Genomic DNA, 56,514 nt, shown 5'->3' on the forward strand with positions numbered 1-56,514 from the left:
CCTTGACAGACACCGGCAACTGGGCCGCGAGCAGCGTCTAGAAAAAGTCGATCAGCATTCCGATGCCTCTGATGGCGCAACGGATTGCGCGGGCGCCCGAGCCTCGCGCGGCGAGGCGCAAGACCCTAGGGCATTGGATTAGCGGTTGTGGCGGTTCATGTATACCAGGCGTTCGACGAGGCTCACGTCCTGCTCGTTCTTCAGCAAGGCGCCGGCGAGCGGCGGCACGATCTGCTTGTGATCGGGCGAGCGCAGCGCGTCATGCGGGATGTCTTCGGCGAGCAACAGCTTGAGCCAATCGAGCAATTCCGACGTCGACGGTTTCTTCTTCAGGCCCGAGACGCCCCGCAATTCGAAGAAGCTCGTCAGCGCCGCGCGCAGCAGCTCCTCGCGGATGCCGGGGTAGTGCACGTCGACGATACGCTGCATTGTCGCCGGATCCGGGAATTGGATGTAGTGGAAGAAGCAGCGGCGCAGGAAGGCGTCGGGCAGCTCCTTCTCGTTGTTCGACGTGATCACGACGAGCGGCCGGTGCTTGGCGCGCACGACCTGCCGCGTTTCGTACACGTGGAACTCCATCCGGTCGAGTTCGCGCAGCAAATCGTTCGGGAATTCGATGTCGGCCTTGTCGATTTCGTCGATGAGCAGCACGGCGGGCACGTCCGATTCGAACGCTTGCCACAGCACGCCCTTGACGATGTAGTTCGCGATGTCCTGGACGCGGGCGTCGCCGAGCTGCGAATCGCGCAGGCGCGAGACGGCGTCGTATTCGTATAGACCTTGCTGGGCTTTGGTGGTCGATTTGATGTGCCACTGATAAAGCGGCATGCCGAGCGAGGCCGCGACTTCTTCGGCGAGCATCGTCTTGCCCGTGCCCGGTTCGCCTTTGATCAACAGCGGACGCTTGAGCGTGATCGCGGCGTTGACGGCGAGTTTGAGATCGTCGGTGGCGACGTACTGCGACGAACCTTCGAAGCGCATGGCGGTCTGCTCGTTCGAAAAAAACCCAGTATAAGTCAGATGGGCTAGGCAGCTTCGGCTCGCGGCCGTATCGTGTCGGACGGTTCGGCGCGGGCGGCGCACGGCTTGGCCGGGTGGACGCCCGGCCGAGCGGCGCGGTACAATTGCCGCGATTTTTTTGGCCGCTCGTTGCGATTTCGACAACAAGAACGGCGCAGCGCCATTGCCCGCAGGCTTTTAGCGGGCGCTCGTTTCCCCTCAAGCCAGGTTAGAACCTATGAACTCTTTCGTCGGCAAACATGTCGTGACCGCAGCGCTCGCCGCGCTTGGCTGGTTTGCGGTGAGCGCCCAGGCGGCCGATGTGGTCGGCAACGCCAAGGCGGGCCAGGGCAAGGTCGCGATGTGCATCGGCTGCCACGGCATCCCCGAATACCGCACGGCGTTCCCCGAGGTCTATCGCGTACCGATCCTGGGCGGCCAGAATCAGCAATACCTCGAAAACGCGCTGCACGCGTACAAGAAGGGCGATCGCCACTTCGAGACGATGCACGCTATCGCGGCTTCGTTGTCGGATCAGGACATCGCCGATATCGCGGCCTACTACGCGGCCCAGACGCCGGCGTCGGCGAACAATCCCGACAAGTGACCGCTTGCGCGGCCGCTTTCAGCTACCTCATTTCGCGGGATAGGAGAATTCATGAACAAGCCTGATCAGGCACTGCGCATCGTCGCGAAGGCGGGAGCCGCCCTCGTCGCGGCCGTCGCCGCTATCGGTTCGGCCCACGCGGCAAGCATCGACAACGGCCATGCACTCGTCGAAGCCCACAACTGTGCGGCTTGCCACGGCGCCAAGTTCACCAATCCGGTCAGCAACGATTACCCGAAGCTGGCCGGCCAGCATGCCGATTACATCGTGATGGCGCTGCGCCAGTATCAAATGGGCACGTCGAACCCGCGCTTCGGCCGCAGCAACCCCATCATGCAGGCGCAGGTACAAGGGTTGTCGCTCAGCGACATGAAGGACATCGGCGCGTACCTCGAGTCGCTGCCGGGCACCCTCGTCGACAAGAAGTAAGCACGGCTGCGCTGCGCGTGGCGCGGCCACGGTACATCGCGTGCACAATCCATTGCGCGCGAACGAAAAAACCCGCCTCGGCGGGTTTTTTGTTGCGCGGTCGCTGCAAATCGACCCAGTGCGGCATTGTGTCGCAGGCGCCATCGTTCACGGGTTACCGGTCGCCCGTCGCAGGATCGGCGGCGTGCCGCATCAATCCCTGGACGCGCGCCGCTCGATGCGAGCGAGGTAAGCGTCCGTATCGGGCGGCGTGTTGTTGCGTTGCGCTTCCCAGATCGTCTCGCCGAGGCACTCCATGATCGCGTGTTGCGCCTCGTGCGTCGAACCGAGCCGGGCGGCGAGCCGCTCATGGGCGGCACGGATGCCCGGCGGCTGATCGATCGAAAGCTGCTCGCTGATCGCGAGGTGCATCGATAGATGCAGGAACGGATTCGTGCGTCCCGCCTCGGGCGAATAGTCGGCGTTTGCGGTGGCGTCGTCGGCGAGTTCCGCGTGGTATTCGGGGTGCTCGACGATCCAATCGGCCGCTATCGCTTCGAGCGGCGTGAGAATCTCGCCCGCTCGCTGCTTGCGCCAGGTGTCGATGAAAAAGCGTCGGACTTCGTCGCGGCTCGGGTTGAACATGGTGGAGATCGACCTTTCAAGGGGCAATGCAAGGATCCGGCCGCCCTACGTGGCGCGCGGCGCTCGCGCGCCGGCCGGTGCGGCCAACCCAGCATTTTACGCTGCCGGGCAGCGTGGACCTCTCGGGCGCGACGCGCGGGTAGAATCCGGGAGGTTGCGGTGGGCGTGCTGCTGCCCGCTGCCGGCTCGTCCGCCAAGGCGGCCGCCGCCGAAACGCGGCGCCGCCGCATGCGAGACCGTACAGCGAACGACGACCCCAGCCACCCTTCGACCTCATTCTTCCCCCATGCCTTCCCCCGACACCCATTCGCGTGCCGACACCGTGCGCGGCGCCTTGCTCGTCGCGCTTTCGGCCAGCGCCTTCGGCGCCATGGCGATTTTCGGCCGCTACGCCTATGCCGGCGGCACCGACGTGCTGGGCTTGCTGACGTTGCGTTTTCTGATTGGCGGCGCGGTGCTGGCGGCCGTTGCCTATCGCCGCGGGGTCGTCTGGCCGCGCGGCCGCACGCTTGCCGGTATCGTCGCGATGGGCGCGCTCGGTTATGTGGGGCAGTCGCTTTGCTATTTCATCGCGCTGCAGCACGCGCAGGCCAGTCTCGTCGCGCTTTTGCTCTATCTGTATCCGGCCTTCGTCACATTGCTGGCGGCGCTTTGGCTCGGCGAGCGGCTAACTCACGTCAAGGGCGCCGCGCTCGTGCTGTGCCTCGGCGGCTCCGCGCTGATGGTGGGCGGCGGGCACGGCGATCCGCTCGGCATCGCGCTGGCGCTGTCCGCCGCCGTCGTCTATTCGCTCTATATCGTGGCGGGTGCGCGCGTGACGCGCGGCGTCGACCCGCTTGCTACCACCGCCATCGTGTGCCTATCCGCGGCAGTTGTCTTCTGTTGCGCGTCGGTCGCGCGCACGCTCGCCGGCACGCCGCCCCATCTGCCGACGACGCCGGCCGCATGGGCGGCCCTCGTGGCGATCGCACTCGTGTCGACCGTCACGGCAATGCTCGCGTTTTTCGCCGGATTGACACGGCTCGGCGCGGCGCGCACCTCCATGCTGTCGACCCTCGAGCCCGTCGTCACGGTGCTGCTCGCGGCGATCTTGCTCGGCGAGCGCTTGTCGTTCGTGCAAGGGTGCGGGGGCGTGGCCGTGCTCGCGGCGGTGCTGTGGCTCGTGAGCGCTGGGGGCGGACCGCGCGACGAGGCGGTGTCGCTGGAAGCCAGTCTCTGAATCGGCACGGCGCACTCGGCACTCGGTACTCGTCGATCGCACCGGATCGATCGCGGTCGGGCCAGGGAGGGCGAGGGGGGCTAGTGCTTGCTAGAGCGCGATCTCACAGGTCGGGCGGCGGCGTTTTCGGCTTGTACTCGCACAACGGTTCGATCGTGCAATGCCAGCATTCGGGCCGGCGAGCCTTGCAGACGTAGCGCCCGTGCAAGATGAGCCAGTGATGTGCGTCGAGGAGAAATTCGGGCGGCGTGAATTTTTCCAGCGCCGCTTCGACCGCGCGCACGTCCTTGCCCGGTGCGAGCCCCGTCCGATTGGCGACGCGGAAAATATGCGTATCGACGGCGATCGTCGGCTGGCCGAACGCCGTGTTGAGCACCACGTTGGCCGTCTTGCGGCCCACCCCGGGCAAGCCTTCGAGCGCTTCGCGCTCGGCCGGCACGTCGCCGCCGTACTGGTCGAGCAAGATGCGGCAGGTGGCGATGACGTTCTTCGCCTTGGTCCGGTAAAGACCGATCGTCTTGATGTAATCGGCGACGCCCGCTTCGCCGAGCGCAAGCATCGTTTGCGGCGTGTTCGCCACCGGAAACATCTTGCGCGTGACTTTGTTGACGGACACGTCCGTCGCCTGCGCGGACAGCATGACCGCGATCAGCAACTCGAACGGCGTCCGATACTCGAGTTCCGTTGTCGGATGCGGGTTGAGGCTGCGCAGCGTTTCATAGATGGCGCGTCGTTTTTGTGCGTTCATGCGGCGCTCGGGCAGGCGGTGGCTAGGCTCTGGTTGTCGGTTGCGATCGCTCGAGATCGGTAACGATCGGTAAAGGTCAGCGCTCGATCAGCGCTCGTCTTGTGGGGGCGGGCTCGGTTCGGCGGGCGTATTGCCTTCTTTCGTGCGAGCCGCCGTTGCATCGCCGTGCGCTTGCGCGCCCGAGCCTGCTCGGCCGACGGGCGTGCTCGCGACGCCTTGGCCGGCCGCGAGCGCCTCCTTCTTTTGGCGGGCGCGCTCCATCGCCGCCTGAATGATGGCGCGCTTTTTAGCCGCCTCGTCGTCTTCGGGTGCTTTCTTGTCGGGCGCCTGCGAGGCCGTGGCCGTGGCCTCGGCACGGCGAGCGGCCGCGCGCGCCTGCGCGGCGGCCCGCTCGCGCGCGAGCCGCGTCGTGCGCCGATCGTGCCGTAGGCGCGCGGCCTCGGCCTGAGCGGGGCTCCAGGCATCCCAGCCCGTGTGCTCCCCGGTTACCGGGGTCATCTCGATGCAGTCGACAGGACACGGCGGAACGCACAGGTCGCAGCCCGTGCACAGTTCGGCGAGTACCGTATGCATGAGCTTGGGGGCGCCGACGATCGCATCGACGGGGCAGGCCTGCATGCACAGCGTGCAGCCGATGCACAGCGCTTCGTCGATGACGGCCAGCGGGCGCGGCCGTTCCTCGCCGTTGGCGGGATTCAACGCGATCACGGGCTTGCCGAGCACGGCGGCCAGACGGGCGATGCCTTGCGCGCCGCCGGGCGGACATTGGTTATAGCCGGCCTCGCCGCGCGCGAGCGCTTCGGCATAAGGCCGGCAGCCGTCGTAGCCGCACTTGGTGCATTGCGTTTGCGGAAGCAGATCCTCGATGCGGTCTGCGAGAGTGTCACGATCGGTCACGTTCGGTACGTCAAGAAGCATACGGGCGGCGCGATGGGCCGTCCGCCACGTTGTGCGCCGAGCAGGCCGATGCCGGCCGCGGGTGCGCTTCGCGTGCGGGAAAAGAGCGCATTATCGCCGATTTCCCGGATTGCCATTGGTCACCCTTGTGCCATAATCGAAGCGCTTTTTCGCACGAGACGCACGGTGTTTCCCAGAAAAATGGCGCGCTCGTTCACGCTTCCGGCGTAGGTCAAGGAGGGCCGGCTGCGTGACGGGGCAACGCGGCTCACGAAGCAAAAAGGCCACCATGAATCAATCGAAAATCAAAAGAGATCCAGAAGGGACGCGGCGCCGCATACTGCTGGCGGCGGCCGAAGAATTCGCGAATGGTGGTTTGTTCGGCGCGCGCGTCGATCAGATTGCCCGCCGGGCAGAGACGAACGAGCGCATGCTCTATTACTATTTCGGTAGCAAAGAGCAGCTTTTCACCGCCGTTCTCGAACACGCTTTCAGCGCACTCACGGAAGCGGAAAAGACGCTCGATCTGAATGGTATCGCGCCCGTCGAAGCCATTACGCGGCTTGCGCATTTCGTGTGGGACTACTATCGCGATCACCCCGATTTGCTGCGTCTCATCAACAACGAGAATTTGCACGAAGCGCGCTATATCCAACGCTCGTCGCGTATTCGCGAACTGATTTCGCCGATGGTGGCGACGCTTTCGTCGATTCTCGATCGCGGGCAGCGCGCGGGGCTCTTTCGCACGAACATCGACCCGCTGCGCCTGTATGTCGCGCTATCCGGCCTCGGCTATTACATCGTGTCGAATCGCTTCACGCTCGAAGCGTCGTTGGGCCGGGACTTCAACTCGGCCTCCGAGCGGGCCGAGATGGTGCGCATGAACACCGAATTGCTGCTCGCCTATCTCATGCGTAAATAGGCCCGCGGCGCGGGCTCTAGCCACGAGACGCGCCGCATCGTTCGACGATGCGGCGCCGCTTGCCCGCCTGGCGGATGCGCGCTATCGCGCTAGGCTTCGATCGGCTCGCGCGCGCGTTTCGTCTCGCGATTGTGCTCGAGAATAAAATCGCGCAGCTGCGGATAAATGATCGTGCGCCAGCGACGGCCCGAGAAGATACCGTAATGGCCGCACTTTTCCGCGGTGAAATGGTGTTTGTTCTTCTCGGGAATGCCCGTGCACAGATCGTGCGCGGCACGCGTCTGGCCGCAACCCGAAATGTCGTCGAGTTCGCCTTCGATCGTGAACAGCGCCGTCTTTTTGATGTCCTGGGGCCGCACGGGCTCGCCCTCGATCTCCCAGGTGCCCTCGGCGAGACGGAATTCCTGGAAGACGATACGAATCGTGTCGAGGTAATACTCGGCGGCCATATCGAGCACGGCGTTGTACTCGTCGTAGAAGCGACGATGCGCTTCGGCGTCGTCTTCGTCGCCGCGCAGCAGGCTTTGATAGAAATCCCAATGCGATGCCGCGTGACGCTCCGGGTTCATCGCGACGAAGCCCGCGTGCTGCAAGAAGCCGGGATAGACATGACGCCCGACACCCGGATAGTTCGGCGGCACCGTGTGGATCACGTTGTTCTCGAACCACTGATACGAGCGCTGCATTGCCAGCGAGTTGACCGACGTGGGGCTGCGCCGCGCGTCGATCGGGCCGCCCATCATCGTCATCGTGCGCGGAGTGTCCTCGCCGCGGCTCGCCATCAGGGAAATGGCCGCGAGCACAGGCACCGTCGGCTGGCAGACGGACAACACATGCAGATTCTTCGCGCCGATGTGGCGGATGAATTCCTGGATATAGGCGACGTAGTCGTCGAGGTGGAACGGGCCGTCCTCGAGCGGCACCATGCGCGCATCGACCCAATCGGTGATGTAGACCTTGTGATCTTGCAGCAGCGTGCGCACGGTATCGCGCAGCAGCGTGGAATGGTGCCCCGACAGCGGCGCGCAGACGAGCACGACAGGCTCGTCCTTCAACTGCGAAACGGCATCCGGATCGTCCGCGAAGCGTTTGAAGCGCAATAGCCGGCAAAACGGTTTTTCGACGATCGTTTGTTCGATGATCGGGATGTTATGACCGTCTTTGACAATTTGATGAATCTCGAACTCGGGTTTTTCGTAATCCTTGCCGAGCCGATACAGCAATTCGTACCCGGCCGACAGACGGGTGGCGCCGGGCACGTAGGCGAAAGGGCTCGCCGGGTTGGCGAACGATTTCGAGGCGGCTTGCGCCCAAGCGGTGAGCGGATTGAAGAGCGCGCGCTGAAACTCGTAAAACTGGTAAAGCATGGTGTAAGGCTCCCGCGGGGGTAGGAACGGGGCTATAAAAAGCGGCGCTCGGCGTCGCGACCAGAAGGTACCGAACGAAATGGCTCGTGGCGGTGTTACTTAATTGATCATAAAGGAGAAGCGCTGTTGGTGCAATGCAGCAATTCAATGCCTCGGCCCGGGACTTTCCCGGATACTGCTGCGCAGCAATCGTGCCGATATCCATCGAATGGGCCCGTGCGCGGCCATGCTCGATCCGACAAGGGGCATGGCGGGTACGCGTTTAAATAGGGTTCGATCAAAGTGCTTCCATATCCGTTCCGGGCGGTGCGTCATTTCCCTGTGCGGACGGATGCCCGGTCGCGCGTGCGATCGATTCTTCGTGGCGCATCAAGTTCAGCCCGGTATGAACGAGGGCGACGTGCGAGAACGCTTGCGGAAAATTACCGGTGAAACGCCGCGTTTGCGGATCGTACTCTTCCGAGAGTAACCCGACGTCGTTAGTAAGGCCCACTAAACGTTCGTATAGGGCGTGCGCTTCGTCCATGCGTCCTTGCAACGCCAGGTTGTCGACCATCCAAAACGTGCACGCGAGAAAGGTCCCTTCGCCGGGCGGCAGCCCGTCGTCGACCTTGTGCGTTCGATAGCGGCGGATGAAGCCCTCGAACGTGAGATCGCGCTCGATGGCTGCCACGGTCGATTCGATGCGCGGATCGTCCGGCGGCAAGAAGCCCACGAGCGGCATCAAGAGCAGGCTCGCGTCGAGTTCGTCGCCGCCGTACACCTGCGTGAACGTTTGACGCTCGTCGCTCCAGCCCTTGTCGCAGACATCGGCGTGAATCCGATCGCGCTGCACGCGCCAGCGATCGATCGGTCCCGGTAGCTTGAACTTCTCGGCGGATCGGATCGCGCGATCGAACGCGACCCAAGCCATGACTTTCGAGAACGTGAATTGACGCGGGCCGCTGCGCACTTCCCAGAGCCCTTCGTCGGGTTCGGTCCAGATCGTCTCCAGATGGTCGAGCATCACGCACTGCAGCGCCCAGACGGCTTCGTCGGCGTGCAGACCGCCCACGCGCGCCAAATGCAGGGCGTTCATCACTTCGCCGTAGACGTCGAGCTGCAATTGGCCGACGGCCTTGTTGCCGACGCGCACGGGGCTTGCGCCCTCGTAGCCGGGCAGCCAGGGCACGTCGGTTTCGGGCAGCCGGCGCTCGCCGGCCACACCGTACATGATCTGCGCTTGCGCCGGGGAGCCCGCGAGCGCGCGTTCGAGCCAGATGCGCCACGCGCGGGCCTCGTCGTAGAAGCCGCAACGCATGAGCGCGAGCAGCGTGATGGTCGCGTCGCGCAGCCAGCAAAAACGGTAGTCCCAGTTGCGCGAGCCGCCCAGGCGTTCCGGCAGCGACGTGGTGGGGGCGGCGACGATGCCCCCGGTCGGCTTGTAGGCCAGGGCTTTGAGGGTGATCAGCGAACGGCGGATCGGCTCGGCGTAGCGCCCCTGCACGCCGCATTGCGCGATCCACTCTCGCCAGTACCGCTCCGTGTGCTCGAGCAATTCGAAGGGATCTTTGGCCGGCGGCAGGCGTTGGTGCGAGGCCGAATACGCGAGCACGAACGGGATCCGCTCGCCCTCGGATACGGTGAAGGTCGCGACCGTGTGCATGTTCTCGCCATGCAGTTCGACCGGCGTGCGCAGTACGACCGTATCGGGGCCCACCACGGCCTTGATTCCGCCGCCGTGCTTGAGCCGTGTCACCCACGGAACCGACAAACCGTAATCGAAGCGCAGCGTGAGCGACATGCGCATCGGCACCTTGCCGCGTTTGCCCACGACAATCCGCACGAGTTCGGAGCGCCCGTTGCCGGGCGGCATGAAGTCGATGACGGTCACGGCGCCGTCGGGCGTTTCGTGATCCGTCTCGAGGATCAGCGTTTCCCCCCGATAGCGTCGGGAACACGTGCCGCGCCGAGGTTGCGCGTCGGGCTCGAACTCGGGCGCGAGGCGCCATGAGCCGTGTTGCTCGCTGCCCAGCAGTGCCGCGAAGCACGCCGCGGAATCGAAGCGCGGCCAACACAGCCAATCGACCGAGCCGTCACGTGAAATCAGAGCGGCCGTGTGGCCGTCGCCAACGAATGCGTAGTCTTCGATATGCGCTGGCATGGTGTTGGAATTTCTCCTGCTATCCGTGCGAATGCCGATACGAAACAGGCGCCGAATGCGCGTCAATGTACACGTTCGCGCGAACGGCTGTGCAAAGCTTAGGCCGCGCGAGGACGAATCGAAGCGAAAACGATTTCGCTTTGCCATGCCGTGGGATCGCTGGCTACAATCGGGGTTCGGGGATTCCGGCCGCGTGCTTCCGATCGAACAAGCCCAACACAACGCGATGCGCTCGGCCACCATAGCGCCTGTCATTCACACTCAACGCGAGAATTGACGCCATGCTGAATCCGTCGAAGGTCGACTGCATCACGATCCTTTCCGCCGCCCGCGAGCTGGGCGACGACACCTTGCTTCATCTGGACCCCCGCCGGCTTGGCTTGACACGCAATGCCATGGAAACGGCCGCGGCGTTCTTGATCGAACGCGGCTGTTTCAAGCGTCACCGCGACGGTGACGGGCACTATGCGGTGGGCGGCTTGTCGTTGCAGGGCAAGCTGCGGCTCGACCAGTTCGTCAACGGTTGAGCCGCGTCGGTGCTCGGTGCGCGCACTTAGAGGTGCAGCGAGTGCGCGCCCGGGCCCAGTAACCCCAGCAATCCGATGATGATGAGGTACAACGCGACGATGTAGTTCAGCAGTCGCGGCACGACCAGAATCAAAATGCCCGCGATCAGCGCGGCAAGCGGTCCCAAGCTGACGAAGATATTCATAGCGGCTCCTTAGGCTCATTCAGTTCCTTCGGTTCATGTCGGGAACTGCGTCGACGCACGTCTCGCGCTCGGGCCCTTCGCGTGCTTTTCATCCGAGTCGGCGATGCGTCCACTCGGACCCCATGCAAAGCGCCGGCCCGGTACGCGGCGACACCCGCTGCACGGCGGACATTTAGACGGGGTCGGATCTCATTGGAGGATTGTTATGTCGCCTATCGTTCGCGCCGCGCTGCGGCAGGGGCTTTGGACTGCCTCGCGCGGCTGGGTTGGTGCTTTGGCGCTCGCCGGTTCGCTCGGTGTCGCGCCCGTATGGGCGCAAAGCGAGCCCGCGACGTCGCAGGCGCCCGTTTACGATTTGCTAGTGGGCACTTACACGCGCGGCACGAGCCGCGGCATCTACGTCTACCGCTTCGATTCGTCGGACGGCCGGCTCACCCCCGTCTCGTCGATCCAAACCGTCAATCCGTCGTATCTCGTCGTGAGCCGCGATCGCCGCTATGTCTATGCCGTGAACGAATTGCCGGGCGATACCGGGCCCGCGAGCGAGCGCGGCGGTATAAGCGCTTTCGCCTTCGATCCGAGCGCCGGGCAACTGACCTTCATCGACCGGGTTTCGTCTGAGGGCAACGATCCGTGCTACCTGGCGTTCTCGCCCGATGGGCGCTATCTGTTGACAGCGAACTATTCGGTCGCGGCCGATCCCGGGGGCAGCTTCGCCGTGTTTCCTCTGCAAGCGGGCGGCGCTGTGGGCGCGGCCGTGCTCGTCGTCCACCACGAGGGCGGCGGACCCGTGAAAGGCCGTCAGGACAACGCGCATGTCCATTCGACAGTATTCGCGCCCGACGGGCGTTATCTTTTTGCGCAAGATCTCGGCGCCGACAAGCTTTACGCGTACCGGTACACGGACGACGGCAGTCGAGGCCTGATCGGCCCCATGCCCGAAGGGTACGTGCAGATGCCGGCGGGGTCCGGGCCGCGCCACCTCGTGTTCGACGCGAGCGGCCACTACGCCTACCTCACGAGCGAGCTGGCCGGCACGGTCACCGCGTTCCAATATACGAATGGCAAGCTGCGGCCGCTTCAGCGCCTGCGGCTCGCGGCGCCGGGCTTTCGGGGCAAGATCGGCGCAGGTGCGATTCACCTGTCTCCGGACGGCAAATTCCTCTATGCGACGAACCGGGGCGATGCGAACGAGATCGTGATTTTCTCGGTCGATCCGCACGATGGCTTACTCAAACTCGTCGCGCGGCAATCGACGCTCGGCCGCACCCCGCGCGAATTCGCGATCGATCCGACGGGCCGGTGGCTCATCGTCGGCAATCAGGACAGCGATAGCGCTTTCGTGTTCCGGCGCGATTCGGAGACGGGGCTGCTCGCGAACCCGACGCGCCTGTCCATCGGCGCCCCGGTCGACTTCCAATTCACCCCGTCGTCGTGATCGGCCGGTCCCAAAACAAAGAGAGCCTACGCGTCAGAGCAAGCGCGTAGGCTCGAATCTACCGCCTCACGGGGGGCGGGGCGGCAGGGGATGATCGTCGCTGCACCATCGAACCGTCCCGCCTCACGTGCTGTCACTGCGCTAGCGGTGCGCGAGGCGTTCGGATTTCCGATCGTCAAAGCAACTGCCATGCCGGTTTTGACGTAACCGAATCGCATAACGTGTCGGCGCAGCGATCCGTGTCTGCTGCGCGTCGCCGTGGATCGCGCCGAAGTCGGGACCGATCGGCTAGTTCTTGCAATCGCAGCGCATCTTTTACGCGTGGAGCGCGTGCAGAGCGGCCGGCGCGCGACGGATGACGAAGGCCGCGTCGGGGCCGGTCACGGCTCGGCGGTCAGGGCTCGGAACTGGGCGGCGCAATCACTTCGCGGCTGCCGTTGACGCCCATCGAGGAGACGAGCCCGGCGGCCTCCATTTGCTCGACGAGCCGCGCGGCCCGGTTGTAGCCGATCCGCAGTTGCCGCTGCACGGCCGAAATCGAGGCTCGGCGCGTCCGCACGACGAACGCCACGGCTTCGTCGTAGAGCGGGTCGGCTTCGGCATCGGGCGCATCGCCGAACAGGTCCTGCGCCGCGCCTTCCGTGGCCGGGCCGTCGAGAATCCCTTCCTCGTACTGCGGCTCGCCGAACTGCTTGAGGTGCTCGACGACGCGATGGACCTCCTCGTCCGCGACGAACGCACCATGCACACGTTGCGGATAGCCGGTACCGGGCGGCAGAAACAGCATGTCGCCTTGGCCGAGCAGCGATTCGGCCCCCATTTGATCGAGGATCGTGCGCGAGTCGATCTTCGACGACACTTGGAACGCAACCCGGGTCGGGATGTTGGCTTTGATGAGACCGGTGATGACGTCGACGGAGGGGCGCTGCGTCGCGAGGATCAGATGGATACCGGCTGCGCGCGCCTTTTGTGCGAGCCGCGCGATCAGTTCTTCTATCTTCTTGCCGGCGACCATCATCAGATCGGCGAGCTCGTCGATGACGACGACGATCAGCGGCAACGGCGACAGCGGTTCGGGTGCGTCGGGCGTCAGCGAGAACGGGTTGCCGATCTTTTTTCCGGCGGCCTGGGCGTCGCGCAGCTTTTGATTGAAGCCGGCGAGGTTGCGCACGCCGACGGCCGACATGAGCCGGTAGCGTTTCTCCATTTCGCCGACACACCAGTTCAGCGCGTTCGCCGCGAGCTTCATGTCCGTGACGACGGGGGCAAGCAGATGCGGAATGCCTTCGTAGACGGAAAGCTCCAGCATCTTCGGATCGATCATGATCAGCCGCACTTCTTCCGGCGTGGCCTTGAACAGCAGCGACACGATCATCGCGTTGATGGCGACCGATTTACCGGAGCCCGTCGTGCCCGCAACCAGCATGTGCGGCGCTTTCGCCAGATCGGTGACGATGGGCTGTCCCGTGATGTCCTTGCCCATCGCGATCGTGAGCTTGGAGACCGAATGGCGGTACGGGGCGGCGGCGAGGATTTCGGAGAGCCGGATCGTTTGCCGTTTGGCGTTCGGCAGTTCGAGCCCCATGCAGGTTTTGCCGGGAATCGTCTCGACCACGCGAATCGAGGTGAGCCCGAGCCCGCGTGAAAGGTCTTTCATCAAACCGACGATCTGGCTGCCGCGCACGCCGAGTGCCGGTTCGATCTCGAAGCGGGTGATGACGGGACCGGCCGAGGCGCCGACGACGGTCACGGGCACCTTGAATTCCTGCAGGCGCTGCTCGATCAACTGTCCGGTCTGGGCCAGACGCTCGGCGGGGATTTCTTCCGTTTCGCTAGAGGCCGGTTCGAGCAGATCCAGCGACGGCAGTTCCACCGCGGAAGCCGCCGGGGCATGGAACGTGAACTCGGCCGCCGCGTGGCCGCGCAGCGGGGGGCGCGCGGCGGACTCGGCGTCCGCGAGGGTGGGGGCAAGCGCTGCGGCAGCCGGTTGGGCGGGGGCGCTTGCCGGCGAGACCGGGGCAATGCTTGACGCCGGGGCGGGCGTGAGGGGCGCAGCCGATGTTGCCCATGGTGCCGCGGGCGCCGGGGTGGTCGGCGGTTGCGGGTCGAGCTTCGGCGCGGGGGCGATTTCCAACAGCACCGGAGCGACCGGGACGGAAGGGATCGATGGGATCGATGGGATCGCGGCCGGTGCGGCGGTGGATATCGGCGCAGCGGTCATCGCCGACGGCACGGGCGCGACGCCAGGCGAGGCGTGAGCGAAAGGCGGCGCACTCGTGGGCGGCGCCGCGCTTTCGTTCGATTCTGCGTGCTGTGCCGCTGCGGGGCTTTCGTCTGCCTTTACCTGCTGTGCTGCCGCGGCGCCTTCATTCGGCGCTGCCTGCTGTGCCGCCGTGGGCCTTTCGTTCGTCTCTACGCGCTGTGCCCCCGCGGCGCTTTCGTTCGGCTCGACGCGTCGCGCCGGCGCGGCACCGATGGCCCAAGCGGGACCGGCCGACTCGTCGAGCGCATTTTCATCGTCGGCCCATGGCTGCGCCGAAGCGACGTCGGCGGCCTCATCGCTGTATGCGTCCGCCTCCCGGCGCGTATCGAATGCCTGCGACTGCGCGGCTGCGATATCGGTCGCGCGTGGCGCCGGCTCGTCGTTTGCGGGCGCGGGGTCGATCGCCGCATCGTCGCTCTGCTTGACTGGCGCCGGCTCCGTAGGAACGGTCTCGCCCTGTCTGGCCGCGGTTGCGGTTGCCGGTGCGGCCTCGTTTGCCACGATCTGCGTGCCGGTTGTGGCGGCCGCCTCGGGTGCGGCGCTCGATGCGTTTGCGCCGGCGATATCTTGCGGCAGCGCAGCCGCGGCGCCTCGTCGGGCGAGACTGGAACTCGCGAGGGCGGTCCACTGCGCGGCGTTCGCCTCGATGGCCCTGAGCGTTTCCAGCACGCCCGGCGAAGTCTCCGCCGGCGGCATCGCGCGGCGAGCGGTGTCCGTCTGCGCGGCGTAGGTACGCCCGACGGGCTGCGGCCGAGCAGGGTTCGCGCCGGGTGCGCTCGTCGACGAGAAGGCGCTGGCCGGCGAGCGTTGGGCCGTGACCTGGGGTGCGCCGGCTCCGGCGGCATCGCCGCTGGCGGCCGGAGCGGCCGGAGCGGCCGGGTGCGGCGTAACGGCGGGCGCCCCGGACCGGCCGGTCGCATCGAACGCCCCGGGCAGCGGACGGTGTCGCGCAGGCGGCACAGTCGATAGATTGGGGACGGCCGATATCGCGGACGGGCGTGCGCCGGACGTTTCGCTCTGGCTTCGCTCCGGAACGTTTCGCGCCGGAACGTGCGCCGGGGGTCGAAGCGCCGCCGCCGGCTCGAAAGCTTTGGCGTTCAGCCCGCGTGCATCGCGCAACGCACCGCGCGGTGCGCTCGGCGTGACGGGTGTCACCGGCGCACCGGAGCGCGCTTTCGCGCTTGTTGTCGCCGGCGGCTGCCAAACCGTGGGCCGCGCATAGCGGCCCGTCGATTTCGGCGCCATCGCGTTGGGGGTCGTCGTGCGGATAACGGAGCCGGTCGTGCCGACGCGTGCGGAGCGTGGCTCCTCCTTGCGTGCGCTGGCGGCGGCGCCCGAGGCAGCCGCCCCCGGTCCAATATTGAAACCGAGGCCGAACGCGCGATCGGCCCAACGCAATGCCCCCCGCCAAGAAAAGCCCAAGAGCCAAGGCAGGCCCGCGAGCACGAGAACGGGCAAAGCGAAGAACGCACCGCGCCCGAGCACGCGCAGCGCAACGCCGAGCAGCGCGTGTCCGAGTGCGTTGCCCGTTTGGGGCACGAGCGCTGCTTCGAGTGCGCCGCTGCCGACGAAGACGCCGGCGAAGCCGAGCCAAAGCCGGATCGTGCCCCGTCCGCGCGCTGGCGCATTGCGCAAGAAGGCCCCGATGGCGAGGCGCAGGGCGAGGGGCACGAGCCAGAGGGCCGACACGCCGAACCAGCCGAAAACGACCGTATGCATGCTAAAGGGCGAAACGTACTAAGGAGGCGCAGTGCATGCCGATCACCGGCCTTCGCGCGCGAAGGTCAACGTGACGCCGTTGGACGCGACGATACGCATCTGTTGCGGCGTCCGCATTTGGACGAGCGTCGCATCGATATGCGCGAGAACGTCGAGGTAGGCGCGTTCCAGGCGGTCCGCGTCGGCGCCGCAGGCTTTGCGTGTCGTCGCCAGCGGGCCGAGCGAGAGTTCGCCGCTGCGAAGGGTGTACGGTCCCGAGAAACGGTTGCAGCCCGCGAAGCCGTTTGCGAGGCGCTGTCCCGACCGCGTATCCAGGGTCAAAGTGGGCGCGGCCGCCGCGTCGACGGGAACGTCGAATGCGCGATGGCCATCGCTCGTCTGCGCGCTTTGCAACCGCCAGCTCGTGTCGTCCAGCAATTGGACCGCAGCCGGATTGAGCGGATTGCTGGGGCCCGCGCCCGAGTCGGGGTGTGTCGGCATCGCGCAGCCGGCGAGGGCGAGCGCGGCCGCAAGCGTGAGCGCGCCGGCGCCGGGCGGCAGAGCGCGGCGCGCGATCCGTCGCGCCGACGCAATGGAGGGATTCGACATGGCCCCGAACCTTCTTTTCTAAACTGGCGAAGGCGTAAGGGTAACGCACTCCCGAGCTCGCGCGCGAGCGCGGTGCGCAAGGTTGCCATCGCACTCGGCGGGGGACGGCCCGCGCGCATCGCTTGCCCGGGCGCGAGCTGGCCGGTTCGAGCGTGTTAACATCGCCGTCTCTTCTTCTTTCGCATTGATGGGATTCGCCATGCAGATCGGTCAACGGATCGGTACGCCCCTTTCGCCCTCGGCCACACGCGTGATGTTGCTCGGCGCGGGCGAACTCGGCAAGGAAGTCATCGTCGCGCTGCAGCGGCTCGGGGTCGAGGTGATCGCGGTGGATCGCTACCCGAACGCGCCCGGCCATCAGGTCGCGCACCGCGCGCACACGATCGACATGACGGATCCGCAGGCGATCAAGGCGCTCGTGCGCGCCGAGCGGCCGCATCTGATCGTGCCCGAAATCGAAGCGATCGCCACCGAGGCGCTCGCCGAGATCGAAGCGCAGGGCCTCGCCGAAGTCATCCCGACCGCGCGCGCCACGCAACTGACGATGAACCGCGAAGGGATTCGCCGCCTCGCCGCCGAAACGCTCGCGTTGCCGACCTCGCCCTATGCGTTCGCCGATTCCCTCGAATCGTTCAAGGCGGCGATTGCGCGCATTGGGTATCCATGCGTCGTCAAGCCCGTCATGTCCTCGTCCGGCAAGGGCCAGTCGGTCGTGCGCGGCGAAGCCGACGTCGAGCCGGCTTGGCAATACGCGACGGCCGGCGCGCGCGTGAATATCGGGCGCGTCATCGTCGAAGGATTCGTCACGTTCGATTACGAAATCACGCTGCTGACGGTACGTGCGGTCGATCCGGCCAGCGGCGAAGTGCGTACCTCGTTTTGCGAGCCGATCGGCCATTTGCAGGTGGATGGCGATTATGTGCAGTCGTGGCAGCCGCAGCCGATGTCGGGTGCGGCGCTCGCACGCGCCAAGGAGATCGCCGAGCGCGTCACGAGTGCGTTGGGCGGCCGAGGCGTGTTCGGCGTCGAGTTGTTCGTCCGCGGCGACGAGGTATGGTTTTCCGAAGTCAGCCCGCGTCCGCACGATACGGGGCTCGTGACGCTGCGCTCGCAGCGCTTGTCCGAATTCGAGCTGCATGCGCGCGCGATTCTCGGCCTGCCGGTCGATACGTCGTTGCTGGCGCCGGGCGCCTCGGCCGTCATTTACGGTGGGCTTGAGCAAGCCGGCATCGCATTCGAAGGGGTGCGCGAGGCGCTGGCCGTGCCCGGTACCGATTTGCGTTTGTTCGGCAAACCCGAGAGCTTCAAGAAGCGGCGCATGGGCGTGGCCGTGGCGACGGCCGACAGTGTCGACGAGGCGCGCGAGCGTGCCCTGACGGCCGCCGCGAAAGTGCGGCCCGTGTCCGCGAACTGACTGTCCGGCCGCCATGCGCGGCCGTGAGCGGGGCGCGATCGGGCGGCCTTATGCGACCTTAAGCGGCCGGCCCAGAACCAGGCACGGCCCCTGCAACCTTGCGGTGCTACAATACCGGCCTTTCCGGCGGCTTATCCGCCGGCTGGAGCCGGCCGCGCGCGAAGCGCGGTTTTGCGGGCGTCCTCGGCGCGAGCGCGCGAGACTTTCCGTGGCTCCGCCTTCACGTCGATCTCATCGAGCGGCTGTGCTGCCGCCGCCGCGCGCTCGAACGACGCAGCGCCTAACGGCGCCTTTTTAGCGAACGCCACAATGTCCGATCCCGCTGTCACGCCTACTACCGCGACTTTCGACCAGTTCGGTCTCGCGCCCGATATTCTCCGGGCCGTCGCCGAGCAGGGCTACACCACCCCTACGCCGATCCAAGAGCAGGCGATTCCGGTCGTGCTCGCCGGCCGCGACGTCATGGGCGCCGCCCAAACCGGAACCGGTAAAACGGCCAGCTTCTCGCTGCCGATTATCCAGCGGTTGCTGCCGAACGCGAATACGAGCGCGTCGCCGGCGCGCCACCCCGTCCGGGCGCTGATCCTCACCCCTACGCGCGAGCTGGCCGATCAGGTGGCCGCGAACGTGCAGTCTTACGCGAAGCACACGCCGCTGCGCAGCGTGGTCGTGTTCGGCGGCGTCGACATGAACCCGCAATCGGCCGAGTTGCGGCGCGGCGTCGAGATTTTGATCGCGACGCCCGGGCGCCTGCTCGATCACGTGCAGCAAAAGACGGCCAATCTCGGCCAGGTGCAGATCCTCGTGCTCGACGAAGCGGATCGTATGCTCGATATGGGTTTCTTGCCCGACTTGCAGCGCATCCTGAACTTGTTGCCGAAAGAGCGGCAAACGCTGCTGTTCTCGGCCACGTTTTCGGGCGAGATCAAGAAGCTCGCGTCTACCTATCTGCGCAATCCGCAGACGATCGAAGTGGCGCGCAGCAATTCGACGGCGACGAACGTCACGCAGATCGTCTACGAGGTGGCCGAGGGCGACAAGCAAGGCGCCGTCGTGCAATTGATCCGCGAGCGCGAACTGAAGCAAGTCATCGTGTTCTGCAATAGCAAGATCGGCGCGAGCCGCCTGGCGCGTCAGCTCGAACGCGACGGCGTCGTGGCCTCGGCGATCCACGGCGACAAGACGCAGAACGAGCGCATGCAAGCGCTCGACGCCTTCAAGCGCGGCGAAATCGAGGCGCTCGTGGCCACCGATGTGGCCGCGCGCGGGCTCGACATCGCGGAATTGCCGGCTGTCATCAACTTCGATTTGCCGTTCAATGCGGAAGACTATGTGCACCGAATCGGCCGCACGGGCCGCGCGGGCGCATCCGGCGACGCGTTGTCGCTGTGCAGTCACAACGAACGCAAGCAGTTGGCCGAGATCGAGAAACTGATCAAGAAGCCGCTGCAGGTGCAGACGCTGGCCGTGCAAGCGCCGGTGCGCCGAGGGCGCGAGGAGCACGCCGGGCGCGATCGCGAGGAGCGTTCGGGGCGCCGCCGCACGGGTTCGCACGAACGCACCTCATATCGCGTGAATCACGCGCCGATCGACGATTTCTTCCTGAAGCCTTACGAGCCGTCGCCGTCCGCACGCAAGGAAGAAGACGCGAGCAGGCCCGAGGCGTCGCAAGCGAAGGCACCGAAGCAGCCGCTCGCCGCACTGCTCGGCGGCTTCGGCATGCCGCGGCGCAATAGTTCGTCTTCCTAAATAATCGCGCGCGTAGCCCGCACTGGATGCGATCGACGCATGCTGTGCGGCTACGCGCGTAGCTATCCCGTATCCGCCGTTCTTCCTCCCTCGTTGCGCTTGCTCGTTGTCCCGCCTCATCCGACCGGAAATTCCGTCGTCGACAAAATCTCCTTGAGCACCATGAACGTACGGATCTGGCGCACGCCCGGCAGATAGAGCAATTGCTCGGCGTGCAGCCGGTTGAAGCTATCGCTGTCGCGCGTGCGCACGAGCATGAAGTAATCGAATTCGCCCGTGACGACGTGACACTCCATACAGCCCGACACGGTGCGTGCCGCCGCTTCGAACGCAGCAAACGCGTCCGGCGTGGATCGATCCAGCACGATGCCGATGACGACGAGCATCCCCGCGCCGACCGCCTTCGGCTCCAGCAGCGCGACGATGCCGCGAATCAGGCCGAGCGCCTTGAGTCGTTCGACGCGTCGTAAGCACGCCGGCGCACTGAGCTTGACCCTTTCCGCGAGCGCGACATTCGAGATCGAGGCGTCGCGCTGCAGTTGCTTGAGAATGGCGCGATCGATACGGTCCAGTTGCGCGATGCCGGCGGGTTCGGCAGCGCGCGGGCTTGTCCGAGGCCGAGTGGAGGGCGCCCGGCGAACGGAGCGCGAATCGGGCGGAGGGTGTCGACGCAATTTCGTTGCGCACCTATTCGATAGAGGCGGGTTGTATTAATCGATGACATGGGCAAGCACATCAAAAGTAGGCGAGCCGATGAAATTTCACAAGCTCATTTCGCCGTCTCTTGCCTATCATTTTCTGGTGTGCTTCCCGCTCGCTTCCCGTTGTGCGATGGCATCGCCATCGATGCCGGGCAGCGCTTGATCGTCCTCACCGGAGCCTTCGATGAATCTGAAGCGATTTCCCCGCTATCCGCTGACGTTCGGCCCTACGCCCATTCAGCCGCTCAAACGCTTGAGCGCGCATTTGGGCGGCCAAGTGGAGCTGTATGCCAAGCGCGAGGATTGCAATAGCGGCCTCGCGTTCGGCGGCAACAAGACGCGCAAGCTCGAATATCTGATTCCGGAAGCGCTCGCGCAGGGGTGCGATACGCTCGTCTCGATCGGCGGAATTCAATCGAATCAGACGCGGCAAGTCGCGGCTGTCGCCGCGCGTCTCGGCATGAAATGCGTGCTTGTGCAGGAGAATTGGGTCAATTACTACGATGCGGTCTACGATCGAGTCGGCAACATCGAACTCTCGCGTATCCTCGGTGCCGACGTACGCCTCGTGCCGGACGGCTTCGACATCGGCATTCGAAAGAGCTGGGAAGATGCGCTCGAAAGCGTTCGGGCGGCCGGCGGCAAGCCCTACGCGATTCCCGCCGGCTGTTCCGAGCATCCGCTCGGCGGGCTCGGTTTCGTCGGCTTTGCCGAGGAAGTGCGCGAGCAAGAGGCCGCGCTCGGGTTCAAGTTCGACTACATCGTGGTGTGTTCGGTTACTGGCAGCACGCAAGCGGGGATGATCGTCGGCTTTGCGGCCGACGGGCGCAGCGAGCGCGTCATCGGTATCGATGCGTCGGCGAAGCCCGAAGCCACCCGTGCCCAAATCGCGCGGATTGCCGAGCATACGGCCGAACTCGTGGGGCTGGGCCGCCCGATCCAAGACAGCGACGTCGTGCTCGATACGCGCTACGGCGGGCCGGAATACGGCTTACCCAACGAGGGCACATTGGAAGCGATTCGCTTATGCGCCCGGTGCGAGGGGATGCTGACCGACCCTGTCTACGAAGGAAAGTCCATGCACGGGATGATCGATAAAGTGCGCCGCGGCGAATTTCCGCCCGGCTCGCGCGTCCTATACGCGCATTTGGGCGGCGCACCGGCATTGAGTGCATACAGCTTCATCTTCCGGGACGGCTGATATTGAGCGCCGCGAGCGGCGGCGGGCTCGGCATGGGGCAGCGGGCGGCGCTCGGCCCACGGCCGGGTGCCGACGATTCGTCGCGGCGCAGCGTGCCCGTTAGCCCCGACGCTCGGGCTGCCGATCGCCGAATCGTTTTGCCCATGCGGCTACCGCGTCGGCATAAAACGCATCCAGGGAACGATAGGGCGGCGCGGCGCTTTCTCGTCCGCCTGGGGCGTGTTCCAACTCGAGCCCCAAGTGTCGGGCCGCGGCGAGGAGCGCGGGCAAGGGCGCGTCGAGATCGAGTTCCTGCGCGCCCGTTTGTTTGCTGAGCTTTTCGCCTTGGGCATCGACGACGACGGGCACGTGCAGATAAGACGGCGTGGGCACGCCGAGGCAGCGTTGCAAGTAGATTTGCCGCGCTGTCGAATCGAGCAGATCGGCACCGCGCACGACGTGGGTGATGCCTTGCTCGGCATCGTCGACCACGACGGCAAGCTGATAGGCCCACTGGCCATCGGCGCGCTTGAGCACGAAATCGCCTACTTCCAGCGCGAGATCCTGCGTTTGCCTGCCTTGCCATCGATCTTCGAACGTCACGACGGCGTCCGGGCCGTCGGGTAGGCACAAACGCCAGGCTCGGGCGACTTTCCCGTTCAAACCCTGCCGACAGGTACCCGGATACGCCAAGGTCGTATGGCGTGCATGGGCGCTGGCGAGCGAATCGGCGATCTCCTTGCGCGTGCACCCGCACGGATAAAGGTGTCCCGCTCGCTCCAAACCTTCGAATGCCGCTTCGTAGCGTGCCGTGCGCGTGCTTTGCCAAAGGGGCGCCTCGTCGCTTTCCATGCCGAAGCGCGCCAACGTATCGAGTATCGCGCGGTCGGCGCCCGGTACCGTTCGAGGGCCGTCGATGTCTTCGATGCGCACGAGCCAGACGCCGCCGTGGGCACGGGCGTCGAGGTAGCTCGCGAGCGCGCCGACGAGCGAGCCCGCATGCAGCCTGCCGGTGGGCGAGGGCGCGAAGCGCCCGCGATAAACGCTAGCGGAGCGGCTCACGCTCACGTCCGTGCTCGCGCCAGGCGCCTGCGTTGCCGGCGACGATGCGGCGCCGGTCACGTCGGCCACGTCGGTCACGCCGCCGCGCGCGCCGCGTCCTTCTTGTCGGGGTGGCATGCGGGGCACGTCTTGCCGGGCGTGTATAGCGGCGAACGCTGATCCTCGGCCGATACCACCGCGCGGCAGCCGAAGCACTGTGCCGTCGCCGTCGGTTCGAGCTGCGGATTGAGGGCGGTGCGATAGTCGAAGACGAAGCATTCGCCGCGATAGTGCGCGCCGCCGACTTCCTCGAAATACTTGAGAATCCCGCCCTCGAGCTGGTAGACGTGATCGATGCCCACTTCCTTCATGTGGATCGCGGCTTTCTCGCAGCGGATCCCGCCGGTGCAGAAGGAGACCACCGTCTTGCCCTCGAATTGCTCGCGATGCGCTTCGATGACGCTCGGAAATTCGCTGAATTTCGTAATCCGGTAGTCGACCGCATCCTCGAACGTGCCCACGTCGACCTCGAACGCATTGCGCGTATCGAGCATGACAACGGGCCGGCCTTCGTCGTCGCGACCCTCGTCGAGCCAGCGCTTGAGCGTGGGGGCGTCGACCGACGGCGCGCGGCCCAGTTCGGGCTGGATCGCCGGCTTTTTCATCGTGATGATTTCGCGCTTGCGCTTGACGAGCATGCGGCGAAACGGCTGCGTTTCCGAGAAGCTTTCCTTGAAGGGCAGATCGACGAACTTGCCCTCGAAGAGCGGATCGCCGCGCAAATAGGCGACGAATGCGCCGGCGGCCTCGGGCGTGCCGGCGACGAACAAATTGATCCCCTCGGGCGCGAGCAAAATGGTGCCGCGCAGGCTGAGCGCTTCGCACCGCTCGGAGAGCTGCGCGCGCCAAAGGTCGATGGCGTCGATCGTGACGAAGCGGTAGGCGGCGAGATTGACGATACGCATGATGATGGAGCCAGAATGACAGCCGCCGCGCTGCCTCGGCCAGCCCCGGCTGGGGCGGCGTCGGCCCCGGATGGAACGAGGGCGCGCGGCGGCGAAACCGCTATTATCCCGCAAACTGGGAAGCGGCCGTCCGGTACAATACCGCCCATGTCAGATCCCCGCTTCGTCCATCTCCGCGTCCACTCCGAATTCTCGATCGCCGACGGTATCGTGCGGCTTGACGATATCGTCAAGGCCGCCGCCGAAGACGGCCAGGGCGCGCTCGCTATGACCGATCTCGCGAATGCGTTCGGTCTCGTCCGGTTCTACAAGGAAGCCCGCGGCAACGGCGTGAAGCCGATCGCGGGCTGCGACGTCTGGGTGATGAATCCCGACGATCGCGACAAGCCGTCGCGCCTGCTGCTCCTCGTCAAAGACCGTCGCGGTTATCTCAACTTGTGCGAGCTGCTGACAAAGGCCTGGCTGACGAATCAGTACCGCGGGCGCGCCGAGGTGGACGCCGGCTGGCTCGATTCTCCGCTCGGCGAAGGGCTGATCGCGTTGTCGGGCGCGCAGCAAGGCGACATCGGGCTGGCGCTCGCGGCCGGCAACGAGCAGGCCGCAAGGCGCCACGCCGAGCGCTGGGCCGCGCGCTTTCCGAACGCGTTCTATATCGAGTTGCAGCGCTACGGCCAGCCGGGCGGCGAAGCCTACGTGCAGCAAGCCATCGCGCTCGCGGCGGCGTTGAAGCTGCCCGTCGTCGCCACGCATCCGATTCAGTTCATGTCCGAGGACGATTACACGGCGCACGAAGCGCGCGTGTGCATCTCGGAAGGCGACATTCTCGCGAACGCGCGGCGTCCCAAGCGTTTCACGGCGGAGCAGCGCTTCGCGACGCAAGCCGAGATGGCGGAGCGCTTCGCCGATATTCCGTCGGCGATCGCCAATACCGTCGAAATCGCCAAGCGCTGCAATTTGACGCTCGAACTGGGCAAACCGAAGCTGCCGCTGTTCCCGACGCCGGACGGCATGTCGCTCGACGATTATCTGGTTCAGTTGTCGAAGGAAGGGCTGGAGAAACGTCTTCTCGAGCTGTATCCCGACGAGGCCGCGCGCGCGAGCGAGCGCGAGAAGTACTACGAGCGGCTCGATTTCGAGTGCGGCACGATCGTCAAGATGGGCTTCCCGGGCTACTTCCTGATCGTGGCCGACTTCATCAACTGGGCCAAGAACAACGGCGTACCCGTGGGCCCTGGCCGCGGCTCGGGGGCCGGCTCGCTCGTCGCTTACGCGCTCGGCATTACCGATCTCGATCCGCTGCGCTACAACCTGCTGTTCGAGCGCTTCTTGAATCCGGAGCGGGTCTCGATGCCCGACTTCGACATCGACTTCTGCCAAGAAGGGCGCGACCGCGTCATTCAGTATGTGAAGGGCAAGTACGGGGCCGATGCGGTGTCGCAGATCGCCACGTTCGGCACGATGGCGGCGAAGGCGGCCGTGCGCGATATCGGCCGCGTGCTCGACCTCGGCTACAACTTCACCGACGGCGTGGCGAAGCTGATCCCGTTCAAGCCGGGCAAGCACGTGACGATCGCCGATGCGATGAAGGAAGAGCCGCTGCTGCAAGAGCGCAACGATAACGAAGACGAAGTGCGGCAGTTGCTCGAGCTGGCGCAGCGCGTCGAAGGCTTGACGCGCAACGTCGGGATGCACGCGGGCGGCGTGCTGATCGCGCCGGGCAAGCTGACCGATTTCTGTCCGCTCTACACGCAAGGCGACGACGGCGGCGTCGTGAGCCAGTACGACAAGGACGACGTCGAAGCGGTCGGTCTCGTCAAGTTCGACTTCTTGGGCCTGACGACGCTGACGATCCTCGATTGGGCCGAGCGTTATATTCGCCGGCTCGACTCGTCCAAGGCCGATTGGTCGCTCGCACAGGTGCCGCTGGACGATCCCGCCTCGTTCTCCATCCTCAAGAAAGCGAATACGGTTGCCGTGTTCCAGCTGGAAAGCCGCGGCATGCAAGGCATGCTGAAGGACGCGCAGCCCGACCGCTTCGAGGACATCATCGCGCTTGTGGCGCTCTACCGCCCGGGCCCGATGGATCTGATCCCGAGCTTTTGCGCGCGTAAGCACGGACGCGAGGTCGTGGAGTACCCCGATCCGCGTGTCGAACCTGTTCTGAAAGAGACCTACGGCATCATGGTCTATCAGGAGCAGGTGATGCAGATGGCGCAGATCATCGGCGGTTACTCGCTCGGCGGCGCCGATTTGCTGCGTCGCGCGATGGGTAAGAAGAAGGCCGAGGAGATGGCCCAGCATCGCGAGATCTTCGCCCAGGGCGCGGCGAAGAACGGTCTCACTCGCGAGAAGTCCGACGAGATCTTCGACTTGATGGAGAAATTCGCGGGCTACGGCTTCAACAAATCGCACGCGGCCGCGTACGCGCTGCTGGCGTACTACACGGCGTGGCTCAAGGCGCATCACCCCGCGGAATTCATGGCGGCCAACATGAGCTTGGCCATGGACGACACGGACAAGGTCAAGATTCTCTACGACGATTGCAAGGCGAACGGCATGGCGGTTCTGCCGCCCGACATCAATCGTTCGGCCTATCGTTTCGAGCCGGTGGCGGAAGCGGACGGCAAGCGTTCGCGCACGATCCGCTACGGCCTCGGTGCGGTCAAGGGCAGCGGCCAGAACGCGATCGAGGAAATCCTGCGGGCGCGGGAGGACGGGCCGTTCACCGATCTGTTCGATTTCTGCGCGCGGATCGATCGGCGCGTCGTGAATCGCCGCACGATCGAAGCGTTGATCCGGGCCGGCGCGTTCGATTCGATCCACGCGAACCGCGCGCAACTGATCGCGTCGGTGCCGCTCGCGATGGAAGCGGCCGAACAGGCCAGCGCCAATGCGATGCAGGCGGGACTGTTCGACATGGGCGATGCACCGTCGCGAGGGCACGAACTCGTCGACGAGCCCGCTTGGCACGACAAACGCAAGTTGCAGGAAGAGAAAACGGCGCTCGGCTTCTATCTCTCGGGGCATTTGTTCGATGCCTACAAGGACGAAGTGCGCCGCTTCGTGCGCATGAAGCTGGCCGATCTGAAGGAAGGGCGCGACAAGCTCGTCGCCGGCATCATCGCGTCGCTGCGCACGCAGATGACCCAGCGCGGCAAGATGTTGATCGCGCTGGTGGACGATGGCACCGGCCAATGCGAAGTGACCGTCTTCAACGAGCAGTACGAAGCGAACAAGGCGCTGTTCAAAGAAGACGAACTCTTGGTGGTGCAAGGGCAGGCGCGCAACGATGCGTTCACGGGCGGTATCCGTTTCACGGTCGATACCGTGATGGATCTCGAGCGCGCGCGCAGCCGCTATGCGCAAGCCGTCAAGGTGCGGATGAACGGCAATGCCGACGCCGGGGTGCTCAAGCGCGTGCTGCAAGCGCACAGTCCGCCGCCGGCACAGGACGTTCCGGCGGCCGCCCCGGCGGGAGCGGGCCGTGCGGGGGCGCGCGGCGCGAGCGCCGATGCCGGACGGCAGCGGCCGTCCGCGCCCCTGGGGTTGAACGTTCAGATCGCCTACAGCACCGATCGCGCGCAAGGCGATCTCCGCCTCGGCGACGACTGGCGGGTGCGGCCGAGCGACGATCTGCTCGCGGCCCTGCGCAGCGAGTTCGCAGGCAGTGTCGTCGAAATCGTCTATTGACCGGATCGGCGATCGGCACATGTATCCACCTGGCATAGACGGACACGCGCGATGAAAATCGGCATTTCGGCGAACGCGCTGTCTCACGGCGGCGGTCTCGAGCGATACGCAATGGATTTGGTGCGTGCGATGGCGGAGCAAGGGGTGAAACCCACGTTCTTCGCACGCACATTCGATTCGACGCTGCCGGAAAGCCGGCTCGTCGAGGCGCGCCCGATCCGGGTGTCGTTTTTACCGGGCAAGCTGCGCGATCATTGGTTTTCTTGGCGCGTGCGCAGCGAGAAACGCGCCGCAGGTGTCGATGTACTGATCGGCTGCAACCGTGTCGATTCGTCGGAAATCGCGATCTGCGGCGGCACGCATCGCGGGTTTCTCAGGGCGATCGGCCGCACGCCTAAGCGGTCCGACCGCTGGCAGATCGCACTGGAAGCGCGGCAGTACGCGCGCGCGGAAATCGTCGTGGCGCATTCTGTGCAGATGCGCGACGAGCTGGTCGAGCTGTACGGCCTCGATGAAGCCAAAGTGCGCGTGATGTTCCCGCCCGTGGAATCCGCGCGGTTCCAACCCTGCGAGCACGCGGCTCGCGCCGCATTGCGCAAGCGGTTCGGTTTCGCCGATAACGAAACGGTGTTGTTGTTTCCGTCGAGCAGCCACGATCGCAAGGGACTGCCGCTGATCGAAGCCGCGTTGCGCGATCTCGATCTGCCTGTCGTGGTCGCGGTGGCCGGGCGTAAATCCACGTCGACCGACCCGCGCATCCGCTATATCGGCTACGTCAAGGATCTCGAACAAGCGTACCGCGCCGCCGATTTCACGATTCTTGCCTCGAAATACGAGCCGTTCGGCTTGGTCGGCGTCGAATCCGTCATGTGCGGCACGCCCGTCATTCTCTCCGACAACATCGGTTGCTGCGATGCCATCGCGGAGCATGCCAAATCGGTTTTCAAAGCCGGCGACGTGGACGATTTGCGCGCGATGCTCGATCGGGTCGTGCGGGCGCGGCGCCAAGACGCGAGCGGCACGCCGGCCGAACTCGCACGCGACGCCTTGCGTTACGATGCCGGCGTCGCATCGCACGTGCGCGCGCTGCTCGAGCTTGCCGCGCAGGTGGGGGCGCATCGCGCCCGCGCTTCGTCGGCTCCGGCGTCGCCCGCGTCGGCCGAGTCGCACGGCGACGATACGCGCTCCCAGATATGAAACGCATCCTTGTCATTCGAATCGACTTCTTAGGCGACATGGTGTGCACTACACCGCTGCTGCACGCGCTTAAGCAAAAATGGCCCGCCGCTCAAATCCATGTATTGGCCAACAAGGCCAATCGGGCGGTGCTCGAGGGTAATCCCGACGTCAGCGCGGTGCATACCTACGTCTATAGCAAGCACACTGAGCGCAACGTGCGTCCCGGCTTGCTGAACATGATCGTCGATCGGCTGGCGTTGCTCCGGCGCTTGCGGCGTCTGCGGTTCGACTTGCTGATCGTGCCGAACGGCGGCATGCACAAGAACAGTATCCAATTCGCGCGGCAGCTCAGAGTGCGCGATTGCCGCTGGCACGATGCCGGGTCCGAGTTCGACGATCGCAAGCCCGAGCATCGCACGAGCCGTCCCATGGCGCACGAAGCGCTGTCCGGCTTCCGCCTCGTGCCGGAACTCGGGACGATCGCCGCCGAGACGCTCAAACCCTACGTGTATCCCGATCGCGCGCTGCAGGCGAAGTGGCGAGGCGTGCTGGGGGAGAACACTCGGCCCAGAGTCGGGCTGTTCGTCTCGAACAAGGCCGACGAGCGGCGCTGGCCCGAGGACAATTGGCTCCGATTGACGCGTGCGCTCGGCGAGCGGGCCGAGCCGATCGTTTTTCGCGATCCGATCGATCGTCTCGCCACGGAACGCTTGGCGGCCTCGGCCGCGCGCGTCATTGAGCCGCCGACGGTCGCGGATCTGATTGCCGCGATGAGCTTGCTCGACGTGGTCGTCTCCGCCGACAGCGCACCCATTCATCTGGCAGCGGGGTTGCATCTGCCCGCAGTCGCGTTTTTCGAGAATCGTCCCGAGAAATTCTTGCGCTGGTATCCGCTGGGTATTGCGCATGTGCTGCTGCGCGCCGGTGCTCGCGCCGGTGCTCGCGTCGATGCGATTTCGGCCGATGCCGCGGCCGAGGCGGTCGAACGACTGCTGGACGAGCACATTCTGGTGTCGCAATGATCCACCGTCGGTGCTCGCGCATCGGCGGTCCTCTCAATCGGCCAAGCGGCTCGGGCTCGGGCAGTCGGCCCGGGTCGACCGGATATAATGCCCGTTTTGCTCATGGCCGCGCCGCGCGCCGGCTTGCTCGACCCGGCATGGATGTCCGCATGCCAACCGATGTAGGAAGTTTGATTCGATGAATACCGCAAGAACGTTGGGTATCGTTGCGACGGCGGCGCTCGCTTTGTCTCCGGCTCTGATGCTGTCGATGAGAGGGGGCACCGGCTACTGTTTTTTCGTCGTCCTGGCGCTATCTCTCGTCTACTTGTGCCATGGCGCGAACCGAGCGCGCGCGGCACTGGTTTATCGTCGCAATCGTCTGTGGGTTTGGGCGATGCTCGGCATGCCGCTCGTCGTCATTTTTCAGATCGCCGTGCTTCGCACGGGCACGTTTCCCGCGCTCGATCCTCTGCTAAGGTTGGCGCTCGTCGTCCCGAGCTTTTTCTTCCTTTCGTCGTTGGAATCGCGGCAGCTCAGGTACGTCGGATGGGGCTGCGTGGTCGGCGCCTTGCTGGCCGGCGGATGGACGCTCTATCAGTTCGCGCACCCCAACGTGGCATATGGCGTGTCGCGCGTCGGCAATACGTTCACCAACCCCATTCCGTTCGGCGACACCGCGCTCATTTTGGGCTTCTTGGGCTTCGGGGCAATGAGCCGCGATGGCTCCGTCAAGTGGCCCGAGCTCGCCATACGGCTGCTCGCGCTGTTAGCCGGGTGCTACGCATCCTACGCTTCCGGGGCGCGCGGAGGCTGGCTCGCCTTGCCGTTTCTGGTCTGGGCGGCCATCACGGGGCGACACTGGTTCGTCAAAGCGCGTTGGCCGATCCTTTGCGTTTTGTTCGTTTGCGTGGCGGCGGTGGGCAGCACGCACGTCGTGCGAACGCGAATCTTGGCGTTCGGCTCGGATCTGCACGCCTTCCAACGGGGCGACGCCGATACTTCCACCGGCACGCGTCTCGATCTTTGGCGCTCCGCCGTCCGGCTCTACGCGCATGAACCGGTGTTCGGCGTGGGTCGCGGCCGGCTGGAATCGGCGATGCGTTCGCTGGTGATGAAAGGCGAAGGGCCCGAGTTCATCATCAACGGGCGGGCGCACAGCGAATTCTTCTCGGTTCTCGCCGAAATGGGGACGGTCGGTGTATTCGCGCTCCTCTCGTTGTACGCGGGAACGTTTCTTCCGTTTTGGCGAGAGCGGCACAACCAAGACCCCGACATCGCGACAGCGGCCTATATGGGCATGATGCTCTCCGGCAGTACGCTCATTTTCGGCTTGACCATCGACGTGCTGACGCTCGTCATGAATGCGGCGTTCTTCGCCTTGACCGGCGCCACCTTGCTGGCATGGATCGAGGCGCGCAAGCGCGAACGCGCGGAGGCGGGCTATGCGGGCGTGGCGGCAGCGAGCGTCGCGCAAGGCACGTTGGCCGGCGAGGCGCAAAGCGTGTCGATCCGTGGCGTTCACGATCATAAAAACGTCTCGACCGGCGCATGAGCGACATGTCCGAAGCACAGCCGAACGCGTCGCCCCCGCCGCTGCGCATCCTGTTCCATATCGACGATTTCGGCCGTGGCGGCACGGAGACGGCGCTGATCGGCTGGCTCAACGCGCTCGACCGGCGCCTGTTCGCGCCGAGTCTCGCCGTGACCTTTCCCACGAGCGATTTCGACCACTGGCGGGCGCAAGGCTTTCCGGCGGATGTGCCGGTGCATATCTTGGCGTCGTCGCCGTGGATGCATCGGTTGCACCAGACGCAACGGGAACGCAAGCTGCGCTTCGGGGAGAAGCTGCTCTACAAGCTGTCGACCCATGCGGCGATTCGGCCGATCGTCGCGCGTCGCTTTCTGAAACTTGCCCAGGCCGCGGATGCGGTTTGCGATTTCGATTTGACGTTCCGGCGCATTGCGGGACGCGGCTCGATTCCATGGCTGGGCGTGAGTCACTATAGTTTTTCGGTGCGTTGGGCACAAAAGAGCGCCGCGTACCTGTCGCGCCGGATCGGGCAATTGGAGCGCTACACCGCAATCGGCGTGCTGGCGCCCGCGATGCGGCGCGAGGCCGAGCGGTTCTTCGCCGGCCGATCGACTGCCATTGTCGACTTGCCGAACGTCTTCGATCTCGAAGACATCCGGCGGCGTGCGGATGCGCAAGTCGAACTGCCGGCGATGCCGTTCATCGTCTGCTCGGCAAGGCTCGACGATAGCCAGAAGGATCACCGCACTTTGCTGCGGGCCTACGCGCTCGTTCGCGCTCGGCAGGCGAGGGTGGGCGATCTGGTCTTGCTTGGGGAGGGGCCTGCCCGTTCCGCGCTCGAGTCGCTAGCCGCCGAACTTGGAATCGCCCGGTTCGTCCATTTCCTCGGCTTCTGCGCGAATCCCTTTCCGTATGTGCGCGCGGCCGACATGCTGGTCTTGAGCAGCCGATATGAAGGGTTGCCGATGGTATTGGCCGAAGCGATGGCACTCGGCACCGCTGTGATCGCCACCGATTGCCCGACCGGCCCTCGGGATCTGCTCGGCGATGGCGCCGGATTGTTGGTCGCACCGGGCGACGCGGACGCAATGGCGGACGCGATCGAGCGGTTTGTCGTCGATCCGGCCTTGCGTGACGCCTCCATCGAGAAGGCCACGGCCAAAGTCGAGACGTTGGCGCCGCCAAGTGCGAATCGGCGTATGTGGGCGGTGATGGAGGAACTGTTAAGGCGCTCGGAGCGGCACGGGGCACCGCAGAGTGCGGTTCCGTCCGCCCCCGCCCGGCCTGACAACGAGCAAATATCGGCGCGCTGACGGCCATGAATCGGACCTCCCCGCTCTCCTTCGCGCGCGTCCCGCGTTCGGTGCTGATCGTGTGTACGCAACGCATCGGCGACGTCTTGCTGAGCACCGCGCTCGTACGTTCGATCAAACGGCAATGGCCGCAGGCGCAGATCGACATGCTCGTCTACCAAGGCACGGAAGGGGTGCTCGAAAACAACCCCGACCTGCGCCGCGTGATTGGCGTGGCACGCCATGCGCCGTTATGGCGGCGGCTGATCGAGGCCGCTCGCCTTTGGCGACAGTACGACCTCGCTTGCGCCACGATCGGGTCGTCGACCAGCCGCCTTTACGCCTGGGCAGGCGCGCGCAAGCGAGTGGGGCTCATGGAACCGCATCGCGCTAACCGTCTGAGCCGATTCCTGCTCGACCGCACGGCGCTCGACGAGCACAAGCGCGTCCACACCGTCACGAGCAACCTTGCGCTGACGCCGCTCATCGGCGTGTCGCCGCATGCCGAAGTGGTCGCCCCCGGGGTGGCCGACGAGCCGGGCATGCGCGCGGCGTTCGATGCCCGGCTTGCGCCCTTGCAGGGGCGAGCGTTCGTCGTCCTGCACCCGTATCCGATGTACCGCTACAAGCAATGGCGTCTGGACGGTTGGGTTGCGATGATCGGGTGGCTGCGCGAGCGCGGCTACGCCGTCGCGTTGAGCGGCGGTCCGGCCGCCGCCGAGGTCGAGTACGCGGCGCGTGTCGTCGCGGCGGCGGGCGAGCCCGTCTTAAACCTCGTCGGCCAGCTTCGGCTGGGGGAAACGGCCGAATTGATACGGCGCGCTAAGCTCTTTATCGGGCCGGACACCGGCGCCACGCATATCGCGGCAGCCAGCGGTACGCCGACGATCGCATTGTTCGGACCGTCCAATCCCGTGCGCTGGGGGCCCTGGCCGGCCGGATGGCCCGCGGGCCAGGAACCGTGGCCGCACGTCGGCTCGGCGCGGCGCGGCAATGTGTATTTGCTTCAGGGCGAGGGCACGTGCGTGCCCTGCGGCTTCGAGGGGTGCGATCGACACCGCGATAGCGAAAGCCAATGCCTGACCGGCATGGCAGTCTCTCGTGTGACCGACGCGGCCGCCCAGTTGCTCGACTTGCCGCGGCCCGCCGATGCGGGCGGTGGGGCGAGTGTAATTCGGCTCAAGGTCGAACGCGATTGAGCGCCGCGCGGCGTGTGGCCGCTGCGGCCGTCGCGGCCCCTATGGCCCTTACGGCCCTTACGGCCCCTACGGGCGCGGCGACTCGCCGCGCTCGCCTTGCGCCGCCAACGATAGCTTGAGGAATCGGTAGTAAACCGTTTCGGCGTTGAACACGGCGATCATGAAGCCGCTGCGCCCATCCAAGATGCCGCCGCGCAGCAGATAGGTTCGAACGAACGCCCACAAGCCGCGCGCCACGGCCCGCCCGAACCCGCCGCGCTTGCCGGCCGCGTGGCGCTGCCGCGCGCCGGCGCTCGAGTAGGCATCCACTTTTCGCAGCACCGTTTCGAAATCGTCGTAGGAGTAGTGCAGCAGGCGGCCGGCGAGCCGCTGTACCGGTGCGTCGAATACGAGCCGCTCATGCACCAAATCGTCCGAGAAGCGCGCCGCGCCGCGTTTGAACAGGCGCGGCACCCAGTCCGGATACCAGCCGCTATGGCGGACCCAATGTCCGCAAAAACTCGAGAGGCGATCGAGCGCATAGACCTGCGCCGTGGGCGAATCGATGGCCTGGCGAATGGACGAGGCGAGTTCGGGCGTCACGACCTCATCGGTGTCGATCGAGACGATCCAATCGGTGCCGAGTTCCGCGACGGCGCGGTTCTTTTGAGGACCGAAGCCGGGCCAGTCGGACGCGACGACGACGCGCGCCCCGAGCCCGCGCGCGATCGACACAGTATCGTCGGTACTGCCGCCATCGACGACGACGATCTCGTCGGCAAAGCGTAGCGCTTCGAGACACTGCGCGAGCCTCGCTTGCGCGTTGAGCGCGATGATGGCGACGCCTAGCGAGGCGCGCGGTGCGCGAGCGGATGCGGTCTGCGGCGAATTCACGGCGGATGCGCTCGATGGTCGGAAAAGGCGCCAGTATACCGACCGCGGATGCGCCACGCCGCCCGTGGGCGGCGCCGAGCGGCCTTATAATGTGTCGCTTTCGCGCTGCGAGGCGCCGCGTGCATCGGCGTGCGGGGAGGTCTTCGCGCGCGGCCCATGCGCGCCGATGGGCAAGACGACCCAAGCCGACCCAAGCCGCGGCGAGCACGCGCAACCACGTAAGGAACCCATTGGAAAACCGAGCCACTTTAAGAAAAACGATCGGCGGCGAGCAAGCATCGTCGACGCCGGCCGTCATGCGGCGGCTGTGGCCCTATCTGAAGCCGGTCGTCTGGGTATTGGTGCTCGCCGTCGCATCGATGGGCCTATCGGCCGCCACCGACGCCGGTATTCCGGCGCTGCTCAAGCCCTTGCTCGACCACGGCTTCGGGCAGCACGCAAACGAACACGCGAAGTGGTATGTCCCGCTCGCGGTGATCGGGCTCGCGATCGTGCGCGGCGTGTCGCAGTATGCGTCGCAGTATCTACTGTCGTATGTATCGAACCGCATCTTGCTGCAGTTGCGGCTCGATATGTTCCAGCGAATGATTCACACGAGCGCGACGTTCTTTCAACGCGAGACGGCGAGCACGGTCATCAATGCGATCGTCTTCGAAGTCAATCAGATCCTGGGCGTGCTGACGAGCGTGATGGTGACGCTCGTGCGCGATTCGCTGTCGGTCTTCTTCCTGCTCGGCTATTTGTTCTATTTGAATTGGCGCCTGACGTTGATCGTCGCGTTGATTTTGCCCGGCATCGGCTGGCTCGTGAGCAAGATCAACCGGCGGCTGCGCCGCCTCGGCCGCGAGCAGCAAACGCTGACGAACGAATTGTCGTACATCGTCGAGGAAACGGTCGCCGGGTACAAAGTTGTCAAGATCCACAACGGCGAGGCGTACGAGATGAATCGCTTCGCGGCAATGAGCCAGCGCTTGCGCGGCTACGCCATGCGGATGACGGTGGCGGGCGGGCTCGCCCAACCGCTCACGCAGATTCTCGCCTCGTTCGCGCTCGCGATCGTGATCACCATCGCGGTCGTGCAGTCGGCGCACAATCAAACGACGGTCGGGGGCTTTGTGGCCTTCGTCACGTCGATGTTGCTCGTGATCTCGCCGCTCAAGCATTTGATCGACGTGAACCAGCCGCTCCAACGCGGCGTCACGGCGGCGGAATTCATCATCGGCCTCATCGACGAACCGCTCGAGCCGGCAGGGGGCACTACGCCGCTGCAAAATGCGCGCGGCGAGATCGCGTTCGACGACGTGACTTTCGCCTATGGCGCCACCGATCGATTGACGCTCGACCACGTGTCGTTCGTCGCCAAGCCGGGAGAAATGATCGCGCTGGCCGGCCCGTCGGGCAGCGGCAAGACGACGCTCGTCAATCTGCTGCCGCGCTTTTTCGCGCCGACGAGCGGGCGCATTCTCGTCGACGGCGTGCCGATCCACGAATACGACGTGCACGCGCTGCGCAGCCAGATCGCGATGGTGAGCCAAGACGTCGTGCTGTTCAACGACACCATCGCCGCCAATGTGGCCTACGGCGGCACGGCCGATCGTGCGCGGGTGCAGGCGGCGCTCGCCGCGGCGAACCTATGGGACACCGTCCAAGCCATGCCGGAAGGGATGGACACGCATGTCGGCGGCAACGGCATGCGCTTGTCGGGCGGTCAACGCCAGCGGTTGGCGATCGCGCGCGCGCTGTATAAGGACGCGCCGATCTTGATCTTGGACGAAGCCACTTCCGCGCTCGATTCCGAATCCGAGCGCCACGTGCAAGCGGCGCTCGAGACCTTGATGAAGGGACGGACCACGCTCGTCATCGCGCACCGGTTATCGACGATCGAGCGTGCCGATCGGATCCTCGTCATGGAAGCGGGCCGCATCGTCGAGCAGGGCAGCCACGATGCGCTGGTGCGGCAAGACGGGCTGTACGCGCATTTGCATCGAATTCAGTATCAACAGCAGGCTGCTTGAAAGCGGCTTAAGCGTCGCTAGCGTCAGACGCCGCTCGTGACGAGCGGTAGGACGGTCAGGTCGGGATGGGTCCCGTCCACGATCGTCCGGCCGACGTGCATGCCTTCGTCGAGCGCATCGGCCGCGCTGGCAAAGCCGACGTCGCCATCCGCGTGAAACGGCACCGCGTGGCCGGGCAGCTTCGGGTCGGCGCCCGGATGGCAGACGTAGCCGATATAGGTGTAGCTTTCCGCCGCTGGCAGGGGCACGTGTTCTTCGTGCTCGCGCTCGAGCGGCGCGACGTGGATTTCAAAGCCTTCGTATTGAGTCATCTGCCAGAGGGCGTCATCTTCGGGCATCTCGTTTCTCCGGTGCCGCATACGATTCTTCGGAATGCCGATTGCAGGCCTACGTCAGTGGCGATGCCTGAGTCTGTCCCACAGCCTGTTGTTGTCCATCCGATGCAGCCATCGCGCCCTTTGGTGCTCGCGGTGGTAATGCGAAGCGACGATGACGACCACGGCGATCAGCAAAACGATACCGACGACGAGGTCCGCGACCGATTGGGCCATGACGCTCTCCTTGCAAACTCTTCGCTAAGAAAATTCTAGGAGATTTCGCGGCGAGCGCGAATGAAGCGGTCGCGCGGCGATTTGGCCCGTATTAGCCCTTCGCACCGTGTGCGTGGCTCGGCTGGCCCCGCGTATTACAGCAGGCATTACACCTTTTACGCGCTGACACATCTGCCGATCGAACGCGTAGCGCATGATGTTTCTCTAAGGGACAACAGGAGGAGAATCATGAGAAAGTCGTTCGGCATCCTAACGGTTTCCCTTGCGGCCGTGGCGTTGAGCGGGTCGCTGACGGGGTGTGTCGTGGCGCCAGCGCAGCCGGCTTACGGTTATGGGTACGACTATTACCAGCCGGGCTACGCTTATTACCCGGGTTACGCGGAGCCGTCGATCGGGATCGGCTTCGGGTTCGGCGACGGAGATCGCGATCATTGGCACGGACATGGCCGCGGGCACGGCGGGTGGCATGATCGCCACTGATTTCGGGCGAAGGGCGGCTTGGCCGCCCTTTTTCGAGAGCGCTTAGGTTTGTTGCGAGCGATGCATAAAGAGGGCGGGACCGCGCCGGCGCTACATCAACACAATATCGTACTGTTCCTGGCTCAGATTCGATTCCACCTGTAGCGAGACGGGCTTGCCGATGAAATCGATCAGCATCGCCAGATGCTGCGATTCCTCGTCCAGAAACAAATCGATCACTTGCTGCGACGCGACGACGCGAAATTCGCGCGGATTGAACTGGCGCGATTCCCGCAAAATTTCACGCAATACGTCGTAGCAAACGGTTCGCGGCGTCTTCACCTGACCTTTACCCTCGCACACGGGGCAAGGCTCGCACAGCACGTGCGCGAGCGATTCGCGCGTGCGCTTGCGTGTCATCTCCACGAGCCCGAGCTGCGAGAAGCCGTTCACCGTCGAGCGCGTGCGGTCGCGCGAGAGCGCTTTCTTCAACTCGCCGAGCACGGCATCGCGATGTTCCGCGTTCTCCATGTCGATGAAATCGATGATGATAATGCCGCCGAGATTGCGCAGCCGAAGCTGCCGCGCGATCGTATGCGCGGCTTCGAGATTCGTCTTGAAGATCGTGTCGTCGAAGTTGCGCGCACCGACGTAGCCACCCGTATTGACGTCGATCGTCGTCATCGCCTCGGTCTGATCGATCATCAAATAGCCGCCCGATTTCAAATCGACGCGACGCGACAGCGCGCGCTGAATCTCGGTCTCGATGTTGTATAGATCGAACAGCGGTCGTTCGCCCGTGTAGTGATGCAGCTTGGAACTCACGGCCGGCGTGAATTCCGCGGCGAACTCGGACAGCATCTGGTACGTTTCGCGCGAATCCACTTGGATACGCGATGTTTCGTCGGTGACGAAGTCGCGCAGCACCCGCTGCGACAAATTCAAATCTTGGTAGAGCAAGCTCGTGGGCGGCAAACGCTGCGCTTGCGCGACCACGGTCGCCCAGGTCTTGCGCAGATAGGCAACGTCGCTCGCCAATTCTTCGCTCGTGGCATCTTCGGCGATCGTGCGCACGATGTAGCCGCCTTTTTCGTCGGCCGGCAGCACGGCCGTCAAACGGGCGCGGATCGCCTCGCGCTCGGCCTCGCTCTCGATCTTTTGCGAAATGCCGATATGCGGCTCTTGCGGAAGATAGACGAGCGTGCGGCCCGAGATGCTGATCTGCGTCGACAGGCGCGCGCCTTTCGTGCCGATTGGATCCTTGATCACTTGCACCGTGAGCGTCTGGCCTTCGAACACGATCTTTTCGATCGGTTGTTGCGGCGCGGCATGCTCGCCGGCCAGGCGCGGATGCCAGATGTCGGCCACGTGCAAAAAGGCTGCACGCTCGAGACCGATGTCGATAAAGGCCGACTGCATGCCGGGCAGCACACGCACGACCTTGCCGAGATAGACGTTGCCGACGCGGCCGCGAGACAGGGTGCGTTCGACGTGCAACTCCTGCACCGATCCTTGCTGGATCAGCGCAACGCGCGTCTCTTGCGGCGTGACATTGATTAGGATTTCTTCGTTCATGTCGGCGGCGGTGTTAGAAGTCGACGCGCGCTTGACGCAACAACGCGGCCGTCTCAAATAGGGGCAGACCCATGATACTCGAATAGGATCCGTCGATTCGCTCGATGAACTCGGCGGCACGGCCTTGAATCCCATAGGCGCCCGCTTTGCCCAGCGGTTCGCCCGTCATCGCATAGCGCGTCAATGCGGTGAGCGGCGCTTGCGCGAAGCGCACGGTCGAGCACGACAGCGCCGGGAGCAGCAGGGTGCCTTGCGCGTCGATGACGGCGACCGCCGTGAGCACTTCGTGTTCGCGGCCGGCGAGGCGGGCCAGCATCTGCACGGCATGCTCGACGTCGTTCGGCTTGCCGAGGATGGCGTCGTCGATCGTCACGGTCGTATCGGCGACGAGTACCGGCGCCGGCGCATGGCCGCCTGCCACGAGCCGCGCACGCGCCGCTTCGGCCTTGGCCACGCACACGCGTTGCACATACGCGTGTGCCGATTCGCCCGGCAGTTCGGCTTCGAGCGCTTCGGCATCTTCGTCGGGCCGCGGCAGCAACAACTCGACGCGTACGCCGAGCTGCGCCAGCAATTCGCGCCGGCGCGGGCTCTGCGAAGCGAGGTAAATAAAGGGATACAGGGAAGCGCGGTGACTCGGCTGCGACATAAATGTTCTCGTTGGGCGTAGGCGCCCGGTTACGAGAACGGACGCCGCTTCAAGCGCGGTGATAGGGGTGATTCTGCGTGATGCTCCACGCGCGGTAAAGCTGTTCCGCAAGCAGCACGCGAACCATGCCATGCGGCAAGGTCAGACTCGACACACGCAGCAGCAGTTCAGCGCGCGCCTTGATCGCGGGATCGAGGCCGTCCGCGCCACCGATCACGAACGCCACGTCGCGGCCCTCGCGCTGCCAGTCGGGCAGGGCGCCGGCCAATTGCATCGTCGTCCAGTCGCGGCCGCGCTCATCGAGCGCGACGATGCGCGCCGTCTTGGGCAGGGCGGCTTCGATCCGTTGACGCTCCGCCGCCATGACGCTTTGCGCCGAGCGGCTGCTCGTGCGCTGCTCCGGTTTGATTTCTCGCAGTTCGATGCGCAATTCGGGCGGCATCCGCTTCGCATACTCGTCGAAGCCGGCCGCGATCCAATCGGGCATCTTGTGGCCGACGGCCAGAATGTGGAGTTTCATGGTCGGGCGAGGCGCCGAGCGGCGCGCGCAGGCGCGAAGCGCATGCCTGCGGCGGCGTGTTCGGCGGCGGCGTCGTTACTTGGCGCTCGTCTTGCGAGCGACGCTCTTGCGGGCCGGGCTCTTGCTCGCGGGCTTGACGGCAGGCGCGGCGTCTTCGTCGTCTTCGTCTTCGGGCTCGCTCGCACGTGCACCCGCGAACGGGCTCGTATTCGCAAGCTTCACCCGAACGGGCTTGTCGCCCCAGATTTCTTCGAGGTTGTAGTACTGGCGCAGCGCCGGTTGCAGGATGTGCACGATCGCGTCGCCGCAATCGACGAGCACCCATTCGCCGATGTCCTCGCCCTCGGTGCTGACGATGTCGCCGCCGGCTTCCTTCACCTTTTCGCGGACGCTGGAGGCGAGCGCCTTCGTTTGCCGGTTCGAGTTGCCGCTTGCGACGACGACACGGTCGAACAGCTCCGTCAGATGGCTCGTGTTGAAGACTCGAATGTCTTGCGCCTTGACGTCTTCGAGAGCGTCTACGATCGCGCGTTGCAGTTTGCGGATGTCCATGGTTACCGGTGATACAAGTGATGTTGAAGAATATAGTCCCAGACGGCCTGCGGGATCGGCTCGGCGGCCGCCGCGGACGCCGCGCCGGCCTGGCCCGCGTTCTCGTGCGCGAGCCGCGCTTTTACGTGAGCGCGGATGTCGGTAGCCGAGACGTCGAGTGCCAATGTGTCGTCGATAAGCAGATGTCCCGCGCTCGTACTGCGCAGCGTGGCGGCGTCCGCCCGGCGAGGACCGAGTTCGCTCGCCAACGCCGGCGATAAGCTCGACAAGTCGAAGCCGGGACGCGTGGCGGCGCCGATATGCGCGAATTCGAATAGCCGCCGCCAGTCGCGCCAAGTGTCGAGCCGCAACAGCTGATCCGCGCCGATGAGCAACGAAAGCGATGCGTTGGCCCCCTCGCGGGCGCGCCAGCGGGCAAGCGTGTCGACCGTGTAGGTCGGCCCCGTCTGCTCGATTTCGTCGGTCGCGACCGTCACCGCGACCCCCGGCAGCACCAGCGAGGCGGCCGCCGCGCGCGTCATCGCCAAACGGTGCCGCGCCGCCGATACGCCCGATTTCTGATACGGCTGCCCGGCCGGCAGCAGCACGAGTTCCGTCAGCGCGAGCTGCTCGGCGAAGCGGCGCGCAAGCGCCAGGTGTCCGTTGTGAATCGGATCGAACGTGCCGCCGAGCAGGCCGACGCGGCGCGGCAGCATCGGCCGCGTCTCGGCAGCGGGACGAGAGAGGGCGGGGGCGGTCGAGATCAGTGTCGGTCCTTGTCGCTCGGTCGGGGTTCGATCAAAGCCAATCGCGCGGCTTCAGGAAATCGCTGTAGAGCCGGGCCTCGGGCGAGCCCGCTTCGGGCTGCCAGTCGTAACGCCAATTCGCCACGGGCGGCATCGACATCAGGATCGACTCCGTGCGTCCGCCGCTTTGCAGTCCGAACAGTGTGCCACGGTCGTACACGAGGTTGAACTCGACGTAGCGGCCGCGCCGGTATCCCTGGAAATCGCGCTCGCGTTCGCCATAAGGGGTCGCACGCCGCTTTTCCAGGAGCGGGAGATAGGCTTGGATGAACGCGTCGCCGACGCTGCGCATCATCGCGAACGAGCGCTCGAAGCCCAGTTCGTCGAAATCGTCGAAGAAGATGCCGCCCACGCCGCGCGTTTCGTTCCGGTGCTTCAGAAAAAAGTAATCGTCGCACCAGCGCTTGAAGCGCGGGTAGAGTTCCGCGCCGAACGGGGCGAGTGCATCGCGGCAGACGCGGTGAAAGTGTGCCGCGTCTTCTTCGAAGCCGTAATACGGTGTCAGATCCATGCCGCCGCCGAACCAGAAGACGGGGGCTTCGCCCGCTTTGGTGGCCGCCAGCATGCGCACGTTCATATGCGCGGTCGGGCAGTACGGGTTGCGCGGATGGATGACGAGCGAGACGCCCATCGCCTCGAAGCCGCGTCCGGCCAGGTGCGGCCGAAGGGCGGTGGCCGACGGCGGCAGCTTGTCGCCGGCCACGTCCGAAAACCCGACGCCCCCGCGCTCGATCACGGCGCCGCCCTCTAGGATGCGCGTCACACCGCCGCCGCGCAGGCGCTCTCCGGCTGGGCGTTGCCAAGCGTCGACGCCGAACGGCGTACCGTCGAGCGCGCCGAGCGCGTCGGCGATGCGCGTTTGCAAGCCTTGCAGATAGGTGCGGACGGAAGCAACGTCGTAGGTCGTATCGGGCATGGTATGGCGCACGCAAAGATGACGGAAACCGGGCCTAGCCAAACGACCCGGGGTATCGCCGGCACCCGCGCGCGCGAAGTTAGTGCTTACGGTTTAGCGCGCGGTAGCCGATGTCGCGGCGATATTGCATGCCGTCGAACGAGATTTGGTTGATCGCCTCGTAGGCGGCCGATTGCGCGCCGCGTACCGAATCGGACAAGCCGACGACACACAGCACGCGCCCGCCCGCCGTCACGAGTTTACCGTCGACGAGCGCCGTACCCGCGTGGAACGTCACCGCATTATCCGTCTCGGGAGCAATGCCGTTGATCCGATCGCCCTTGCGCGGGGTGTCGGGGTAATTGTGCGCGGCCAGCACGACCCCGAGCGCCGTGCGGCGGTCCCAGGTCAGTTCGACCGTATCGAGCGTACCGGCGATGGCGCTTTCGAGCACCTTCGAGAAGTCGCCCTTCAGACGCGCCATGATCGGCTGCGTTTCCGGGTCGCCCATCCGGCAGTTGAATTCGAGCGTTTTCGGGTTGCCTTCGCTATCGATCATGAGGCCCGCATAGAGGAAGCCCGTATAACGGATGCCTTCCTTTTCCATACCGCGCACGGTCGGCAAGATGATCTCGCGCATGACGCGCGCATGCAGCTGGGGCGTAACGATCGGGGCCGGCGAGTACGCGCCCATACCGCCCGTGTTCGGACCGAGGTCGCCATCGAGCAAGCGCTTGTGATCCTGGCTCGAGGCGAGCGGCAGGACGTGCTTGCCGTCCACCATGACGATAAAGCTCGCTTCCTCGCCGGCCAGGAACTCTTCGACGACGACGCGCGCGCCGGCATCGCCGAGTTTGTTGTCGGCGAGCATCATGTCGATGGCCGCATGGGCTTCATCGAGCGTGGTCGCGACCACGACGCCTTTGCCCGCGGCCAGACCGTCGGCTTTGATGACGATCGGCGCGCCCTTGCTGTCCACATAGGCGTGCGCGAGCGCGGCATCGGAAAACGTCTCGTATTCGGCTGTGGGGATGCCGTGGCGCTTCATGAACGCCTTGGCGAAATCCTTCGAGCTTTCGAGCTGGGCGGCTTCCTTCGTCGGCCCGAACACCTTCAGGCCGCGCTGGCGGAATACGTTGACGATGCCCGCGGCGAGCGGCGCTTCGGGGCCCACGACGGTCAGCGCGATTTGCTCGCTTTCCGCGAAATCGGCAAGCGCGCCGATGTCGGTGATGGCGATATTGCGCAGACGCTCGTCGGTTGCCGTGCCGCCGTTGCCGGGCGCGACATAGACGAGCTGCACGCGCGGCGATTGCGCGAGCTTCCAGGCGAGCGCGTGTTCGCGACCGCCGGAGCCGACGACGAGTAGTTTCATATGATGTTCCCCGAAGACCTAAAAGAGGGGCGGCCGGCGCATTGAGCCCGGCCGCGATGTCGTTGCCCGATGCGTCGCGCCCTCCCTCCTCACTGTAGGCGGGGGCGGCGCGTGATGCATCGTTACTCGTCCGCGATCGACGCGTTCGTGTAGACCTCTTGCACGTCGTCGAGATTTTCGAGCGCGTCGAGCAGTTTTTGCATCTTCACGGCGTCGTCGCCCGCGAATTCGACTTCCGTTTGCGGCTTCATCGTCACTTCGGCCAGTTCGGCCTTGAAGCCGGCGGCTTCCAGCGCTTGCTTGACCTTGGAGAAGTCGTTCGGGCCGCACAGCACTTCGATGCTGCCGTCGTCGTTCGTGACGACGTCGTTCGCGCCCGCCTCGAGCGCCGCTTCCATCAACGTGTCCTCGGGCGTGCCCGGGGCGAACAGAAATTGGCCGACGTGGTCGAACAGGAACGACACGGAGCCGTCCGTGCCCATGGTGCCGCCGAACTTCGAAAACGCGTGCCGCACTTCCGCGACCGTGCGCGTGCGATTGTCGGTCATCGTGTCGACGATGACGGCCGCGCCGCCGATACCATAGCCTTCGTAGCGAATTTCTTCGTAGTTGGCGCCGTCGACGCCGCCGACGCCGCGCTGGATCGCGCGGTTGATGTTGTCCTTCGGCATGTTCGCGTCGTAGGCCTTTTCGACGGCCAGCCGCAGGCGCGGATTCGAATCGATCTCGCCGCCGCCCATGCGGGCCGCGACCTGAATTTCCTTGATCAGGCGCGTCCAGACCTTGCCGCGCTTGGCGTCCGCCGCGGCCTTCTTATGCTTGATGTTGGCCCATTTCGAGTGACCAGCCATACCTTTCTCCGTGGCGCGTGCCGATTCCGGCACACGCATGATGCGTTTTTGTCGGTTGCGAACCGTGCGAGCCGTACCGTCTTGCCGTGGCTCGGTTCCAGTGTCGGGCGGCGTGTCGCGGGTCGCTCGCGGGTATCGCGCGCGGGCGCGATGCGAATGGAGCGGGCCGTCCGAAGAGCAGACCGCGATTTTATCATGCCGGGCTGCGCACGCGGCGCCGGCCGGCCCGGGTGCTCGCGGGCGTAAGGGAGAGCGGCGCGCGCGAGCGCGCACTCGCGTTCAGGCGGGTGCCGGGGCGCCGCGCACGGGCGGTTCGCCGTCGTTGTCGGCCAGCAGTGCGCCGAACGCATCGGCGGTCAGCGGTACGCCGAGCAGATAACCTTGCAGTTGATCGCACCGCAGCGCTTCGAGCTTTTCCCGCTGCGATGCGGTTTCGACCCCTTCGGCCACGACGTTCATGCCCAAAGAGTGGGCGAGCTTGATGATCGCCGCGACGATCGCCGTGCCCTCCTGGTCGTTGGCATCGAGCCCATCGACGAAAAAGCGGTCGATCTTGAGCTGGCGCACGCGAAAACGCTGCAAGTACGCGAGGCTCGAATAGCCGGTGCCGAAATCGTCGATGGCCACTTCGAAGCCGCATTTCTGAAAGGCATGCACCGTCTCGGCCGTACGGCGCACGTCGTGCATGGCGGCGGTCTCGGTGATCTCGAACATGATCCGTTCGGCGCTCATGCGCTCGGCGCGCACGATCTCTTGGATCGTCGGGAGCAGGTCGGGCTGCGCGAGCTGACGCGGCGAGAGATTGATCGCGACCTTCGTGCTCTTCAAGCCGGCGGCCTGCCAGCGGCGGATCTGCCGGCACGCTTCGCGCACGACCCAATAGCCGATCGGCACGATTTGCCCGTTGCGCTCGGCGATCGAGATGAATTCGGCCGGCGGCAGCAGGCCCAGCGTGGGGTGATTGAGCCGCAGCAGGGCCTCGGCCCCGGCCAAGCCGCCGTCGCGGCCGTAGAACTTCGGTTGGAAGCGCAGCGAAAAATACTGCTTGTCCAACGCCTCGTGCAAAGCCTGCTGGATCTGCAGCGTGCGCGTGGCCGCCTCGTTCATGTCCGCTTCGAAAAAGCGGCAGGTGCCGCGGCCCGCCCGTTTGGCGGCGTACATCGCCGCGTCGGCGTTTTTGAGCAGCGCCTCGACGGTATCGCCGTCGCGCGGGAACAAGGCGATGCCGATGCTCGGCGCGACTTGCAACGGCCGCGCATCGATCCAGATGGTCTCGCGCATGCGCGAGAGCACGCTTTGCGCCATGCGCTCGGCATCGTCGGGCAAACCGACCTGGCGCATCAGCATGACGAATTCGTCCCCGCCCAGGCGGGCGACCGTATCGCCCGTATCCGCACAATCGACGAGGCGCTGAGCGAATGCCCGCAGTACCTGATCGCCCGCGGTGTGGCCGAGCGAATCGTTGATGGTCTTGAAGCCGTCCAGATCCATGAAGAGCACGGCGAACAGGGGCTTGCCGCGCTTGGCGAATTCGATCGCTCGCTCGATGTGTTCGGTCAGCGTGCGGCGGTTGGGCAGTTCGGTCAGCGCATCGAAGGCGGCCATATGGACGATCCGGCTGTTCAACTGCGAGACCGATTGAATGAGCGAGGCCGTGCGCGCGTCGAAGCGCGAGAGCATGAGCGTGACGATCAGGATCGCGAAGGTGAAGATCGAGATCGTCGTGCCGAGCCAGCGCAGATCCACGCCATTGGCCGCGCCGCAGATCGCGCCCGGCAGGTAGTTGGCGGCCGCGTTGGCCGTGTAGTGCATGCCCGTGATGGCCAGCCCCATGACGACCGAGGCGGCCATGCGCTTGGCGAGCACGTCGTCCTGATCTTCCGTGCGCAGCTTTTGCGCGATGAAGAGCGCCGCGCCCGAGGCGACGATGGCGATGACGATCGACGCCGCGACGAGCGCCGGGTCGTACACGATGCCCGGCCGCATCTGCATGGCGGCGTCGCCGGTGTAGTGCATGCCGACGATGCCGAGGCCCATGAGGACGGCGGCGCACGCGAGGCGTTTCGCGCCGAGCGTATCGTGCGCGATCACGTTCAACGCGAAATACGACACCCCGATCGCGATCAGGAGCGAGGCGGCCGTGATGGTGAAGTCGTAGCCGACCGCGATCGGCAGCTTGAATGCGAGCACGCCGATGAAATGCATCGACCAGATGCCGATGCCCATCGCGCCGGCGCCGCCGGCGAGCCAAGCGTGGCGTTGCCGGCGATTCGGCAATTGAGCGATTCGCCCCGAAAGGTCGAGCGCCGTGTACGACGCGAGCGTCGCAACGACAAGCGAGAGCGCGACCAGCCAAAAATTGTAAGTACCGTGCATGGCGGGCTTGCGGTGACGGGAAAGGTTCCACGTCGTTTAACGGCACGCCGGGCGATTTTCTTCAGGCGCGGCAAACCCGAACGGGGCCTCGCAATCCGACAGCGGCTGGCGTGGAGCGGGTGGCGGACGGCTCGCCGGTTGTCGGCGTGCCGCCCTTGCGAGGCGCGTGTCCGCGTTTTTCCCCGTGTTGCGTGTCGAACCGAACCGATCAGTTCTTGGTTCCGAAGAGCCGGTCGCCGGCATCGCCGAGGCCCGGCACGATGTACGCGTGCTCGTTCAAGTGCGAATCGAGCGACGCGACGTACAGCTTCACGTCGGGATGTGCATCCTGGAAGACCTGCACGCCCTCGGGCGCCGCGACGAGCGCCACGAACGAGATGTTCTCGCCCGCCACGCCGCGGCGTTTCAGTACGTCCACCGCATGCACGGCCGAATAGCCCGTCGCGACCATCGGGTCGCAGAGGATGAACGTGCGGTCTTCGAGGTCGGGCAGCCGGACCAGATATTCGACGGGACGATGCTCCGCGTCGCGATAAACCCCGATGTGCCCGACGCGCGCCGACGGAATCAGTTCGAGCAACCCGTCGGACATGCCGATGCCCGCGCGCAGCACCGGCACGATGGCGAGCTTCTTGCCGGCGATCACGGGCGCGTCGACCTCCACGAGCGGCGTCTCGACCCGGCGCGTCGTGATCGGCAGATTGCGCGTGATTTCATAGCCCATGAGCAGCGTGATCTCGCGCAGCAACTCGCGGAACGTGCGCGTCGACGTGTCTTTGTCGCGCATGTGAGTGAGCTTGTGCTGAATCAGCGGATGATCGAGGATGATGAGGTTCGGGAAGCGGCTGTCTTGTTTCATGGCGGGGGCGCGAGGCGGCGCGGCAAAGGTTATTCGGACACGTTTACCGAAAGAATCGAGCGCTTCCGCTTTTTCCGTGACGACGGCGCAGTGCTACGCGATAAGCCTAGCGACGATACGCGGCCCCGGTCGCGTTGCCGACCGGCGCGGGAGCCTTGTTGCGGCCCGCGTCGCGGCCTTCGGCGCGGTTGCGGCGATTCTTCTACAATCGCCCCCATCGTCTTCCTCAGCGGGATATCAGCATGGATCTTGGAATCGCCGGGCGTACCGCGCTCGTATGCGCGGCCAGCAAGGGGCTCGGACGCGGGTGCGCACAGGCGCTCGCGCTTGAGGGCGTCGACCTCGTGATCGTCGCGCGCACGCGCGAGACGCTGGAAGCCACCGCCGCCGATATTCGGGCGAAGACGGGCGTGTCGGTGCGTACCGTCGCTTGCGATATCACGACGCCCGAGGGGCGAGCGGCCGCGCTCGCGGCGTGTCCCTCGCCCGATATTCTCGTGAACAATGCCGGCGGGCCGCCGCCGGGCGATTTCCGCCAGTTCACGCACGACGATTGGATTCGCGCGCTGGAAGCCAACATGCTCACCCCGATCGCCTTATTGCAGGCGACGATCGACGGCATGATCGAGCGCGGCTTCGGCCGTATCGTGAACATCACGAGTTCGGCCGTGAAGGCGCCGATCGACGTCCTCGGCCTGTCGAACGGTGCGCGTTCGGGGCTGACGGGCTTCGTTGCCGGCGTCGCGCGTAAAGTTGCCCGGCACAACGTGACGATCAACAATCTGCTGCCCGGCTTGTTCGATACCGACCGCATCGCCGCCACGCTGAGCGCGCACGCGCAAGCGAAAGGCGTGAGCCTCGACGAAGCGCGGCGCGAGCGCGCGGGGGCGATTCCCGCGCAGCGGCTCGGGCAGAGCGAGGAGTTCGGCAAGGCTTGCGCCTTCCTGTGCAGCGTGCACGCGGGCTACATTACGGGGCAAAACTGGCTCATCGCCGGCGGCGCCTATCCCGGAACATTCTGAGGGCGCGCGGACGTGCTTTGTCGCATTCTATGCGGGGCGCAGCAGGCGGTGGCCCCGCGCCGGGCCGGCGAGCGCGATCGGTGCTTGCCGGGCTCGATCGATTTTTTCATTCGGCTTGAACACGAAGGAGCTGTGCCATGTCCCGTTGCGTCGCGCTGATCGCGCACGACCACAAGAAAGACGACATCGTCGCCCTCGCGGGCGAGTACGCGCAGACGCTGCGCCAATGCAGATTGATCGCCACGGGCACGACGGGCGGGCGCATCGCCGATACGCACGCGTTGACCGTCGAGCGTATGCTTTCGGGGCCGTATGGCGGCGACCTGCAGATCGGGGCGCTCTTGGCCGAGGGCAAGGTCGACCTCGTCATCTTCCTACGCGATCCGATGACGCCGCAGCCGCACGAACCCGACATCAACGCGCTCGTGCGCGCCTGCGACGTGCACGACGTGCCGTGCGCGACGAACGTCGCCACGGCGCGCATGTTGCTCGATACGCTCGCGGCGCACACCGCGGCTGCCTGAGCTGAGCGGCTCGAGGCGCCCGAGGTGCCGTAGCCGGTCGATCGCGTCCGATCGAATTCGGCGGCGTATCGTCAGGCAAAACCGAAAAGCGGCGGTGCGCGCGGCGCGCCGCATGAACCGAACCATTCGAGCCTCGCGCTCGGCAAGGAGAACGGCATGGCGAAAGCCATTCGCATCGAACGCACCGGCGGCCCCGAAGTGATGCAGTGGGTCGACGTCGACGTGGGCGCACCCGGCGAGGGCCAAGTGCGCATCGAGCAACACGCGGTCGGGCTGAATTACATCGACGTCTATTTCCGCACCGGGCACTACCCGATGCCGCTGCCGGGCGGGCTCGGTATGGAGGCGGCCGGTGTCGTCACCGAGGTCGGCGCGGGCGTTACTCGATTCAAGGCCGGCGATCGCGTCGCCTACGTCGCCCGCCCGCCCGGCGCGTATGCCGAGCAGCGCGTGCTGTCGGCCGATCTGCTCGTGAAGCTGCCCGACGCGATCGGTTTCGACGAGGCGGCGTCCGCCATGCTGCAAGGCCTGACGGCCCAATATCTGCTGCGACGCACGTTTCGGGTCGAACCGGGCCAGACGATTCTCATTCATGCGGCCGCCGGCGGGGTGGGCCTGTTCGTCTGCCAATGGGCCAAGGCGCTGGGCGCCACCGTGATCGGTACCGTCGGCTCCGACGAGAAGGCCGAACTCGCGCAGGCGCATGGCTGCGACTACCCGATCGTCTATACGCGCGAGAACTTCACCGAGCGCGTCAAGGAGATCACGCAGGGCGCGGGCGTGCCCGTCGTCTACGATTCGATCGGTCGGGACACCTACAAGGGGTCGCTCGATTGCTTGGCGCCGCTCGGCTACTTCGTCAGCTTCGGCAGCGCCTCGGGCCCGCTGCCGCCGATCGAGGCGAGCGAGTTCTCCGATCGCGGATCGCTCTTCTTCACGCGGCCGACGCTGTTCAGCTACATGGCCAAGCGAGAGTGGCTCGATGCGATGGCCGCGGAGCTGTTCGACGTCATCGCCTCGGGCAAGGTGAAGACGAGCGTGCGTCAGCGCTATGCGCTCAAGGACGTGGCCGACGCGCATCGCGCGCTCGAGGGGCGCCAGACGACCGGCTCCACGGTTCTCATTCCGTAATGAACTTGCAAAAGGGCGTCGGCCCGTCGAACGTATGAGCGAAGCGGGCGTGAACGTCGTAGTGATCGAGGACGAGCGGCAGATTCGCCGCTTCGTCCGGGCGTCGCTCGAGGCCGAAGGCATGAACGTCTACGACGCCGAAACAGGCAAGGCGGGTTTGACCGAGGCGGCGACGCGCAAGCCCGATCTTGTCATCGTCGATCTCGGCTTGCCCGACGCGGACGGCATCGACGTGATCCGCGAGTTGCGCGCGTGGGCCGATATTCCCGTCATCGTGTTGTCGGCGCGCACGCAGGAGGTCGAGAAAGTCGCCGCGCTGGACGCTGGCGCGGACGATTACCTGACCAAGCCGTTCGGCGTGCCGGAACTGCTGGCTCGGATCCGCGCGCATCTGCGGCGGCGCGGGCGCGGCGGCGCGAGCGACTCGTCGCTCGTGCGTTTCGGGGAAGTCAGCGTCGATCTCGCGCAGCGCAGCGTGACGCGCTCGGGCGAGGCCGTGCATTTGACGCCGATCGAATACCGCCTGCTCGTGGCACTCGTACGCCACGCGGGCCGCGTCCTCACGCATCGGCAGTTGCTGAGCGAAGTGTGGGGGCCTTCGCACGTGGAAAGCCAACACTACCTGCGCATCTATATGGCGCATCTGCGGCGCAAACTCGAGCGCGACGCCGCGCAGCCCGAGCATATCGTGACGGAAACCGGCATCGGCTATCGGCTCGTGGGCGCCATGTGAGACGCACGGCACTGAAGGCCGGTTCTCGTCGCACCCGCGCGGCCGTGCGGCGGCCGGCCTGTCTATAATGAGACAGCGATGAGACAGCGGCTCATCGGAGCGTGCAGGGGATATGCATCTCGGGTCGGATGCGGTTCCCGCTGACGGACCACCGTCGGCGCGCGGCCCGAGATCGCATCACCACGAAAGCGGGGGGAGGGGGCAATGATCGATGCACTTTCGCTCGGCGCTGGCCTGTCATGGGCCAGCGGCTTGCGACTCTATCTAACCGTCTTTCTCGTCGGCATGCTGGCCCGGGTCGGCGTCGTGCATTTACCCGATACGCTGTCGACGCTGTCCTCGGGTTGGGTGATCGGCGTGGCGGGCGTCCTGGCCATCGTCGAATTCCTGGCCGATCGCATTCCCGCCTTCGATTCGCTTTGGGATGCCATCCACACCTTCATCCGTATTCCCGCCGGGGCGTTGCTTGCCGCGGGTTCGCTCGGCCATGCCGATCCGGCCCTGCTCACGATCGCCGCGCTTTTCGGCGGGACCCTCGCCGGTTCCGCGCATCTGACGAAAGCCGGCACGCGCGCTTTGATCAATCTGTCTCCCGAGCCGTTCTCGAACTGGGTCGCCTCTTCGACCGAAGACGTGCTCGTCTGCGCGGGCCTCGCGCTCGCCCTGTTCGTGCCGGCCGTTTTCCTGCTGCTCATGGCCGGTTTCGTGGCATTCGCCGTCTGGGCGTTGCCGCGTCTATGGCGCGGGGTGCAGGGCGGCTTCAAGGGGATGGCGGCGCACATGGTGTCGCGCCTCGGCTCGATCGGGGGCAAGCGCGATTGAGCGAAACACCGACCGTCGCTCGGCCCGGCGAGCCGCTCGGCCGTCTCGAACTCGTGCGGCAGGCTGCGCGTATGACCGCGCGCGACTGGCGCGCCGGCGAACTGACGATGCTCGTCGTCGCCTTGGTATTGGCGGTCGCGGCCCTTGCCAGCGTCGGTTTTCTCGCCGACCGGTTGCAGCAAGGGCTCGAGCGCGATGCCCGCCGCATGATCGCGGCCGACTTCATCGTTCGCGCCGATCATCCCATCGCTTCCCCGTTCTTCGACGAAGCCCGCTCCCTAGGCCTGCGCACGGCGACGACGGCTATTTTCCCGAGCATGGTGTCGCGCGTCACGGCGACCGATCGCGGCGATCCGGTGCTGTCCACCGCACGTTTGGCTGCGGTCAAGGCGGTGTCTTCCACCTATCCGCTACGTGGCGCGTTGCGCATCGCCCAAGCGGCCGATGCGCCGGATCGCCGAGCCGACGGCATCCCCGCGAAGGGCACCGTGTGGGTCGACGCGCAGTTGCTCGAGACGCTGCACGCTAAGGTGGGCGACCTCGTACAGGTGGGAGATCGCCGCTTTACGATCGGCGCCGTCATCACGCGCGAACTCGATCGCGGCTTCGCGTTCGTCAATTTTTCCCCCCGCGTCATGGTACGGGCCGACGAACTCGCTTCGACCGGACTCACCGGCTTCGGCAGCCGCGTGACGTATCGCTTGCTCGTGGCTGGCGACGATGCGGCCGTCGCGCGCTTTGCCGCGTTTGCGCACGAGCGGGTCGATGACGGCAAGCTGCGCGGGGTCGCACTCGAATCGCTCGAAGACGGCCAGCCCCAAGTACGCGAAACGCTCGACCGCGCGGGTCATTTTTTGCGGCTCGTCGCGCTGTTGACCGCGCTGCTCGCGGCTGTGGCCATCGCCATGGCGGCGCATCGCTACACACGGCGCCATCTGGACGGCTGTGCCGTCATGCGTTGCCTCGGCGTGGGGGAGACCGAGTTGCGCGCGCTGGTGGTGCTCGAATTCGCCTTCGTCGGGCTGACGGGGGGCGTGCTCGGTGCGGCGCTCGGCTACCTGGGACACTTTGCGCTGCTGGCTTGGCTCGGCAGTCTGATCGCGGTGGCCCTGCCGCAGCCGAGCCCGTTGCCGGCCATCGAAGGCATCGGCGCGGGGCTCGTGCTGTTGTTCGGTTTTGCCTTGCCGCCGCTGTTGGCGCTCACGCGCGTGCCGCCGCTGCGCGTGCTGCGGCGCGAATGGAACGGCGGGACGAGAACGGCCTGGTGGGCGTACGCGGTGGGCATCGTTCTGTTCGCGGCGTTGCTCGTGCTGGCGGCCGGGGAGCTTACACTCGGTGCGATCGTCGCGGGCGGCTTCGCGCTCGGCCTCGTGGCGTTCACAGCGACGGCGCGTCTTGCGCTGTGGCTATGCGCGCGCGCGGCACGCAGCGAGGCGGGCCGGCGTGTTGCGGCTGCAGTGGGCTGGCGCTATGCGCTGGCGTCGCTGGAGCGGCGCGGCTGGGTGAGCGCGCTGCAGATCACGGCGCTCGCGATCGGTCTCATGTGTCTGCTGCTGATTGCGATGACGCGCAACGATCTCGTACAAGGCTGGCGCCAATCGACGCCGCCCGACGCACCCAACGAGTTCCTCATCGATATTCAGCCCGACGAGCGGCAGGCCGTGATCGACTACCTGAGCGGGCATGGCGTGGCGAACGTGGTGCTCGAGCCGATGGTGCGCGCCCGGCTCGTGTCGATCGACGGCAGGCGTGTAGTGCCCGAGTCGTATAAGAACGAGAACGCCCGACGGCTAGTCGATCGCGAGTTCAACCTCTCGTATCGCAGCGTGCTGCCCGACGATAACCGGATCTCGGCCGGCACCTGGTACGGCGACACGACGCGGCCCGAGATTTCGATCGAAGCGGGGCTCGCCAAGCTGATCGGCGTGAAAGTGGGCGACGTCTTGCGTTTCGACGTAACGGGCATCCCGGTCGAGGCGCCGATCACGAGCGTGCGCACGCTCGACTGGGGGACGTTCAAGGTCAACTTCTTCGTGTTGATGCCGCCGGCCGCGCTGCAAGGATTGCCGGCGCTGTTCATCACGAGCTTCTATCTGCCGAGCGCGCGGCGCGCCGTCCTGGACGGCTTGATCGCCGCGCATCCGAACGTGACGGCGATCGACATCGCACCGATCCTTGCCCAGGTGCAACACGTGGTGGACCAGGTGGTCGGGGCCGTGCAGTTCTTGTTCGCTTTCACGCTCGCGGCGGGCTTGCTCGTGCTCTATTCCGCGCTGGCGGGCACGCGCGACGAGCGCGTCCGGGAATCGGCGCTGCTTCGGGCGCTTGGGGCCTCGCACCGACAAGTGCGATCGGTGCATGCGGCCGAGTTTGCCGTGGTTGGCGCGGTCGCGGGCGCGATGGCAGCCGTGGGCGCGCAAGCACTCGGCATCGTGCTCGCGACACGCGTTTTCGATTTCCACCTCGACATCGATCCATGGCTGTTGCCCGCGGGGATCGCCGCCGGCATCGCGTGCGCGGGCGGCGGCGGACTCATCAGCTTGCGCCGCGTGCTGCGTCGGCCGGCCGCCCAGTCGTTGCGCGATGCGTGAAGCTGCGCTTAACGCTTACTATTTCGTTTTTTTTGTGAACCGTATGACTGACGATTTGAACGACGGCGAAGCGCAAGCCAAACAACCTAGCGCGTTCGACCTCGTGGGCGGCGAAGCGCGCGTGCGCGAACTCGTCGACCGTTTTTACGACCTCATGGATCTGGAGCCGGAGTTCGCGGGCATTCGCGCGTTGCATCCCGCCGCGCTCGACGGTTCGCGCGACAAGCTCTTTTGGTTTCTCTGCGGTTGGCTCGGCGGCCCGGATCACTACATCGAACGCTTCGGCCATCCCCGCCTGCGTGCGCGCCACTTGCCGTTCGCGATCGCCTCATCGGAGCGCGACCAATGGGTGCGCTGCATGGCGTGGGCGATGGAGGACGTCGGTTTGCCGCTGGCGTTGCGCGAGCGGCTGGCCGTGTCGTTTTTCGATACGGCCGACTGGATGCGCAATCGGGAGGGCTGATGAACGACGAAAGCCGCGCCGACTACACGGCGCTCGATCCGGCCGCGCGGGCCGTGCTCGATTTCTGGTTCGGCAAGCCCGACACGAGCGAGTTCGGGTGCGCATCGGCACGCTGGTTTACACGCGACGACGCTTTCGACGCGCTGATCCGCGAGCGTTTCGGCGCGACGCTCGAGGCCGCGCGGCGGGGCGAGTGCGACGCTTGGCAGCGCACGCCGCTCGGTGCGTTGGCGCTCGTGGTGGTGCTCGATCAGTTTTCGCGCAACACCTGCCGGGGGCGCGCCGATGCCTTTTCCGCCGATGCGAAGGCGCTCGACGTCGCCCGCCGGCTCGTCGCGAGCGGCGCGCATCTCGATTTGCCCTCTTGCGAGCATCGTGCATTCGCGTACCTCCCGTTCGAACACGCCGAATCGCTCGACGCACAAGCCGAATCGGTGCGCTTATTCGAAGCGCTGGCGCGCGAAACGGGGCAAGCCGGCAAAGGCAGCTACGTCGACTACGCGCGCCGGCATGCCGCCGTCATCGAACGGTTCGGCCGCTTTCCTCACCGCAATGCCGTGCTGGGACGAGCGTCGACCGACGAAGAGCACGCGTTTCTACGCGAGCCGGGCTCTTCGTTCTAGCGCTCGGCGCCATACGGTGCGAACGCGGCGGCTTCGAGCGTGCGCTTGCGCGCGTACACGCGCAGCAGTTCGTCGTGATCGCCCGGGCGTGCGCCCGACCAAACCGGCGTCCAGGTCGAGCCCGGCTCGAACTTTGCGTCTCGCCCTTGGACGATGAGCCAGCGGCAACGGGTCGTCTCGCCTTCGGCGACGGGCCGATGCACGATGCCGGCGAAGTAGTAGAGCATCGGCGCTTCCGATTCGCCCAGGTCGATGCTGGCCATGCAATCGTCGACATTCCAGGCGCGATCGAGGTGCAGCGATAAATCTTCGAACACGGACCGATAGCTCTTGGCCTCGTCGATCCAAGGCAGCAGCAGCGTCAAGACGAGACCCCACGCCAGCATGACGCCGGCCGCCCAGCTCAGTACGCCACGCCATGCACCGCTATGCCGCAAACGCGGCATGATCCCGAGCCATCCGAGCGTCAGCGCGAGTGCCGTCATGACGGCGACGGGCCGGATCGGCAACGTCCAATCGAGCGGTAGCCAGCGCCCGAGCCAGGCCAGGCGCTCGTGCGTGCTCGTGGGGTCGGTCATCTCCGACCAGACGAGCCACGTCGCCGTCGCCAGCGCGCCGAACAGGGCGCGGCTCGCGTAGTCCCACGCGAC

Annotated in this window: 49 protein-coding genes and 2 pseudogenes (1 of these 51 only partly in view); 25 read left to right on the top strand and 26 right to left on the bottom strand. The window is 65.6% G+C overall.

Features of this window, described 5'->3' with window-relative positions; all coding sequences use genetic code 11:
• Positions 1–138: 138 nt before the first annotated feature.
• Positions 139–981: an AAA family ATPase gene (locus ACTHN9_RS13320; protein ID WP_440537234.1), complete on the bottom strand. Its 843-nt coding sequence runs from the start codon at positions 979–981 to the stop codon at positions 139–141.
• 256 nt (positions 982–1,237) lie between these two features.
• Here ACTHN9_RS13320 and ACTHN9_RS13325 point away from each other — a divergent pair, with 256 nt between their 5' ends.
• Together ACTHN9_RS13325 and ACTHN9_RS13330 are read left to right on the top strand one after the other, a co-directional pair.
• Positions 1,238–1,606 (top strand): c-type cytochrome, encoded by a 369-nt coding sequence (locus tag ACTHN9_RS13325; protein WP_440537235.1) that lies wholly within the window; start codon positions 1,238–1,240, stop codon positions 1,604–1,606.
• Between the two features lie 51 nt (positions 1,607–1,657).
• Complete coding sequence (locus ACTHN9_RS13330) at positions 1,658–2,035, top strand: c-type cytochrome (protein ID WP_440537236.1); 378 nt, start codon at positions 1,658–1,660, stop codon at positions 2,033–2,035.
• Between the two features lie 192 nt (positions 2,036–2,227).
• On the opposite strand, the gene ACTHN9_RS13335 is transcribed toward ACTHN9_RS13330, so the two are convergent.
• Positions 2,228–2,659: a DUF1841 family protein gene (locus ACTHN9_RS13335; protein WP_440537237.1), complete on the bottom strand. Its 432-nt coding sequence runs from the start codon at positions 2,657–2,659 to the stop codon at positions 2,228–2,230.
• A 286-nt stretch (positions 2,660–2,945) separates the two neighbouring features.
• On the opposite strand from ACTHN9_RS13335, the gene ACTHN9_RS13340 reads away from it, so the two are divergent.
• On the top strand, positions 2,946–3,878 hold the full coding sequence (locus tag ACTHN9_RS13340; RefSeq protein ID WP_440537238.1) for a DMT family transporter: 933 nt from the start codon (positions 2,946–2,948) through the stop codon (positions 3,876–3,878).
• Positions 3,879–3,981: 103 nt separating this feature from the next.
• Here the strand turns inward: ACTHN9_RS13340 and nth are convergent, their stop codons facing one another.
• Positions 3,982–4,626 (bottom strand): endonuclease III, encoded by a 645-nt coding sequence (gene nth, locus ACTHN9_RS13345; RefSeq protein ID WP_440537239.1) that lies wholly within the window; start codon positions 4,624–4,626, stop codon positions 3,982–3,984.
• Positions 4,627–4,713: 87 nt separating this feature from the next.
• On the bottom strand, positions 4,714–5,544 hold the full coding sequence (gene rsxB, locus ACTHN9_RS13350; protein ID WP_440537240.1) for an electron transport complex subunit RsxB: 831 nt from the start codon (positions 5,542–5,544) through the stop codon (positions 4,714–4,716).
• Positions 5,545–5,812: 268 nt separating this feature from the next.
• On the opposite strand from rsxB, the gene ACTHN9_RS13355 reads away from it, so the two are divergent.
• Positions 5,813–6,445: a TetR/AcrR family transcriptional regulator gene (locus tag ACTHN9_RS13355; protein WP_440537241.1), complete on the top strand. Its 633-nt coding sequence runs from the start codon at positions 5,813–5,815 to the stop codon at positions 6,443–6,445.
• An 89-nt stretch (positions 6,446–6,534) separates the two neighbouring features.
• Here ACTHN9_RS13355 and ACTHN9_RS13360 read toward each other — a convergent pair whose 3' ends face one another.
• Together ACTHN9_RS13360 and ACTHN9_RS13365 are read right to left on the bottom strand one after the other, a co-directional pair.
• Positions 6,535–7,812, bottom strand: a complete 1,278-nt coding sequence (locus tag ACTHN9_RS13360) for a polyhydroxyalkanoate depolymerase (protein WP_440537242.1) — start codon at positions 7,810–7,812, stop codon at positions 6,535–6,537.
• A gap of 277 nt (positions 7,813–8,089) precedes the next feature.
• Entirely contained in the window at positions 8,090–9,955 is a 1,866-nt protein-coding gene (locus ACTHN9_RS13365; RefSeq protein ID WP_440537243.1) for a glycoside hydrolase family 15 protein, read from the bottom strand.
• A gap of 281 nt (positions 9,956–10,236) precedes the next feature.
• On the opposite strand from ACTHN9_RS13365, the gene ACTHN9_RS13370 reads away from it, so the two are divergent.
• A complete protein-coding gene (locus tag ACTHN9_RS13370) occupies positions 10,237–10,482 on the top strand; it encodes a hypothetical protein (protein ID WP_440537244.1) in 246 nt (81 codons plus the stop codon).
• Between the two features lie 26 nt (positions 10,483–10,508).
• Here ACTHN9_RS13370 and ACTHN9_RS13375 read toward each other — a convergent pair whose 3' ends face one another.
• Positions 10,509–10,667 carry a DUF3096 domain-containing protein gene (locus ACTHN9_RS13375; RefSeq protein WP_206953216.1) on the bottom strand — a complete coding sequence of 53 codons (159 nt, stop codon included), beginning with the start codon at positions 10,665–10,667 and terminating at the stop codon, positions 10,509–10,511.
• Between the two features lie 205 nt (positions 10,668–10,872).
• On the opposite strand from ACTHN9_RS13375, the gene ACTHN9_RS13380 reads away from it, so the two are divergent.
• Positions 10,873–12,105 carry a lactonase family protein gene (locus tag ACTHN9_RS13380; RefSeq protein WP_440537245.1) on the top strand — a complete coding sequence of 411 codons (1,233 nt, stop codon included), beginning with the start codon at positions 10,873–10,875 and terminating at the stop codon, positions 12,103–12,105.
• Positions 12,106–12,499: 394 nt separating this feature from the next.
• Here ACTHN9_RS13380 and ACTHN9_RS13385 read toward each other — a convergent pair whose 3' ends face one another.
• Entirely contained in the window at positions 12,500–16,087 is a 3,588-nt protein-coding gene (locus tag ACTHN9_RS13385) for a DNA translocase FtsK (RefSeq protein ID WP_440537246.1), read from the bottom strand.
• A 42-nt stretch (positions 16,088–16,129) separates the two neighbouring features.
• A complete protein-coding gene (locus ACTHN9_RS13390; RefSeq protein ID WP_440537247.1) occupies positions 16,130–16,675 on the bottom strand; it encodes an META domain-containing protein in 546 nt (181 codons plus the stop codon).
• A 199-nt stretch (positions 16,676–16,874) separates the two neighbouring features.
• Here ACTHN9_RS13390 and purT point away from each other — a divergent pair, with 199 nt between their 5' ends.
• Both purT and ACTHN9_RS13400 read left to right on the top strand, forming a co-directional pair.
• Positions 16,875–18,089, top strand: coding sequence for a formate-dependent phosphoribosylglycinamide formyltransferase (gene purT, locus ACTHN9_RS13395; protein ID WP_440537248.1), 1,215 nt, complete (start codon positions 16,875–16,877; stop codon positions 18,087–18,089).
• A gap of 309 nt (positions 18,090–18,398) precedes the next feature.
• Positions 18,399–19,838 (top strand): DEAD/DEAH box helicase, encoded by a 1,440-nt coding sequence (locus ACTHN9_RS13400; RefSeq protein ID WP_440537249.1) that lies wholly within the window; start codon positions 18,399–18,401, stop codon positions 19,836–19,838.
• A gap of 116 nt (positions 19,839–19,954) precedes the next feature.
• Here ACTHN9_RS13400 and ACTHN9_RS13405 read toward each other — a convergent pair whose 3' ends face one another.
• Positions 19,955–20,512 carry an Lrp/AsnC family transcriptional regulator gene (locus ACTHN9_RS13405; RefSeq protein WP_440537250.1) on the bottom strand — a complete coding sequence of 186 codons (558 nt, stop codon included), beginning with the start codon at positions 20,510–20,512 and terminating at the stop codon, positions 19,955–19,957.
• A 211-nt stretch (positions 20,513–20,723) separates the two neighbouring features.
• Between ACTHN9_RS13405 and ACTHN9_RS13410 the strand changes: the two genes are divergently transcribed.
• On the top strand, positions 20,724–21,740 hold the full coding sequence (locus tag ACTHN9_RS13410; protein WP_440537251.1) for a 1-aminocyclopropane-1-carboxylate deaminase: 1,017 nt from the start codon (positions 20,724–20,726) through the stop codon (positions 21,738–21,740).
• Positions 21,741–21,839: 99 nt separating this feature from the next.
• Here the strand turns inward: ACTHN9_RS13410 and gluQRS are convergent, their stop codons facing one another.
• Both gluQRS and ACTHN9_RS13420 read right to left on the bottom strand, forming a co-directional pair.
• Complete coding sequence (gluQRS, locus tag ACTHN9_RS13415) at positions 21,840–22,898, bottom strand: tRNA glutamyl-Q(34) synthetase GluQRS (RefSeq protein ID WP_440537252.1); 1,059 nt, start codon at positions 22,896–22,898, stop codon at positions 21,840–21,842.
• Complete coding sequence (locus ACTHN9_RS13420) at positions 22,856–23,725, bottom strand: sulfurtransferase (RefSeq protein ID WP_440537253.1); 870 nt, start codon at positions 23,723–23,725, stop codon at positions 22,856–22,858. Before ACTHN9_RS13420 ends, gluQRS begins: the two co-directional genes overlap by 43 nt.
• 138 nt (positions 23,726–23,863) lie before the next feature.
• On the opposite strand from ACTHN9_RS13420, the gene dnaE reads away from it, so the two are divergent.
• The 6 genes and pseudogenes from dnaE to ACTHN9_RS13450 all read left to right on the top strand — a co-directional run bounded on the left by dnaE (position 23,864) and on the right by ACTHN9_RS13450 (position 33,620).
• The gene (dnaE, locus tag ACTHN9_RS13425) at positions 23,864–27,415 is read left to right on the top strand and encodes a DNA polymerase III subunit alpha (protein WP_440537294.1); all 3,552 of its coding nucleotides are present in this window, start codon (positions 23,864–23,866) and stop codon (positions 27,413–27,415) included.
• A 51-nt stretch (positions 27,416–27,466) separates the two neighbouring features.
• Positions 27,467–28,543, top strand: a pseudogene (locus ACTHN9_RS13430) (glycosyltransferase); the annotation flags it as partial.
• Between the two features lie 65 nt (positions 28,544–28,608).
• Positions 28,609–29,616, top strand: coding sequence for a glycosyltransferase family 9 protein (locus ACTHN9_RS13435; protein WP_440537254.1), 1,008 nt, complete (start codon positions 28,609–28,611; stop codon positions 29,614–29,616).
• Positions 29,617–29,794: 178 nt separating this feature from the next.
• The gene (locus ACTHN9_RS13440) at positions 29,795–31,150 is read left to right on the top strand and encodes an O-antigen ligase family protein (RefSeq protein ID WP_440537255.1); all 1,356 of its coding nucleotides are present in this window, start codon (positions 29,795–29,797) and stop codon (positions 31,148–31,150) included.
• Positions 31,147–32,364 (top strand): annotated as a pseudogene (locus ACTHN9_RS13445) (glycosyltransferase); the annotation flags it as partial. The gene ACTHN9_RS13440 and the pseudogene ACTHN9_RS13445, both read left to right, overlap by 4 nt.
• An 83-nt stretch (positions 32,365–32,447) precedes the next feature.
• Positions 32,448–33,620 (top strand): glycosyltransferase family 9 protein, encoded by a 1,173-nt coding sequence (locus ACTHN9_RS13450; protein WP_440537256.1) that lies wholly within the window; start codon positions 32,448–32,450, stop codon positions 33,618–33,620.
• Between the two features lie 66 nt (positions 33,621–33,686).
• Here ACTHN9_RS13450 and ACTHN9_RS13455 read toward each other — a convergent pair whose 3' ends face one another.
• A complete protein-coding gene (locus ACTHN9_RS13455) occupies positions 33,687–34,493 on the bottom strand; it encodes a glycosyltransferase family 2 protein (protein WP_440537257.1) in 807 nt (268 codons plus the stop codon).
• A 230-nt stretch (positions 34,494–34,723) separates the two neighbouring features.
• Here ACTHN9_RS13455 and msbA point away from each other — a divergent pair, with 230 nt between their 5' ends.
• Positions 34,724–36,508, top strand: coding sequence for a lipid A export permease/ATP-binding protein MsbA (msbA, locus tag ACTHN9_RS13460; RefSeq protein WP_440537258.1), 1,785 nt, complete (start codon positions 34,724–34,726; stop codon positions 36,506–36,508).
• A gap of 23 nt (positions 36,509–36,531) precedes the next feature.
• Here msbA and ACTHN9_RS13465 read toward each other — a convergent pair whose 3' ends face one another.
• Both ACTHN9_RS13465 and ACTHN9_RS13470 read right to left on the bottom strand, forming a co-directional pair.
• Complete coding sequence (locus tag ACTHN9_RS13465) at positions 36,532–36,846, bottom strand: hypothetical protein (protein ID WP_440537259.1); 315 nt, start codon at positions 36,844–36,846, stop codon at positions 36,532–36,534.
• A gap of 54 nt (positions 36,847–36,900) precedes the next feature.
• On the bottom strand, positions 36,901–37,059 hold the full coding sequence (locus ACTHN9_RS13470; protein ID WP_440537260.1) for a hypothetical protein: 159 nt from the start codon (positions 37,057–37,059) through the stop codon (positions 36,901–36,903).
• 228 nt (positions 37,060–37,287) lie between these two features.
• Here ACTHN9_RS13470 and ACTHN9_RS13475 point away from each other — a divergent pair, with 228 nt between their 5' ends.
• Complete coding sequence (locus ACTHN9_RS13475; protein ID WP_440537261.1) at positions 37,288–37,539, top strand: hypothetical protein; 252 nt, start codon at positions 37,288–37,290, stop codon at positions 37,537–37,539.
• A 90-nt stretch (positions 37,540–37,629) separates the two neighbouring features.
• Here ACTHN9_RS13475 and rng read toward each other — a convergent pair whose 3' ends face one another.
• The 10 genes from rng to upp all read right to left on the bottom strand — a co-directional run bounded on the left by rng (position 37,630) and on the right by upp (position 47,955).
• Positions 37,630–39,093 carry a ribonuclease G gene (gene rng / locus ACTHN9_RS13480; protein WP_440537262.1) on the bottom strand — a complete coding sequence of 488 codons (1,464 nt, stop codon included), beginning with the start codon at positions 39,091–39,093 and terminating at the stop codon, positions 37,630–37,632.
• Positions 39,094–39,106: 13 nt separating this feature from the next.
• The gene (locus tag ACTHN9_RS13485; RefSeq protein ID WP_440537263.1) at positions 39,107–39,742 is read right to left on the bottom strand and encodes a Maf family protein; all 636 of its coding nucleotides are present in this window, start codon (positions 39,740–39,742) and stop codon (positions 39,107–39,109) included.
• A gap of 49 nt (positions 39,743–39,791) precedes the next feature.
• Entirely contained in the window at positions 39,792–40,262 is a 471-nt protein-coding gene (rlmH, locus tag ACTHN9_RS13490; RefSeq protein ID WP_440537264.1) for a 23S rRNA (pseudouridine(1915)-N(3))-methyltransferase RlmH, read from the bottom strand.
• Positions 40,263–40,337: 75 nt separating this feature from the next.
• The gene (rsfS, locus tag ACTHN9_RS13495; protein ID WP_440537265.1) at positions 40,338–40,814 is read right to left on the bottom strand and encodes a ribosome silencing factor; all 477 of its coding nucleotides are present in this window, start codon (positions 40,812–40,814) and stop codon (positions 40,338–40,340) included.
• Positions 40,815–40,816: 2 nt separating this feature from the next.
• Entirely contained in the window at positions 40,817–41,509 is a 693-nt protein-coding gene (locus ACTHN9_RS13500) for a nicotinate-nucleotide adenylyltransferase (protein WP_440537266.1), read from the bottom strand.
• Positions 41,510–41,591: 82 nt separating this feature from the next.
• Complete coding sequence (gene hemF, locus ACTHN9_RS13505) at positions 41,592–42,515, bottom strand: oxygen-dependent coproporphyrinogen oxidase (RefSeq protein WP_440537267.1); 924 nt, start codon at positions 42,513–42,515, stop codon at positions 41,592–41,594.
• Between the two features lie 79 nt (positions 42,516–42,594).
• Positions 42,595–43,869, bottom strand: coding sequence for a phosphoribosylamine--glycine ligase (purD, locus tag ACTHN9_RS13510; protein WP_440537268.1), 1,275 nt, complete (start codon positions 43,867–43,869; stop codon positions 42,595–42,597).
• 122 nt (positions 43,870–43,991) lie between these two features.
• Positions 43,992–44,720, bottom strand: a complete 729-nt coding sequence (locus ACTHN9_RS13515; RefSeq protein ID WP_440537269.1) for a YebC/PmpR family DNA-binding transcriptional regulator — start codon at positions 44,718–44,720, stop codon at positions 43,992–43,994.
• A 279-nt stretch (positions 44,721–44,999) separates the two neighbouring features.
• Positions 45,000–47,096, bottom strand: coding sequence for a putative bifunctional diguanylate cyclase/phosphodiesterase (locus ACTHN9_RS13520; RefSeq protein WP_440537270.1), 2,097 nt, complete (start codon positions 47,094–47,096; stop codon positions 45,000–45,002).
• Positions 47,097–47,304: 208 nt separating this feature from the next.
• Entirely contained in the window at positions 47,305–47,955 is a 651-nt protein-coding gene (upp, locus tag ACTHN9_RS13525; protein WP_440537271.1) for a uracil phosphoribosyltransferase, read from the bottom strand.
• A gap of 242 nt (positions 47,956–48,197) precedes the next feature.
• Here upp and ACTHN9_RS13530 point away from each other — a divergent pair, with 242 nt between their 5' ends.
• The 8 genes from ACTHN9_RS13530 to ACTHN9_RS13565 all read left to right on the top strand — a co-directional run bounded on the left by ACTHN9_RS13530 (position 48,198) and on the right by ACTHN9_RS13565 (position 55,864).
• A complete protein-coding gene (locus ACTHN9_RS13530) occupies positions 48,198–48,977 on the top strand; it encodes an SDR family oxidoreductase (protein ID WP_440537272.1) in 780 nt (259 codons plus the stop codon).
• 137 nt (positions 48,978–49,114) lie between these two features.
• On the top strand, positions 49,115–49,501 hold the full coding sequence (locus ACTHN9_RS13535) for a methylglyoxal synthase (RefSeq protein ID WP_440537273.1): 387 nt from the start codon (positions 49,115–49,117) through the stop codon (positions 49,499–49,501).
• A 156-nt stretch (positions 49,502–49,657) separates the two neighbouring features.
• Positions 49,658–50,632: a quinone oxidoreductase family protein gene (locus ACTHN9_RS13540; protein WP_440537274.1), complete on the top strand. Its 975-nt coding sequence runs from the start codon at positions 49,658–49,660 to the stop codon at positions 50,630–50,632.
• A gap of 34 nt (positions 50,633–50,666) precedes the next feature.
• The gene (gene kdpE, locus ACTHN9_RS13545; RefSeq protein WP_440537275.1) at positions 50,667–51,365 is read left to right on the top strand and encodes a two-component system response regulator KdpE; all 699 of its coding nucleotides are present in this window, start codon (positions 50,667–50,669) and stop codon (positions 51,363–51,365) included.
• Positions 51,366–51,569: 204 nt separating this feature from the next.
• A complete protein-coding gene (locus ACTHN9_RS13550) occupies positions 51,570–52,187 on the top strand; it encodes a DUF4126 domain-containing protein (RefSeq protein WP_440537276.1) in 618 nt (205 codons plus the stop codon).
• A gap of 71 nt (positions 52,188–52,258) precedes the next feature.
• A complete protein-coding gene (locus ACTHN9_RS13555; RefSeq protein ID WP_440537295.1) occupies positions 52,259–54,778 on the top strand; it encodes an ABC transporter permease in 2,520 nt (839 codons plus the stop codon).
• Between the two features lie 43 nt (positions 54,779–54,821).
• A complete protein-coding gene (locus ACTHN9_RS13560; protein ID WP_440537277.1) occupies positions 54,822–55,241 on the top strand; it encodes a group II truncated hemoglobin in 420 nt (139 codons plus the stop codon).
• Positions 55,241–55,864, top strand: coding sequence for a DUF924 family protein (locus ACTHN9_RS13565; RefSeq protein ID WP_440537278.1), 624 nt, complete (start codon positions 55,241–55,243; stop codon positions 55,862–55,864). Before ACTHN9_RS13560 ends, ACTHN9_RS13565 begins: the two co-directional genes overlap by 1 nt.
• On the opposite strand, the gene ACTHN9_RS13570 is transcribed toward ACTHN9_RS13565, so the two are convergent.
• Positions 55,861–56,514: the final stretch of an ArnT family glycosyltransferase gene (locus tag ACTHN9_RS13570; RefSeq protein WP_440537279.1), read on the bottom strand. 1,293 nt of this gene lie beyond the right edge of the window; only the last 654 of its 1,947 coding nucleotides appear in the window; its start codon lies off the right edge, out of view; it ends in the stop codon at positions 55,861–55,863. The two genes, ACTHN9_RS13565 and ACTHN9_RS13570, sit on opposite strands and share 4 nt — an antisense overlap.

The sequence above is a fragment of the Trinickia sp. genome, assembly GCF_051953405.1.
Taxonomy (GTDB): Bacteria; Pseudomonadota; Gammaproteobacteria; order Burkholderiales; family Burkholderiaceae; genus Trinickia.

What these genes read in the sequence shown, in the direction of transcription:
- ACTHN9_RS13320 (WP_440537234.1), bottom strand. Translation starts at nt 981, where the DNA reads ATGCGCTTCGAAGGTTCGTCGCAGTACGTCGCCACCGACGATCTCAAA.
- ACTHN9_RS13325 (WP_440537235.1), top strand. Translation starts at nt 1,238, where the DNA reads ATGAACTCTTTCGTCGGCAAACATGTCGTGACCGCAGCGCTCGCCGCG.
- ACTHN9_RS13330 (WP_440537236.1), top strand. Translation starts at nt 1,658, where the DNA reads ATGAACAAGCCTGATCAGGCACTGCGCATCGTCGCGAAGGCGGGAGCC.
- ACTHN9_RS13335 (WP_440537237.1), bottom strand. Translation starts at nt 2,659, where the DNA reads ATGTTCAACCCGAGCCGCGACGAAGTCCGACGCTTTTTCATCGACACC.
- ACTHN9_RS13340 (WP_440537238.1), top strand. Translation starts at nt 2,946, where the DNA reads ATGCCTTCCCCCGACACCCATTCGCGTGCCGACACCGTGCGCGGCGCC.
- nth (WP_440537239.1), bottom strand. Translation starts at nt 4,626, where the DNA reads ATGAACGCACAAAAACGACGCGCCATCTATGAAACGCTGCGCAGCCTC.
- rsxB (WP_440537240.1), bottom strand. Translation starts at nt 5,544, where the DNA reads ATGCTTCTTGACGTACCGAACGTGACCGATCGTGACACTCTCGCAGAC.
- ACTHN9_RS13355 (WP_440537241.1), top strand. Translation starts at nt 5,813, where the DNA reads ATGAATCAATCGAAAATCAAAAGAGATCCAGAAGGGACGCGGCGCCGC.
- ACTHN9_RS13360 (WP_440537242.1), bottom strand. Translation starts at nt 7,812, where the DNA reads ATGCTTTACCAGTTTTACGAGTTTCAGCGCGCGCTCTTCAATCCGCTC.
- ACTHN9_RS13365 (WP_440537243.1), bottom strand. Translation starts at nt 9,955, where the DNA reads ATGCCAGCGCATATCGAAGACTACGCATTCGTTGGCGACGGCCACACG.
- ACTHN9_RS13370 (WP_440537244.1), top strand. Translation starts at nt 10,237, where the DNA reads ATGCTGAATCCGTCGAAGGTCGACTGCATCACGATCCTTTCCGCCGCC.
- ACTHN9_RS13375 (WP_206953216.1), bottom strand. Translation starts at nt 10,667, where the DNA reads ATGAATATCTTCGTCAGCTTGGGACCGCTTGCCGCGCTGATCGCGGGC.
- ACTHN9_RS13380 (WP_440537245.1), top strand. Translation starts at nt 10,873, where the DNA reads ATGTCGCCTATCGTTCGCGCCGCGCTGCGGCAGGGGCTTTGGACTGCC.
- ACTHN9_RS13385 (WP_440537246.1), bottom strand. Translation starts at nt 16,087, where the DNA reads ATGCATACGGTCGTTTTCGGCTGGTTCGGCGTGTCGGCCCTCTGGCTC.
- ACTHN9_RS13390 (WP_440537247.1), bottom strand. Translation starts at nt 16,675, where the DNA reads ATGTCGAATCCCTCCATTGCGTCGGCGCGACGGATCGCGCGCCGCGCT.
- purT (WP_440537248.1), top strand. Translation starts at nt 16,875, where the DNA reads ATGCAGATCGGTCAACGGATCGGTACGCCCCTTTCGCCCTCGGCCACA.
- ACTHN9_RS13400 (WP_440537249.1), top strand. Translation starts at nt 18,399, where the DNA reads ATGTCCGATCCCGCTGTCACGCCTACTACCGCGACTTTCGACCAGTTC.
- ACTHN9_RS13410 (WP_440537251.1), top strand. Translation starts at nt 20,724, where the DNA reads ATGAATCTGAAGCGATTTCCCCGCTATCCGCTGACGTTCGGCCCTACG.
- gluQRS (WP_440537252.1), bottom strand. Translation starts at nt 22,898, where the DNA reads ATGCCACCCCGACAAGAAGGACGCGGCGCGCGCGGCGGCGTGACCGAC.
- ACTHN9_RS13420 (WP_440537253.1), bottom strand. Translation starts at nt 23,725, where the DNA reads ATGCGTATCGTCAATCTCGCCGCCTACCGCTTCGTCACGATCGACGCC.
- ACTHN9_RS13435 (WP_440537254.1), top strand. Translation starts at nt 28,609, where the DNA reads ATGAAACGCATCCTTGTCATTCGAATCGACTTCTTAGGCGACATGGTG.
- ACTHN9_RS13440 (WP_440537255.1), top strand. Translation starts at nt 29,795, where the DNA reads ATGAATACCGCAAGAACGTTGGGTATCGTTGCGACGGCGGCGCTCGCT.
- ACTHN9_RS13450 (WP_440537256.1), top strand. Translation starts at nt 32,448, where the DNA reads ATGAATCGGACCTCCCCGCTCTCCTTCGCGCGCGTCCCGCGTTCGGTG.
- ACTHN9_RS13465 (WP_440537259.1), bottom strand. Translation starts at nt 36,846, where the DNA reads ATGCCCGAAGATGACGCCCTCTGGCAGATGACTCAATACGAAGGCTTT.
- ACTHN9_RS13470 (WP_440537260.1), bottom strand. Translation starts at nt 37,059, where the DNA reads ATGGCCCAATCGGTCGCGGACCTCGTCGTCGGTATCGTTTTGCTGATC.
- ACTHN9_RS13475 (WP_440537261.1), top strand. Translation starts at nt 37,288, where the DNA reads ATGAGAAAGTCGTTCGGCATCCTAACGGTTTCCCTTGCGGCCGTGGCG.
- rng (WP_440537262.1), bottom strand. Translation starts at nt 39,093, where the DNA reads ATGAACGAAGAAATCCTAATCAATGTCACGCCGCAAGAGACGCGCGTT.
- ACTHN9_RS13485 (WP_440537263.1), bottom strand. Translation starts at nt 39,742, where the DNA reads ATGTCGCAGCCGAGTCACCGCGCTTCCCTGTATCCCTTTATTTACCTC.
- rlmH (WP_440537264.1), bottom strand. Translation starts at nt 40,262, where the DNA reads ATGAAACTCCACATTCTGGCCGTCGGCCACAAGATGCCCGATTGGATC.
- rsfS (WP_440537265.1), bottom strand. Translation starts at nt 40,814, where the DNA reads ATGGACATCCGCAAACTGCAACGCGCGATCGTAGACGCTCTCGAAGAC.
- ACTHN9_RS13500 (WP_440537266.1), bottom strand. Translation starts at nt 41,509, where the DNA reads ATGCTGCCGCGCCGCGTCGGCCTGCTCGGCGGCACGTTCGATCCGATT.
- hemF (WP_440537267.1), bottom strand. Translation starts at nt 42,515, where the DNA reads ATGCCCGATACGACCTACGACGTTGCTTCCGTCCGCACCTATCTGCAA.
- purD (WP_440537268.1), bottom strand. Translation starts at nt 43,869, where the DNA reads ATGAAACTACTCGTCGTCGGCTCCGGCGGTCGCGAACACGCGCTCGCC.
- ACTHN9_RS13515 (WP_440537269.1), bottom strand. Translation starts at nt 44,720, where the DNA reads ATGGCTGGTCACTCGAAATGGGCCAACATCAAGCATAAGAAGGCCGCG.
- ACTHN9_RS13520 (WP_440537270.1), bottom strand. Translation starts at nt 47,096, where the DNA reads ATGCACGGTACTTACAATTTTTGGCTGGTCGCGCTCTCGCTTGTCGTT.
- upp (WP_440537271.1), bottom strand. Translation starts at nt 47,955, where the DNA reads ATGAAACAAGACAGCCGCTTCCCGAACCTCATCATCCTCGATCATCCG.
- ACTHN9_RS13530 (WP_440537272.1), top strand. Translation starts at nt 48,198, where the DNA reads ATGGATCTTGGAATCGCCGGGCGTACCGCGCTCGTATGCGCGGCCAGC.
- ACTHN9_RS13535 (WP_440537273.1), top strand. Translation starts at nt 49,115, where the DNA reads ATGTCCCGTTGCGTCGCGCTGATCGCGCACGACCACAAGAAAGACGAC.
- ACTHN9_RS13540 (WP_440537274.1), top strand. Translation starts at nt 49,658, where the DNA reads ATGGCGAAAGCCATTCGCATCGAACGCACCGGCGGCCCCGAAGTGATG.
- kdpE (WP_440537275.1), top strand. Translation starts at nt 50,667, where the DNA reads ATGAGCGAAGCGGGCGTGAACGTCGTAGTGATCGAGGACGAGCGGCAG.
- ACTHN9_RS13550 (WP_440537276.1), top strand. Translation starts at nt 51,570, where the DNA reads ATGATCGATGCACTTTCGCTCGGCGCTGGCCTGTCATGGGCCAGCGGC.
- ACTHN9_RS13555 (WP_440537295.1), top strand. Translation starts at nt 52,259, where the DNA reads ATGACCGCGCGCGACTGGCGCGCCGGCGAACTGACGATGCTCGTCGTC.
- ACTHN9_RS13560 (WP_440537277.1), top strand. Translation starts at nt 54,822, where the DNA reads ATGACTGACGATTTGAACGACGGCGAAGCGCAAGCCAAACAACCTAGC.
- ACTHN9_RS13565 (WP_440537278.1), top strand. Translation starts at nt 55,241, where the DNA reads ATGAACGACGAAAGCCGCGCCGACTACACGGCGCTCGATCCGGCCGCG.